The organism is Vibrio sp. D173a, from assembly GCF_030248475.1.
Window position 1 is genome coordinate 1 of the sequence record NZ_JAHGAH010000029.1, and the last position, 57671, is coordinate 57671.

Below are 57671 nucleotides of genomic sequence, written 5' to 3' on the forward strand. Positions count from 1 at the left end.
CAGAGCCAGAGCCAGAGCCAAAATTACAGCTGCAATACGCAGAACCGGAGTCGTATCAATACAGTGATTCGTACTCGCCAGAATTAGAAGCGCCTAATCTGGAAGACGTTCAGCGATTGCTTAGCCAACTTGAGTCAACCAATGTGGTGGCAGAGTTGGATATCGATGACATTCTGGAACAAAACACCATTGATATTGCGACTGAAGCAAAAGCAATGGAGCCAGAAATTGAAGTCGAAACAGCGGTGGAAACCGTTGAAGAAATTCAAGAGTGGGTGATCGATGAAGAGCCGACACCGACTGTTGAGGTTGAACAACCTGAGCCAGTTTGGGAGCAACCAGAAATTGAAATGGTTGAACCCACAGTTGATGTTGAAGTGGAGATTGAACAGCACACTGAGACAGCAACAGAACTGGAAACCGAAGCGGGGGCAAAGTTACCCAATACTTGGGAAAGCACGCAGCGGAGTGCTGACTTTCAAGTGCTTTACTTCGATGTAAATGGTGTGACTTTTGCGGTGCCGCTTGATGAGTTAGGGGGTATTCACCGCATCACAGAGCTGAACCACTTGATTGGTCGCCCTGCATGGTACTTGGGTTTGCAAACCAGTCGTGAGCAACAATTTGATGTTGTCGACACTGCAAGGTGGGTGATGGCGGATAAGCTTCGCGACGACAACTACAAAGATAACTACCAATACGTCGTCATGCTTGGTGAAAGCATGTGGGGGCTGGCCAGTAACCAATTGATGGGGACTGAAACGCTCAATATCGACAAAGTCCGGTGGCGTGAACAAGCGGGCAAACGCCCTTGGCTAGCGGGCATGGTGAAAGAAAAAATGTGTGCTTTAATTCATGTCCAAGCACTTATAGACATGCTAAACGCGGGTTTAGATGTAAAATCACTGAATTAGATTTTTGGTCGGGAACGACATTAACGAGGATTAACTATGTCTCAAGCTTTTGAAGTAGAAGTGAAGAAAGATACATCGAACGACGAAGTTCTTCAGTGGGTGACGTTCCAACTAGAAGAAGAAACGTACGGCATTAACGTAATGCAAGTTCGTGAAGTTCTTCGCTACACAGAAATCGCTCCAGTTCCAGGTGCGCCAGATTACGTGCTAGGTATTATCAACCTACGTGGCAACGTTGTAACGGTTATCGATACACGTTCACGTTTTGGCCTAATGGAAGGCGAAGTAACAGACAACACGCGTATCATCGTGATTGAGTCTGAGCGTCAAGTAATTGGTATCCTAGTAGACAGCGTTGCTGAAGTGGTTTACCTACGCTCTTCTGAGATCGATACAACACCTTCTGTAGGTAATGACGAAAGCGCGAAGTTCATCCAAGGTGTAAGCAACCGTGACGGTAAGCTGCTTATCCTTGTTGATTTGAACAAGCTGCTAACCGATGACGAATGGGATGAGATGGCTCACCTGTAATTGGCTGATTAATCATGGCTGAAGAAACCTTCCTATCATTACCGTTTATTGTAGGCGGTCTAGCGTTTGTCTTCTTGGTGCTGCTTTTGCTTCAGCTGCGCGTGCGTGCGGGTTTGCAAAAGCAGATGGATCAGCAACGTGCTCAAGCGCGTCATGCGGAAAAAGAAGTGCAAAAGCTGAATAAACAACTGTTGGAAGTACGTTCAGTGGTGGTTGGCCTAGGTCAGAAAGTCACTGAACAACAAGATGTTATTCAACATCTTAATGAGCGCATTCGTGAACTTGAACACGCTGATACAGACGGACGTTTGTACAGCCGCGCTTCAAAAATGGTTCAACTTGGTGCTGACATCAATGAGTTGATTGAAGAGTGTGAATTGCCGAAAGCAGAGGCTGAATTGATGTTGTCTCTGCAGAAAAAATTGGCAGGGAAAGAGAAAATCCCACCGCTAAGCAGTCAACCCTCCGATGACCCGACATATTCCTCTCGCGGAAGACGTCGATAAAGATTGAAAAAAGAAGCTCCGGCTTCTTTTTTTATTTTTAAAATAAAAACTTATAATCACTTATGGTTATTTTTATTAAAATGTGACTATAAGTTAACAAAAACTCACGAACTTACATACATCAACGCTTTCTTATCCTGTTTTGTCATATCTAAGCTGTGCTAATATAGCGACTCGTTCATTTTTTAGTTGAAGCCCTATGTTAGAAGTCTCTAACCTAACTGCAATCCGTGATGACCGGGTCCTGTTTGAAAACCTGCAATTCGAAATCAAGCCTGGTGAGTTGGTCCAGATTGAGGGACGTAACGGTACAGGTAAAACCACATTATTGCGTATCGTGACAGGGTTAGGAGACAGAGAAGAAGGCATCATCAAATGGAAGGGTGAAGAGGTTGAGAAATCTCGCGACGTATTCCATCAAGACTTGCTGTTCTTAGGGCATCAAACTGGCGTTAAACGCGAACTGACCGCATTAGAAAACCTGCGCTTTTACCAATCTATCCACAATAATCGTTCCTCTGAAGAAGAAATCTTTGCCGCACTTGCCCAAGTGGGGCTTGCAGGCCGAGAAGATGTGCCTGTAGCACAACTTTCTGCAGGCCAGCAACGTCGCGTGGCTTTGGCAAGGCTTTGGTTAAGCAATCAAATCTTGTGGATTCTGGACGAACCTCTTACTGCCATCGACAAACAAGGTGTCAAAGTTCTGGAGTCGTTGTTTGCCAGTCATGCAGATAATGGCGGCATTGTTGTACTTACTACACACCAAGATATGTTTGCAGACAGCCCGAAACTTAGAAAAATAAAACTGGGTGATTGATATGATTTCGGCCATGACAACCATTATCCGCCGTGAGCTTCTGATCGCATTTCGCCGTCAAGCGGACATCTTGAACCCGTTGTGGTTCTTCATCATCGTGATCACACTTTTTCCTCTCAGCATCGGTCCCGAGCCTAATTTGTTAGCACGTATTGCAGCTGGCATTGTTTGGGTTGCTGCGCTGCTGTCTGCCTTATTATCATTAGAGCGTTTATTCCGTGATGATTATCAAGACGGCGCACTTGAACAAATGATGCTAATGCCAATTCCATTGCAACTTGTTGTGATTTCAAAGGTTATCGCTCACTGGTTGCTGACGGGATTGCCTCTGATTTTGATCAGTCCATTGTTGGCGATTCTGCTTTCTCTTGATTTCAATACTTGGTTGTCCGTAGTGCTGACACTTGCTATCGGTACCCCGACGCTGAGTTTTATCGGTGCCATTGGCGTGGCACTGACGGTTGGGTTGCAAAAAGGCGGCGTTCTTTTGAGTTTGCTCATTCTTCCGCTCTACATCCCGATTCTGATTTTCGCTACGTCCGCGATTGATGCTGCGGCATTAGGTATGTCGTATAACGGACAACTGGCAATTTTAGGCGCAATGCTGATGGGGGCGATGACCCTCACGCCATTCGCCATAAGCGCAGCATTGCGAGTTAGTGTTAACTAACTTAATAAATGCGACTTAAGCGACGTTTGATCAAAGAATTATTATTAAAGCACTGCTACGGTCTCGGCCCAATGGACAGTGTCCCTGAAGTAAGAGTGAGAACTTAACATGTGGAAATGGCTACATCCTTATGCCAAGCCTGAAACAGCTTATCACCTGAGTGGTAAGTTCCTACCTTGGTTTTCTGTATTGGCTCTCGTATGCCTAACGGTTGGTACTGTCTGGGGCCTTGCATTTGCGCCTTCTGACTATCAACAAGGCGACAGTTTCCGAATCATCTACATCCATGTACCTTCGGCTATTTGGTCGATGGGCGTTTACATGTCGATGGCCATTGCCGCATTTATCGGCCTAGTTTGGCAAGTACGCCTGTCAGATATGGCAGCATTGGCGATGGCGCCAATCGGTGCAGTATTCACCTTTATTGCTTTATTAACCGGTGCCGTTTGGGGCAAACCGATGTGGGGCACTTGGTGGGTATGGGATGCACGTCTGACTTCAGAATTAATTCTTCTATTCTTGTACCTTGGTGTTATCGCGTTGTACCACGCATTTGACGACCAAAAAACAGCGGCGAAAGCGGCAGGTATTTTAGCTATCGTTGGTGTTGTTAACCTTCCGATAATCCACTTTTCAGTAGAATGGTGGAACACGCTTCACCAAGGCGCGACTATCACTAAATTTGAAAAACCATCCATCTCATCCGATATGCTTTGGCCTCTACTGCTAAACATCTTTGGTTTTGCGTTCTTCTTTGGCGCAGTCATGATGGTGCGTTTCCGTAACGAAATTATCAGCAAAGAGAGTCACCGCCCTTGGGTGCGCAAACTCGCAACTGAAAAAACTCAGTGAGGTAATTGATTATGCATTTTGATTCTCTGAGCGAACTATTTGCCATGGGTGGCTACGCAGGATACGTATGGAGCGCGTTTGGTATCACCTTCTTATCTATGCTTATTCTTCTGATTTCGAGCATCCGTCGTGGGGATGCATTGTTGAAAGAGGTGAAAGCGAAAATTGATCGTCAAGCGCGTATCGACGCGGCGAAGAATATGGAGAACACGTTATGAACCCGAGACGTAAAAAGAGGCTAGGCATTGTTTTAGCAATCTTTATCGGTATTAGTGCAACCATCGGTTTAATGCTATATGCACTGAACCAAAACATGGATCTATTCTACACGCCGACGGAATTGGTAAACGGTAAGCCAGACGGTACTAAACCTGAAGTAGGCCAACGCCTGCGTATCGGTGGTATGGTGGTTGAAGGTTCGGTTCGCCGTGACCCTGAATCATTAAAAGTAAGCTTTGATCTGCACGATTTGGGCCCTAAAGTAACCATCGTTTATGAAGGTATCCTTCCTGACTTGTTCCGTGAAGGTCAAGGTATCGTTGCTCAAGGTGTTCTTGAAGACGCAACAACCGTAAAAGCTTTTGAAGTGTTGGCAAAACACGACGAAGAATACATGCCACCTGAGATTGCAGAAGCAATGAAGAAGACTCATGAGCCTCTGCAGTACACAACTGAACAGAAACAAGGAAGCGGCCAATGATTGCTGAAATCGGTCACTTTGCCCTCATACTCTCGCTAGCAATGGCATTATTGCTCAGCGTATTGCCGCTATGGGGCGCATCAAATAACAACACCATGCTGATGAATACAGCACGACCGCTTTCGTGGTCGATGTTCATCATGCTGTTTTTCTCTTTCGTTATTCTATGTTGGGGTTTTTATACCAACGACTTTACTCTGCAATATGTAGCAAGTAACTCAAACAGCCAACTGCCTTGGTACTACCGTCTGACTGCTGTTTGGGGCGCGCACGAAGGTTCATTGTTGCTGTGGGTACTTATCCAAGCTGCGTGGACAGTGGCAGTTGCTACTTTCAGCCGTGGCATGCCACAAGAATCGGTTGCTCGTGTACTTGCAGTAATGGGTATGATCTCGGTGGGCTTCTTGCTGTTTATCATCCTGACGTCTAACCCATTCCTACGTACGTTGCCATTCTTCCCGGTCGATGGCCGTGACTTGAACCCACTTCTTCAAGACCCGGGTTTGATCGTTCACCCACCGATGCTTTACATGGGCTACGTAGGTTTCTCGGTAGCGTTCTCGTTTGCAATTGCGTCTTTGATGACAGGTCGTCTTGATACGGCTTGGGCTCGTTGGTCTCGTCCTTGGACAACGGCAGCTTGGGTATTCCTGACACTAGGTATCGCACTAGGTTCTTGGTGGGCTTACTACGAACTTGGCTGGGGTGGCTGGTGGTTCTGGGACCCAGTAGAAAACGCATCATTTATGCCTTGGCTAGCGGGTACAGCGTTGATGCACTCTCTAGCGGTAACCGAAAAGCGTGGTACATTCAAAGCTTGGACAGTACTACTTGCGATCTCAGCATTCTCATTAAGTTTGCTAGGCACCTTCTTGGTTCGTTCCGGTATCTTGGTATCGGTGCACGCGTTCGCTTCTGATCCATCTCGCGGTATGTTTATCCTCGGTTTCCTAGTCTTCGTTATCGGCGGCTCACTCCTACTATTCGCAGTAAAAGGGGCCGCGGTTCGCGTACGTGGTAATTTCGATTTGGTGTCGCGTGAGAATGCGCTACTTTCCAACAACGTGCTTCTGATTGCTGCGCTAGTCGTCGTATTGGTTGGTACCTTGTTGCCATTGATTCACAAACAAATTGGTCTTGGTTCCGTATCTATCGGTGCACCATTCTTCGACATGTTGTTCGCATGGCTAATGATGCCGTTTGCCTTCCTATTGGGTATTGGTCCTATGATTCGCTGGAAGCGCGACAATCTATCTAAGCTTGTTAAGCCAATGATTTTTTCTGGTGTGCTTGCTTTCGCATTGGCTGCAGTATGCGTGTTCCTATTCGCTGACTTCTTCTCAGTGATGGCCTACATCGGTTGGGTAATGGCAATCTGGATCATTGCAATGCATGGCTTTGAGTTGTACGAGCGTGCTACGCACCGTCACAGTTTCGGCGAAGGTGTTCGTAAACTTCAACGTAGCCACTGGGCAATGATGCTTGGTCACATCGGTCTTGCCGTTACTGTGATTGGTATTGCGATGGTGCAAAACTACAGCATCGAACGTGATGTACGCTTAGCACCAGGTGAGCACTTCAAGATTTACGGTTACGATTTCTACTTCTCAGGTCTACGTGACAAAGACGGTCCAAACTACGATGGTTACATCGCGGACTTCGAAATCACCAATGATGGTAAATACGTGAACACGCTGCACGCTGAAAAACGTTTCTACCGCACGGCTAAGTCAATGATGACAGAAGCGGCCATCGACCGCGGCATCACTCGTGACCTCTATATCGCAATGGGTGAGCGTCTAGACGACAACCGTTCTTGGGCAGTACGTATTTACTACAAACCATTCGTTCGTTGGATCTGGGCTGGTTCATTGATCATGTCTTTGGGTGGTGCACTGGCTATCTCTGATAGACGCTACCGCTTCCGCAAAACGGCTAAGAAAGACGAAAAGTCAAAGCTAGCGGAGAAGGAGGCATAATAAATGAATAAGAAGGTCTTATTTATCCCGTTGGTGGCTTTCATGGTATTGGCGGGTATCTTCGCAACTCAGTTGGTTCGTAACCAAGAGGGTGATGATCCAACAAAATTGGAATCGGTACTGGTAGGTAAGCCAGTGCCTGAGTTTCACTTAGAAGACTTGGCGGAGCCGGGTAAGCAATACGATCAATCGATCTTTAAAGGCGAACCTTTACTGCTTAACGTATGGGCAACTTGGTGTCCAACGTGTTACGCAGAGCATAAATACCTAAACGAGCTTGCTGGTAAAGGTGTGAAGATCATCGGTATGAACTACAAAGATGATCGCAACAAAGCGGTGGGTTGGCTAAACGACCTAGGCAACCCATACCTAATCAGCCTGTTTGATGGCAGCGGCATGCTAGGTCTAGACCTTGGCGTTTATGGTGCGCCAGAGACATTTATCATCGATGCAAATGGCGTGATTCGCTACCGACATGTTGGTGATGTAAACCCTCGCAACTGGGCGGAAAAATTAGAGCCGCTTTACACCAAGTTGGTTGAGGAGGCGAAGCAATGAGAAAGTTTATCTTAGTGGCATTGGCTGCAATGACATTCTCTCTAGCTGCCCACGCAGCGATTGAAGTGTATGAGTTTGACAACCTAGAGCAAGAACAGCAGTTTAAAGAGCTAGGCCACACTCTGCGTTGTCCAAAATGTCAGAACAACACTATCTCAGATTCGAATGCGGTACTGGCTCAGGATCTACGCCATAAGGTGTATGAAATGACCAAAGATGGTAAGTCGAAAGATGAGATCGTCGACTACATGATTGCTCGTTACGGTAATTTCGTTACTTACAATCCTCCGTTTACTTTTGCGACTGCAATTCTTTGGCTAGGTCCGCTTGCAGTGGTATTAGGCGGTTTCGGTTTGATCGTGCTACGTAGCCGAAAATCTAAAGCAAAAGCAGTTCAGGCAAGCAATGAGCAATGGGACGAAGAGAAAGAAGCGCGTCTCAAATCATTACTTGATGAAGAGAACAACGGAGATAAAAAATAATGACACTATTTTGGGTTTCAACCGTTGTTCTTACGCTAGTAGCGTGTGCACTGATTGCATTGCCATTGCTAAAGCAAAAAGCCAACAACGATGAAGTGTTACGTGATGAGCTCAACAAGGCGTTCTATAAAGACCGTCTATCTGAGCTTGCTGAAGAAACAGATGAAGGTCTGGTGGAAAGCGAAGACGATCTGATTTCAGATCTAAAGCAGTCTCTACTTGACGATATCCCGGGTGGTAAAGCGCAAAAAGAAACCAAAGTTTCTCCTATTGCTGTATTAATCCCATCGGTCATTCTGACAGTAGTCTTGAGTTACGGCTTGTACTACAAGTTTGGTGCATCTCAAGATGTGATCAAGTGGCAAGAAGTTAACGCTAACCTTCCTGAGCTTTCTAAAAAGCTAATGTCTGCTGCGTCTGAGCCATTAAGTGAAGACGAAATGGCCGATCTGTCTTTAGCGCTGCGTACTCGTCTGCACTACCAGCCTGAAGATTCAACGGGTTGGTTGCTACTAGGTCGTATTGCTTTGGCTAACCGTGACGTGACGACTTCTATTGATGCGATGGAAAAAGCGTACAAGCTGGAGCCAAAAGACCCTGATGTTCAACTTGGTTATGCGCAAGCACTGATGCTTTCTCAAGACGAGATGGATCAAGCGACGGCTCGTTCTCTACTTGGAAAACTGATGCAGCAGGATTACGTTGACCTACGTGTATTCTCGCTTCTAGCGTTTGATGCATTCGAGCGTCAAGACTTCCCTGCGGCAATTAAATACTGGGGCATCATGCAGCAAATGATCGGTCCTGAAGACAGCCGCTATGAAATGCTTGGCCGTAGTATCGAGAGCGCGCGCAAACAAATGGGCGAAGCGGTTTCTCCAGATAAGAGTGTAGCTGTGACCATTAATGTTGCTCCAGAAGCTCAGTTGGATCCAAACGCAGTTTTGATCGTTTCAGTTCATCGTGCAGATGGTTCTCCAATGCCAGTTGCGGCGGCTCGTTACCCATTAGGTACATTCCCTCGCACAGTCGTACTGGATGATGGGAATGCGATGATGGATGGCCAGAAGCTTTCTTCATTGGATAAGCTGATAGTCCGTGTCCGCGTAGACTCTGATGGCAACGTGGCGACTCGTGACCAAGATTGGCACGGTGAGAGCGCTGTGGTAGATTTCGGTCAGCCAGTTGAAGTAATGATTGATAAACAGTATCAATAGACATCATTGTCTCTGATAGTTGACACTCAGTGAGCGCCACATCGGTTTGTGGTATGACTTGCAACTATCGAGTAGAATATACAAAGGCCAGCAATCGCTGGCCTTTATTTATATACCCAAGTGACTTTTGTTTCGGCGCTAAAGAGCGACAACACAGGTTACTTAGGTATATCAATAGTTGTTATGGAACGAAGAATGTATAACAAGGGTAAATCCATCTTCTTGTTGCTGTTTGCAGTTGGACTGGTTGGCTGTTCAAGTGCTCCAGAGGAGGCAGTAACTGAAGAAAACGAAACGAATCAAGCCACTTCTGATGTTTATGACCCATTAGAAGGCTTCAACCGCGCTATGTGGGACATCAACTACGACTACCTAGATCCGTATTTGGTTCGTCCAATCTCTCTTGCGTATGTTGATTACACACCAGTACCGATTCGTTCTGGTATTGCTAACTTCTTAGCGAACTTAGATGAACCAGCAAGTGTGGTAAACAACCTTGTTATGGGTAATGGCACTAAAGCCGTTGATCACTTTAACCGTTTTTGGATTAACTCCACGTTCGGTATTTTTGGCTTGTTTGATATTGCGACGGCTGCAGGTATCACGAAATACGATAACAAAGAGTTTAGCAGCGTAGTGGGGCACTATGGCGTTGGTAATGGGCCTTACTTTATGATCCCTGGTTATGGTCCATATACACTACGTGAAGTGACAGATACCGTTGATGGTATGTATGTTCCGCTATCTTACCTCAACTTCTGGGCTAGCCTTGGTAAGTGGGCACTAGAGGGTATGGAGAAACGTGCGCTATTGGTGCCACAAGAAGCACAGCTCGATGCATCGCCAGATCCTTACGTGTTGACGCGTGATGTTTACCTACAGCGCCAAGACTTTAAAGCGGAAATCAACAATGTTGATGAAGTGGATGAAGACGAAGAAGCATACTTGGACGAGTACTTAGATGAAGACTTCTAATCGCTTCAGTAAATAGCAAAATAAAAAGGCTTGGTTTTCACCAAGCCTTTCTTTTTATCGTTAACTTTCTTTTATCGATAATTCGCGTTCAGATTAGAACGTGTAGTTTGCTTGAACACCGATTAGCCATACGTTACCAGTCACTTCACCTTCGAATGCGCCACCGAAACCAGCTGCTTCGTTATCAGAAGCATCGCGAGGTTCGCTAATAGGCGCGTCTTTTGCGAAAATGTAAGTGAAGCCCGCGTCTAGCGTTAGGTTCTTAGACCATTCATAGCCTGCACCAACGCTTAGCCACAGACGATCAGTTTCTGGAATGGTCGTTGTGCGGTACTTGTCATCAACTGCTGACATGTCGTACGCCACACCTGAGCGCAGTGTCCATTTTTGGTCAAGCTTGTAAGTAGTACCTACAGCAAAGCGGTAGTTATCTTCCCAGTTTTCAGATTTGATTAGATCTGATTTGTCTGGGAAATCTGCCACTAGCTCTTTAAAGCTGCTCCAATCAGTCCAGTTAATGCTAGCGTGTACTGCTAGTTGATCATTTAGTTGGTGGAAGCTTGCCAGTTCCGCTGTTGCTGGCAGTGTTAGGTCCATTGAGCCCGCTTTTTTAGCGTTAGGGTTCATTGGGTTGAAAGCAAGACCATTCGCGTGACCTTCAAGAGTAAGATCTACTGCTGACTTGTATGCAAAACCAAGGCGGTTGTTTTCATTGATTTGCCAAGCTGCACCAACTTGCCAACCCCAAGCGGTATCGTCACCTTCCATGTATTTAAGAGTTTGACCCGGTAGGGTAGGCTTTACTAGCCCCATTTGAGGAGGCATTACCGCACCAATGCTGCCGTCTGCGATGATGTAACGAATACCACCACCAATGCTTAGCGCTTCGTTCAGTTTGTAAGCTGCATTCAGGTTTGCTTCCATTGAAATTACGCTTGCTTCGTTACCAAAGTTAGCTGCCGCGAAATCTTTACCTAGATCCGTTTCCATACCGTAGTTAGTACCAAACGCTAGACCAATAGCAAACTTGTCGTTGTACTGATGAGATAGGTAGAAGTTAGGGATAACAGCATCATGTGCAAAGTCGTGTGAACTTGCTTTATTAGAGCCATTTACGAATGTCGATGTACCATCAACATCAACGTTAGGATTTACATAGATAGCGCCAACAGACACTTGTGTGCCTTCTAGGTAAGTTAGCATCGCTGGGTTACGCCATTGTGCGCTTGCGTTATCAGCCATTGCTGCTTCACCAGCGTATGCACGACCTAGGCCCGTTGCAGAGTATTCCGCAAGTTGGAAACCTGCTGCGTTTGCAACGCTTGAAGTGCTTAGTAGGCCAAATGCCACTGCTGCCGAAAGGAGAGTCTTGTTGGTTTTCATTGTAATGTTCGCTGAGTTATTTATAACGTGGGACGAAATTTTACGACTAGAGTTATTACTTTAAAAATGAAAAGCCAATAAAACAGTGTTTTTAGTTTGATGTTCTGCTAATTTGTAGGTATGTAGATGATCTATCTAACTGTAATGGCTGTGTGAAAATTTTTCAGCGAACACCTGTGAGTCATAATTATGGCTTTTGATTACACGTGTACGCCCAATCTTGGTGAATGGAAAGCAATAGATAAGAAAAAAGGCTGGAATTCCAGCCTTTTATATAGAGAGTGCTTATATTAGCTTGTCGCGAAATACTTAGAAGCTGCGGCTGTACTGTAAGCCGAATAGAATCGCGTCTGCACGTGTTGTACCAGATACTTGCGATAGAGTTACATCACCAATGCCAGGGACTGTTGAACCAGTAACTTCGTTTACATCTACGTCTTTACCGACTAGGTAAGTGAAGCCAACATCAATGTTAGATTCTTTGTCGATGTGGTAAGTGGTACCCACAGAGAACCATTGACGATCTGAATCCGGTACAGAGATAGAAGTTGTCTTATCTTGTGCACTTGTATCGTACATGTAGCCAGCGCGTAGCGTCCAATCAGAGTTCATGTAGTACGTACCACCAATAGAGTAGTGCCAGCCGTCTTGCCAGTTGTACTCGCTCAGAGTTTGACTCGTACCATTGATTGTTGCATCCAGTTTATCAAATGCCTTCCAACCGATGTATTGAACGCTATAGTGTACCGCAAACTTAGTATCTGTAATTTTGTGGTAACCAGAGAACTCAGCAATGTCTGGCAAAGGCATGTGTAGCTTTCCGTTGCTGTCTGAATTTGTTAGATATTGAACGTCGCCTTCAGCTTCGATCTCTGGGCTGTAACGGTAAGAAAGACCGAAACGGTTGTTCTCGTCTAGTTCAAAGACAGTACCCACGTTAAAGCCAACGCCAAAACCTGTTGCATCAGCATTTAGCAAAGACGTACCTTGTGGAATTTCACCAGCCGCACAACCCATAGGGGTAGGGAAAGCACACAGACCTGTACCTGCACTACGTTTCAGTTTACCCGCGCCGTAAATTAGGTCTAGACCAGCACCAAAGCTCCACTGTTCGTTTAGACGGTAAGAACCTGCCACACCGACGTTTACACTCTTAACATCAGTAAGGCCGCCGTATTCAGACCAAGATAGGCTGTTCGAGAATTCAGTTTTAGTACCGAAGTTAGAGTATGCGTTTACACCCCAAGCAAATTTTTCATTAACAGGGACAATGAGGTGGATGTTAGGAGCTACCGATGTACCGCCTGCATCATCGTAAGATTCAGCAGCTGAGCCGTTGTAGCTCATATTTTTTGCAGTGATATCAGTAGTGATCGTTTCAAAACCTAGCGACAGTTCCATTTTGTCAAATAGAGCCATTGCTGCTGGGTTACGAGCCATTACAGATGCGTTATCTGCAATTACCGCATCACCTGCGAATGCACGACCGATACCAGTCGCTGATTGTGCGTTTAGCTGGAAACCAGCTGCCATTGCTTGACCTGATGCCATTGCAACCGTCACTGCTAGGAGAGTCTTTTTAAACAGACGCGTATTCTGAGTCATTTTTTATTCCTTATGGGTTTCGTCTCTTTGGACGATAAGTTGAGCTTTTGCTCAGTGGCGCAGATAGTAGTATTAAGAGTGGACCATACAAATCCGACCATTGGATAAATTTGAATAAAAATTGCAAAAATGATGTCTAAATGTCGGGAAATTGCACCTAAAGTGCATAATTTAGAGTTTTGACTCTAAAGTAAATAATTGGTGTGAATGGTTTTTGTTTTATACATAAACAAAAAGCCGCTAAATTTCGAAATTTAGCGGCTTTTTACTGTGCAGTTGCGTGCTTTCGATGAAGTTACTACATTGGCTCCATCATTGGCGCTAATTTCGCTGCGATAGCATCGATATCTTCGCCGCTGCTACCAACAAGAATCATGCTGGCTTTGCCCACCGGTTTCACAACACCACTCATACCATCTTTATCAAAGTCGACTTTCTGGTCGCTCTTCACATCAGTCACAAACATGGTGACTTTGCCTTCTTTACCTTGGAAGACGATATGAAGCGCATTATTCGACTCACCAAAACCACAATGGTTTAGGTAGTAGACGTGGTATGGGAAATCACCGTTTAGCTGATAATGGAAAGGCATCATTTTCGCATTGACTTGCTTGTTTGAAACATCTTCATCGATGTTGCGAACGAACGGCTCTTCCGCCACGACGTGTTTCATTGCGGTGTCTGCGAGGCTTGCTTGCGCTGGAGAAACAATAACGTTACCCCAGTTAATTTGACCTACGAGTAGACCCACAGTAAATGCAACTGATGCTGCCAACGCCATCGCTTTGCGAGCAAAATTCGGTCTTACGACTTTCTCGTCATCTAGCGCACTCGATGTCTGGTTAAACAGAATTTTATCAGCAAGATCTTCAGGCACATCCACATTCATGGCTTGCTTAATCTTAAGGTCGAGATCCAAAACATCATCAGCAAACTTACTGTTAGCGTCGCTCTCAGCTAAAGCTTGCAGAATCTCTTCATCCTTCTGTTTTGGATCCGACAAAATACGACGACGAAATTCTAAATCATCCATTTTTTTGTCCTCTCTGAGTATCTTGAGAATCCAACATCTCTTTTAATTGATTACGTGCACGGAATAGGCGTGTCATTACCGTGTTCTTGTTTAGATCAAGAATGCTGCCGATTTCTTCTCCACTGAAACCGCCTACAACTTGAAGAAACAAAGGTTCACGGTATTCAACATCAAGCTTCATGATTTGAGCTTGAAGCCATTCCTGTTGATGATGTGGGTCATCGCTGACTTTAGCATCATTGCCATAGTCATCGATATCAACCAAATCAAATTGTTTACGTTCAAAGCGGCGTGCGTTTTCTCGTCTTAATATAGTAATAAGCCAAGATTTCGCGGCCTTTTCATCTTGAAGACTATCCAGTGACTTCCATGCGCGCAGACAGGTCTCTTGAACCAAATCTTCTGCAATTGCCTTGTCTTTGCATAACCAGTAAGCGTAGCGATACAAATCTCTGTGATAGCCCCGTACAAGAGCTTCGTATTTTCTTTGTCTGTCCGTATCAGAGTTGACCGGACTGTTGGAATTTTTCTTTCCAAACATTTTAAATATTGCCACAGGAGCCTCCGTCTTGCTCTGTGAGGTCATGGTTACCGCTTGTATTTATGGTTGTTCTGAGTACACACCATGTAGTTTAGCAGCACAATATACATCTTCTACGATCAAACACTTATTTGAAGTGATGATAATTTGTTCTATATCTTTTTATTCAGGTGTTTTCCTACACTTATTGTTAGGCGATTTGAAGTTATTCGAACTTTGATACGGTTGGAATTCGTAAAATCGCCATAAAATTGATCTATTTCAAAATCTCGTGCAGTGAAGGGGCTATAGTACATCTTGTCATCTAGTTAGTCATTGACGACTAACATGTTGAGCAAGATGACACTTCCTTTTGAAGGCTGACTTTACTTTCTCCTAATCAGGAAACTGATTAATTTTACAATTGGCGTAGGTTGATTGTTTTATAAATATTCCGACCACACAGTTTTGTGTGGTTTTTTTTTACTTCAATTTTACCTTCCGCACACTTCTCCTCATTTTTACTCACTATAGTTAATCATTCTTAATCGCCGAATAATCAATGAACTAGAGCAATAGATCTACTCGCTTCACGTTTATTTAAACGCACGTTTGATAAATTTAACAAACTGATTACAATGCATCAGGTCAGACCTCTTGTATTTAAGGAGAAACAATGGGCAAGCAGGAAGAGAAAACACGCCACGGTGAACGTGTTGCTATTGTCGCAGGGCTACGAACCCCCTTTGCTCGTCAAAGCACTGAGTTCAGCCAGGTGCCAGCGGTCGATTTAGGCAAAATGGTAGTGAGCGAAATGCTTGCTCGTACAGACATCGACCCGAAACTCATCGAACAAGTGGTATTTGGACAAGTAGTTCAAATGCCAGAAGCGCCAAACATTGCGCGTGAAATCGTACTTGGCACAGGAATGCACATCCATACTGATGCCTACAGCGTAACTCGAGCGTGTGCGACCAGTTTCCAAGCTGCAGTCAACGTGGCAGAGAGCATTATGGCGGGCAGCATTGATGTTGGTATCGCGGGTGGTGCGGATTCTTCATCTGTTCTGCCAATTGGTGTTTCTAAGAAACTTGCCGCGAACTTGCTTGCGCTAAGCAAAACCAAAACGCTGGGTCAAAAGCTCAACATTCTTAAGAAACTCAGCTTCAAAGATTTAATGCCAGTGCCGCCGGCAGTGGCTGAATACTCGACGGGTCTTTCAATGGGTCAAACTGCTGAGCAAATGGCGAAGTCACACGGCATTACTCGTGCAGAGCAAGATGCTTTGGCGCACCGCTCTCATTCTTTAGCTTCACAAGCTTGGAAAGACGGCAAGATCCAAGACGAAGTGATGACCGCTTTCCCTGAACCTTACAAAAAGTGGATCTCTGAAGATAACAACATTCGTCATGACTCGACATTAGAGGGCTACGCGAAACTGCGTCCGGCCTTTGATCGTCAATATGGCAGTGTGACAGCAGCGAACAGTACGCCACTAACCGATGGCGGTGCGGCAGTGATGTTAATGCGTGAAGGCAAAGCGAAAGAGCTGGGTATGGAAATACTTGGCTACATCCGCGGTTATGCATTCTCAGCCATTGGTGTGGAAATGGACATGCTAATGGGACCAACATACGCGACGGCAAAAGTGTTAGAGAACACAGGTCTAGAGCTTTCAGACCTAACGCTTATCGATATGCACGAAGCCTTTGCTGCTCAAGCATTGGCGAACGTGAAGATATTTGCTTCTGATAAATTTGCCCAAGAAAACCTAGGTCGTTCGAAAGCGATAGGTGAAATCGACATGGATAAGTTCAACGTCCTTGGTGGTTCCATTGCCTACGGTCACCCATTTGCCGCAACTGGCGCTCGTATGATGACGCAAACACTGCGTGAGCTTAAACGTCGTGGTGGTGGTCTCGCGTTGAATACAGCGTGTGCCGCAGGTGGCCTTGGTGCAGCAATGATTTTGGAGGTTGAGTAATGAGCGAGCAAAAAGCATTTAGTCTAAAGATTGATGAGCAGAACATTGCTTGGCTAGCCATCGATGTGCCAAACGAGAAAATGAACACGCTGCAAGCGGCGTTTGCAGATGAGATGAAAGAAATTTTCGCTCAACTGAAAGACACCAGCGGCGTGAAAGGGATGATTATTCACTCCCTAAAACCAGATAACTTTGTTGCGGGCGCTGACGTTCGTATGCTTGAAGCGTGCACAACGGCGAGTGAAGCGGAAGCATTGGCTAAGCAAGGCCAAGACTTGTTCCAACAGCTATCTGATCTGCCTTATCCGGTTGTCGCTGCGATTCACGGTCCATGTCTAGGTGGCGGTTTAGAGCTTGCTCTAGCGTGTGACTACCGTGTATGTACTGATTCCGATAAAACGCGTCTTGGTTTGCCAGAAGTGCAACTTGGTTTGCTGCCTGGTTCTGGTGGTACTCAACGTCTTCCGCGTTTGATTGGTCTATTACCTTCGTTGGATTTAATCCTTACAGGTAAACAACTGCGTGCAAAGAAAGCGAAAAAGTTGGGCGTGGTTGACGCATGTGTGCCAGAGACTGTCCTACTCGATGTCGCGAAGATGCATGTCGAAAAAGGCAAGAAGAAAGGTAAACAAAAGCAATCGACAAAAGAGAAGTTGATGTCGGGTAGTGGTTTAGGTCGTAAGTTTGTGTTTGAGCAAGCCGCGAAGAAAACCAATGAAAAGACCCGTGGTAACTACCCTGCAACGGTCGCGATTCTAGAAGTGATCCAGCATGGTCTTGAAAAGGGCTTTGCCCAAGGTCAAGAACTTGAAGCGAAGCGCTTTGGCGAACTGGTAATGAGTTCAGAATCTAAAGCACTGCGTTCTATTTTCTTTGCTACGACAGAAATGAAGAAAGAAAACGGCGCAGAAGCTGAGCCAACTGCAGTCAACAAAGTTGGCGTGTTGGGTGGTGGTCTAATGGGGGCTGGCATTAGCCATGTTTCTGTTGCGAAAGCGAAAGTGCCAGTACGTATTAAAGATGTCAGCAATGATGGCGTGCTTAACGCGTTGAACTACAACTACAAGTTGTTCGAAAAGCAGCGTAAGCGCCGCATTATCTCGAAAGCGGGTCTGCAATCTAAAATGCTGCAACTTTCGGGTGGTATTGATTTTACAAGCTTCAATCATATTGATGTGGTTATCGAAGCTGTATTTGAAGATCTTGACCTTAAACAGGCGATGGTTGCAGATATTGAAGCGAACGCGAAACCAGAGACTATCTTTGCGACTAACACGTCTTCGTTACCAATTCACAAAATTGCAGAAAAAGCAGAGCGTCCAGAAAACATCGTCGGTCTGCATTACTTCAGCCCAGTAGAGAAAATGCCACTGGTGGAAGTGATTCCTCATGAAACTACGTCAGAAGAGAGCATTTCTACCGTTGTTGCACTAGCGAAGAAGCAGGGCAAGACACCAATCGTAGTGAAAGATAAAGCGGGCTTCTATGTAAACCGCATTCTTGCGCCTTACATGAACGAAGCTGCGCACATCTTGCTGGCAAGTGAGCCAATCGAACAACTTGATGGAGCGCTGCTTGACTTCGGTTTCCCTGTAGGTCCTATCACCTTGTTGGACGAAGTCGGTGTGGATATCGGTGCTAAAATCATGCCGATCTTGGTTAACGAATTGGGCGAACGATTTAAAGGTCCAGACGTATTCGACACACTGCTGAACGATGGCCGCAAAGGTCGTAAGACTGGTAAAGGCTTCTATACCTACAAAGGTAAAAAGAAAGAAGTCGATAAGTCAGTTTACAAGCTATTGAACCTGACGCCAGAATCCAAGCTAAGCGACAATGACATTGCACTACGTTGTGTGCTGCCAATGCTAAACGAGGCGGTTCGCTGTTTAGATGACGGTATTATCCGTTCTCCACGCGATGGTGATATCGGTGCGATCTTTGGTATAGGCTTCCCACCATTCTTAGGTGGTCCATTCCGTTACATGGATCAATTCGGTTTGAAAGAACTGGTTGAGAAAATGAACGAGTTTGCATCGAAATACGGTGATCGTTACGCGCCATGTGATGGCTTACTCACTCGTGCGGGTGAAGGTCGTAACTTCTACGATTAACGGCTAGCGTTAAAAATAGAAAGGCTTGCGTGATGCAAGCCTTTTTTGTGTCAGTGCTAATCACAATGATTTACCCGAGACCGAAATCTTTCGGGCGTAACTGAAACTCTTCAATTGACCCAATTTCTAAACCAAGGTTAATACGCGGCGCGTCTTCATGAGCGATACCTTGCGAATGCATCACCAAACGATTGGCAGTGCGAGGTTTTAGTTCATTGACCACAAAACGGATCATGTCGGCACGAGTCAACTCTTTAAGCTCTTCCAACACTTTTTCGCGCTGATTAAAGTCGGTGTCTTTGTTGCCAATTGCTACCCATAGGCGCTGCGCTCGGCCACGCAATGTGGTGTCAGGTGTTGCAATTTGGTTCCATAATCCGCGCTTACTGCTGTGCCATTGGTATTCGTTAAGCTCCAACAACACCATATAAAACGCATTCAAAAACTCATCAATTGAGGTAACCAATTCAGCTGGCGCCGCATTTGGTGACTGCACATAAAGCACGATCCCCGGATGGCGGTTAAGTGGCATGTTCCCTGTACCAACCATATAGCCTAACTGTTGTTTAGTTCGGATCTCATGGAAGAAGGTTGCCGACATTAAGTGATTCGCCAAGGAATAAAGCGCAATGTTACGCGGCGAGATGTCTTCACATTGGTGATAAATCACCACCGCCGAGTCTTGTTGGTTACAGTTCACTTCGCGTTGGAAGCTGCCATTTTCACCCAGCATGACGAGTGGGCGAAGTGCCTCTTCGTAACGCTGCTCTTTCACACGCAATGCGTCTTTTAATGTGGTTGCCATGTCATGAGCTTGATGGCGTTGCCAGTCGCCATAGACAAACATCTCAACATGCAACTCGGCAAGAATCGATTCAACAAACACAGACAACTCATCCACCTCAATCTCTTCCAATGCTTCAACCAGCGTTGCAAAAGGTGGATTGTTAGGTTGGAGCAAACCTGTCAGTGCATTAAAAAGCTGTGAAATTGGGCGATCTTGAGATGAATTGCGCCAATTCCGAAGAAGCTGCTGTTTAATGGTTTCAAATCGATCTGGGTTGAACTCACGAGCTGCAAAGCGATGCAGAATCATTTCTAAAAGTTGAGGTAACTTCTGGCTAAAGCCCGATAATGTAAGCGTGACACCGCCTTGGTGAGCATACATGTTGTAACCCATCCCCGCGATTTCTGCTTGATAAGTCTCTTTTGCTAGAGAGTCGAGGAACATCTCAACACATAGCCGCGTTTTCACGATATTTTTTGGCGATGCAACGGCGTGTGAACTGTCTATAGCGACGTAAACGACACCTTTCGGCACTCTGAACTCATCATCTTGAAGATGCCAGAGTCGAAAACCTTCGAGATCTTCAACCAATTCTGGCAACGAGCCGCCGTTTTCAAATGGTCTTGGGTCGAGGTCATAACAAATGTACGGGTTCTTTTCTGGCAGAACGAATTGCCAACTTGGATCAATTTGATGATAGAAGCGACGTTGGTTTTCACTAAACGGGATGACTGAGTAAGGCGTGAAGTACCACTCTGCGGTTAGGTTGTATTCTAAACCTTGCGCAATCAATGTGACGCGAACATTTTCAACCGAAAGGTACTGCAACAATGAACGTTGAAGCGCTTCATCGTAGCCTGCCATTTTGTAGTCACCATAAACCGTGTCTTCTGGTTGATAGTGCTGCATGTTGATCACCAGATGACTGACCAAATCCATTGGGCGTGATGGCTCTTGGAAGCGGAAAGCCGATTCTAATACCGCTTGTTTTTCCAAGTATCGCCATTCATCCATGCCACCTTGTTTGATCATGGTGAGGTATTGGAATACCGCTTGAACGATGTCATCGACATGGTCCAAACCGTTTGGTGTCAAGGTGCAACTTACTGTGAAGTCGCGGTAGTTGCTGCCGCTCGCCCCGCCACCTGCAGAGAGGGAAGTAATCCAGCCTTTCTCTTTGAGTTGAAGCATTAAACTGCCTTCACCTTCGTAGCCCAACAGGTGAGCAAAGTAGGAGAGAGGCTTCACGCTGTAGTGTGCGTCCATTCCCGGCATTGGGAACGTGAGGATCAGTTTACGGAACTCTTTGATTGGTTCGACTTGGACCAAAATACCAGTGCTATCTTTGGTGCCAATAGGGACATCAATCGATTTGCTGCGCAATTGGTGGTTTGGAATGTCGGCAAACATGTCCTCTACCCAAGCTTGCTGCTCATCAAGAGATTGCGGACCAAACAAAGTCAGCGTCATCAAATCAGCGGAATATTGTGAGCGGTGAAACTCAACAATTTCGTCGCGAATCGATTTGCCTTCGCGGTCACCAAGCGTATCCAAGTTGCCGACAGAGAATTTAGAAAACGGATGTTCTGGATTGATGACTTCTTTATTTACTTGATACAGACGGCGAGAATCGTCGTTCAGTTTGAGTTTGTATTCGGAGTCAACCGCTTGGCGTTCTTTGTCTAACGCTTCTTCGTTAAACAGTGGTGCGGTAAAGAATTGACTGAAACGATCAAGTGCGCTTTCAAAAGCGGTAGGTGTCACATCGAAGAAGAAACAAGTGTGCTCGGTACCCGTCCAAGCGTTGTTGGTGCCACCATGTTGACTAATATAACTTTGAAACTCGCCCTCTTTAGGGTATTTTTCCGTACCCAAAAAAAGCATGTGTTCTAGATAGTGTGCCAGACCTTGACGATCCATCGGATCATCGAAGTGTCCAACGTTTACTGCTAGGGCTGCTGCCGACTGTTGAGCCGTGTCGGAATGAATCAGCAACACGCGCAGGGCATTACTCAATGTAATGTAGCGGTATTGATTTGAATCGTTTGGACTTAGGTGCACGATGCGTCTCCAGATTTCGCATTACAGTAATTATGATCCCCGAGCGGGGAGGCGCAAAGTTTGCGCTTCGACAAATACTGCTTGCCGCATTTTTGTTATTCGTAAGAGTTCTGCATAAGCCCATCAGCAAATTGCTATGGGGTTCGAGCTATTTGAAGGAATGCACTGAGTTCATAACTTCATCGTAGAATGTGATGAACTGAGTATATTCTTTTTAATAGATTGTTAAGAAAGTCGCTATCTTTAGCAAGCGAATTGGTATAATGAACCGATAATTATATCAGTATTTTTGTTTCGACATTATTAAAGTTAGCCCGCTATCCGTATAAAGATAGCAGTCAACCTTTTGGTAGCGTTAGCTATCCCTAGGAAATAACATGAAAATATTTATCTTGCGTCACGGTGAAGCAGAGCATTTTGCGAACACCGACGCAGAAAGACAACTGACCCCAAGAGGCAGAACTGAATCGGAAGCAGTTGCCCGAGCATGTAAAGAGCAAGGTTTTGCTCAATTCGACAAAGTACTGGTGAGTCCGTACATTCGAGCGCAGCAAACTTGGCAAGAAATCAGCGCACACTTTTCGGCGAAAAGCATCGAAACGTGTGAAGACATCACGCCTTACGGTCAATCTGACCAAGTGTTTGATTTCGCTAATGCGCTAATTGAAGTTGAGAAGCTGGAATCACTGCTGTTTGTGTCGCACTTGCCGCTTGTGGGCTACCTTACCTCGGAATTTGTGAAAGACATGACGCCACCAATGTTCCCGACATCTGGCTTGGTGTGCATTGAGTTTGACCCGCAAACACAACGTGGTGAAGTGCTTTGGCATATCACGCCATAGAACAATAGTTCTCGGGATGATGTCTTGAGAAAAATAAAAAGGCAGGGTTAACCTGCCTTTGTCGTTCTTGCTCGTCAGCGAAATACTTTTCGGAGTCGGTGGGTTATTTCTCAGGAATAGAAAGCAGCACAAGTAGGGCACCATCGCCGCCAAACTCTAGAGGCGCTTGGTGGAATGCCATTACGTCTGGATGTTGAGCTAACCAAAGCGGCGCTTTCTGCTTCAAGATGTGTTTACCGATGCCATGTTGTACACACGCACAGTGGATTTCATTTTTCACGCAGTACGCGATCATCGCACCGAGTTCTCGCTTGGCTTCTTGTTGTGTCATGCCGTGCATGTCTAAGAAAACGTCAGGTACGTACACGCCACGACGAAGACGTTTCACTTCATAAGTCGAGACATCATCACGCGCGTAGCGAGTTGGTCCATCCGCATTTAAGAGCGGGACAAACTCATCGGAAAAGTAAAATTCAGAATCACTCGCTTCACGGTTTGAGCGTGTGATTTCTTTTTGCTTAGTATTTTTTTTTGGTTGCTGGATTATGGTATCCTGTCGCAACTTTTTTACGCCCTGTACTGCATCCTTAAACAAGGCGAAATCGTCATCGTGTTCGGTGTCTTTTTTGCTCATTAGGTAAACAATTTCATTTTTACAATTTATGGCAGTATTGTAGCGCTTTTCGGAGGCAATTTTGGATAAGATTTTTGTAGAAGAGGCGGTATCGGAGCTCCATACCCTTCAAGATATGATTCGTTGGACGGTAAGCCGCTTTAACGCCGCTAACCTGTTTTACGGTCATGGCACTGATAATGCGTGGGATGAAGCGGTTCAGCTTATCCTGCCAACATTATACTTGCCGATTGATGTGCCTCCGCACGTATTGAACTCTCGCCTAACGACAAGCGAGCGTCTGCGTATTGTTGAGCGTGTAGTAAAACGCATCAACGAGCGTACACCAACTGCATACCTAACCAACAAAGCATGGTTCTGCGGTCTTGAGTTCTTCGTTGATGAGCGTGTACTTGTGCCACGTTCTCCAATCGGCGAATTGATTCAGGCGGAATTCCAACCTTGGTTGGTGGAAGAGCCTACGCGCATTATGGACCTATGTACGGGTTCTGGCTGTATCGCAATTGCTTGTGCACACGCATTCCCTGAAGCAGAAGTTGACGCGATCGACATCTCTACAGACGCTCTACAAGTGGCTGAGCAAAACGTACAAGATCACGGCATGGAGCAGCAAGTATTCCCAATTCGCTCTGACTTGTTCCGCGACCTTCCAAAAGAGAAGTACAACCTGATCGTGTCTAACCCACCTTACGTGGACGAAGAAGACATGAACAGCCTACCAGACGAGTTCACGCACGAGCCTGAACTAGGTCTTGCTGCAGGTACTGACGGTCTAAAACTGGTTCGTCGTATTCTTGCTAACGCACCAGACTACCTAACAGACGATGGTATTCTTGTATGTGAAGTCGGTAACTCAATGGTTCACATGATGGAACAGTACCCACAAATTCCATTCACTTGGATTGAGTTCGAGAACGGTGGTCACGGCGTATTCATGCTAACGCGTGACCAGCTGGTTGAGTGTGCAGAAGAGTTTAAACTGTACAAAGGCTAAGTCTGTCGAAACAAACGAGTTGATCAAATAATGAAAACACCGAGCCCAGTGCTCGGTGTTTTTTTATCCGCTTCGCACTGAGCTGGCAAAATTTCGGCTGTTTTGTTTTTTCCACCAAATCGGGCTTTACATCAAAACGTAATACCGCCACTATGATTCCACGAAGAATTGAAAAGCAGTTGCGTTCATGGAGAGCGTGGCGACAAGAACTTGAGGAAGTAATGGCAGGAAACAGTATCGGACAACATTTCCGAGTAACGACATTCGGAGAAAGTCACGGTATCGCACTAGGATGTATCGTAGACGGATGCCCTCCAGGTTTGGAAATCACTGAGGCAGATCTGCAAACGGATCTCGACCGTCGCCGTCCTGGCACATCACGTTACACTACCCAACGTCGTGAACCGGACGAAGTAAAAATTCTTTCTGGCGTATTTGAAGGTCAAACTACAGGCACTTCAATTGGTCTGATGATTGAGAACACAGACCAGCGTTCTAAAGACTACTCAGACATCAAAGACAAGTTCCGTCCTGGACACGCTGATTACACTTACCACCAAAAATACGGTGTGCGCGATTATCGAGGTGGCGGCCGTTCGTCTGCTCGTGAAACGGCAATGCGTGTGGCGGCTGGTGCAATCGCTAAGAAATACCTGAAAGACGAGTTTGGTGTCGAAATCCGCGCTTACTTGTCACAAATGGGTGACGTTTCAATCGATAAAGTGGATTGGAATGAAATCGAAAACAACGCGTTCTTCTGCCCAGATGCAGACAAAGTGGAAGCGTTTGATCAGCTTATCCGTGACCTGAAAAAAGAAGGCGACTCTATTGGCGCTAAAATTCAGGTTGTGGCAACGAATGTACCTGTTGGTCTTGGTGAGCCTGTATTTGATCGTTTGGATGCAGACATTGCGCATGCGCTAATGAGCATCAATGCGGTGAAAGGCGTGGAAATCGGCGACGGTTTTGATGTGGTAAACCAAAAAGGCAGCGAGCACCGTGATACGCTTTCTCCAGAAGGCTTCGGTAGCAACCACGCAGGCGGCATTCTTGGCGGTATCTCTACCGGTCAAGAGATTGTTGCAAACATTGCGCTTAAGCCAACGTCAAGCATTACGGTTCCGGGTGAAACCATCACTAAAGAAGGTGAGCCAACTCAGTTGATCACTAAAGGTCGTCACGACCCATGTGTAGGTATCCGCGCTGTGCCTATTGCAGAAGCGATGCTGGCTATTGTCGTGATGGATCATTTGTTACGCCACCGTGGTCAAAACCATGGCGTACAAACCGAGACTCCAAAGATCTAAGTTTGAAACTTAAATCGATAGATACACAAAAGGCTGCTCAGTGAGCAGCCTTTTTTCATGTCTTTTCAATAGCTTTTGAGTCGAATCAGTGAATCGAGCCTTCTGTTTCCAAGTTGAATGAAGGTAAGCGCCATTTAAAGCGTACTGCCGCCATACGCAGCATGTAACCAGTAATCAGAGTGACAATCGTCGCGGTTACATCTGGTACGTTGAACTCAAGTAGCGCTAGGTACAAACCTGATGCGATAAGTGCCACCGATGCGTAAAGCTCTTCATGCAACACAAGCGGTGTTTGACGACAAATCAAATCGCGTAGCAGACCACCAAATACACCAGTGACTAGCGCTGACACCATACAAATGCCAGGGTGTAAGCCCATACCAATTGCTACCTTGGTGCCGATGATGCTAAATACGATCAAGCCAAGTGCATCCAAACGAATAAATAGACCTTTCAGCTTAATTACCCATTTCGCCAAGCCAGTTGTCAGTACACCCGCAACGCATGTGATTGCTAGGAATTCAGGGTTCTTCACCCAGCCTAGAGGGTAGTGACCTAAAAGAATATCGCGCACCGTACCACCGCCAATTGCCGTTGCACTGGCTACCAACATAACACCAAACCAATCCATTTTTCTTCGACCAGCACTCAACGCACCAGTCATGGCTTCAGCCGTGATACCAATGATATACAACACACTTAGCAGCATAAGGGGACACTCAAATAAAAGGGCCCTGTCGCAGTCCTTGAGATTAAGGAAAACAGCAGCAAAACTTACCAACAAAATCTAAGCCTTGAGGAAGGGGCTTAAACCCTAAAAGAATCTCGCTTTAAGTGGCGTTGATGTCGCCATCATTAAGCTTAAAAATAAGGCGTGAGTGTAGTGGGAAATGTGATCTGTGACGAATGAGAAATAGTATGGAGAAAGCGACTTTCAGATAAATCCAGCTAATAACCAAACTTGTTGTGTGGCTTTACCTGTTGAAGAAAAACAGCGACAATGCTCACCGCATATCAATTTGAAGTACAGAATCGATGATGAACCACGAATATCAAGACCTTATCGCCATCTTCAACGACAAGTTTCTTGAAACTTTTAATACCAAGTTGGAGCTTGGTGGTGATGAGCCAATTTATTTACCAGCAGACCAAGAGCATCCGCATCATCGGATTATTTTTGCTCGTGGTTTTTACGCGTCAGCGCTGCACGAGATTGCCCATTGGTGTGTAGCGGGACCAGAACGTCGTTTGCTGGAAGATTTTGGTTACTGGTATGAACCTGACGGCCGTACAGCCGAGGTTCAAGCTGAGTTTGAAAAAGTGGAAATTCGTCCTCAAGCGTATGAGTGGATTCTAGCGAAAAGTGCTGACTTCCCTTTTAACGTCAGTTGTGACAATCTACACGGCGATTTTGAACCAGATCGTCTTGGTTTCATGCACAAAGTGCACAATGAAGTAATGGGTATTCTAGAAAACGGTCTTCCGCCTCGCGTGAAAATGCTATCGGATGCGTTGTGTGCCTTTTACCAAACCAAGCCGCTGGAAACGTCTGACTTTATCGTTAAATAACCTCAGAGAAGCTCCATGATTATTGAATTTGAAGAAAAACTACTAGAACTGATTGATGCTCGCATTGAAACGGCATCGGATGATGAATTGTTTGCTGGTGGTTATTTGCGTGGTCACATTTCTCTGTCTGCTGCAGCGTGTGAAGAAGAAGGCATTAATGATGTAACTGAGCTGAAGTCTCGCATTGAAAACAGCCTTGAAGAAGCGCGTTCAGAATTGACGCCTGCCGATCGCGTGATCGTGAGCGATCTATGGCAAGAGCTTCAAGCGCAAGCTTAAGTCTCATACAGTTATATATGCTTCGATTGGCAGCTCTAAGTTTCTGGTTGGAGCAATAAAGAGTTGAAATAAACTCCTTCGAAATTTTCGAATCTCTCCTTAAAATTTTTGTGGTTGTGGCACTTGGGCTCACCTTTTACTCTAGTGAGTACAAAACGTGAACAAGGATTACAACCATGAAAATTATCGCATTTGGTGCTTCTACTAGCTCTACCTCTATCAATAAAACCCTCGCGACTTACGCTGCTAACCTTGTTGAAGGTGCAGACGTGCAAGTATTAGATCTCAACCGCTATGATGTCCCTTTGTTCAGTGAAGACAAAGAGAAAGAAATTGGTCAGGCGGAAGGCGCAAAATCTTTTCTTGCTGACATCGCAACAGCGGATGCTTTGGTGATTTCTTTTGCCGAGCATAACGGCTCTTACCCAGCGGCTTACAAAAATCTGTTCGATTGGGCGACACGCATCGATCGCAACGTATTCCAAAATAAACCAGCGGTATACCTAGCGACGTCCCCTGGTCCTGGTGGCGCACAAACGGTTCTCGCTGCGGCGACAGGCTCTGCGCCTTACTTTGGTGCTGAAGTGAAAGCATCGCAATCTATTCCGAGCTTCTACGATAACTTTGATTTGGAAACAGGTCAGTTCCGTAATGCGGAAGTTGCCGAGCAAGTGAAAGCAGCTGTGGCAGCATTGAACTAAAAACTGGTAACCCCCTCTAACTCCCCCTTAGAAAGGGGAAGGACGAATGCGGAGCTCATAACTTGCTCCTCACTTTTTTCAAATGAAGCGAGGAGTAGTTGTTTGTCCTCGGAGTAACCCCCTCTAACTCCCCCTTGGAAAGGGGGAGGACTATGCGGAGTTCATAACTTGCTTTTCCACTTTTTAAGATGAGTCAAGGAGTGGTTGTTTATTTTCGGAGCTACCCCCTCTAACTCCCCCTTAGAAAGGGGGAGGACTATGCGGAGTTCATAACTTGCTTTTCCACTTTTTAAGATGAGTCAAGGAGTGGTCGTTTATTTTCGGAGCTACCCCCCTCTAACTCCCCCTTGGAAAGAGGGAGGACGAATGCGGAGCTAAGAACTTGTTCCTCACTTTTTCAAAATGAGGCGAGGAGTGGTTGTTTGTTTTCGGAACTACCCCCTCTAACTCCCTCATGGAAAGGGGGAGGACTAATGCGGGGTTCATAACTTGCTCCTCACTTTTTTAAAACGAGGCGAGGAGTGGTTGTTTATTTTCGGAGCTACCCCCCTCTAATTCCCTCTTGGAAAGAGGGAGGACGAATGTGGGGCTAAGAACTTGTTCCTCCCCTTTTTAAGGGGAGGCTAGGAGGGGTTCTTTGCGTATTCGAAACACGTTACAGTTCAGTAATCGCCTTACCTTTACGTAGCTTTCTTACCCACATACGGCTTGGGTGCAGCTCAGTCAGCACATCAACAGGCAGTGGTAACGGGTCGCCACAGATTTGTGATGCCAACGCCTCGGCCATTAGAGGCGCAGAACTCAAACCACGAGAACCTAAACCTAAGAAACAGAATAGGTTAGGGAGCTGGTGAATCGCTTCAACGTCTTGTTCTTGTTGATTCTGCAGATCCGCATATTGCGTTTTGATGGTTTCAAAGTCGCCTACGTTACCGACAAACGGCAGGTGGTCACGGCTAACACAGCGAATACCTTGGCGCGACAAGTTACCAGAGGTATCCACCTCTTTCGTCCAAGTTTGGTTCGGCAGGCACTTCACCAATTTCTCAGCGTTGTCTTTTTGCGCATCCTTGTCAAACTCGTAATCGAGGTGGCTGCGGTCGTAGCTTGCACCGATACATAGGTGCTGATTATTCGGGTTAACAGGTGTCATGTAACCGTCGTAACACAATACTGTTTTCAGCTTAGACAGCGTTTCAGTTGCAGGAGCATGGCTAACTTGACCTTTTACCTGACCCATTGGTAAATCAGCGGTTTGGCTTAGTGTTTGGAACTCACTGCCATTAGCAACCACGACAGTTGAATGTTCAAAGTTTTGACCGTTCGCCTTCAATGTCCAAAGCTTACGCGCTTCATCCCAATCTAGTGACTTGACCTGATGCTCGAACTTCGCTTCAAAAAGTTCTGTGTTTTCTAGTTTTGCAATCAAACCACGAGTGAGTTCAGCGGGGCATAACCAGCCACCAAGAGGGTAGTGAACCGATGCCATATCAATCGGCAAGCCTATTTTTTCCGCCGTCTCTTCAGAAGATAGTTTGTGAATTAACTCCGGTGTGAAATTACCAGCAAGCATTTTCTCTAATTTATCTGCGGATTTGTCATCCCACATTAACTGAGTGATGCCGCACCAATCGTGATCAAATTGGATATCTTGCGCTGCTTGGTCAACAAACTGACGGGCAAACAAAAAGCCCGGAGCGAACACGCGTGAAACGCCTTTGTGTGGACCATTTAACAATGGGTATACAGCACCTTGTCGATTGCCCGACGCGCCTTCTGCGGGTTGAGCGTCTTTGCAGTAAAGCGTGACATTCTGACCGCGGCGAACCAGCGTTTTAGCCAAAGCCGCGCTAGCGATGCCGCCACCAATAATCGCTATGGAATCATGATTGGTAGACGCTGTGCGGTTGAACCAAGGTAGGTGGTTTGAATGCGCTTCACGTTGCTCCATCGAACCCGCAATCATTTCACGCTTGGTGCCGAAGCCTTTGACTTTCTTCATTGCAAAGCCCGCTTCGTTTAAGCCGCGACGCACAAAGCCCGCGGCTGTGAAGGTTGCGACTGTACAATCCTGCTTCGCCAATTTTGCCATGCCATTAAACAGGTTTTGGTTCCACATCTCTGGGTTTTTGCTTGGAGCAAACCCGTCTAAGAACCAAGCATCAATCAAGCCTTGCTCAGCATAAGGAACAAGCGGCATGCAGTCTTTGATATCGCCAAACCATAGATCGAGCGTGATAGCGCCGTCTTCTAAAACAATGCGATGACACTCAGGCACAGCGGCTGGGTAGTGCTGTTGCAGCTTTTCGGCAAACTCTGCCAATTCTGGCCAAGATTGATGTGCTTTTTCTAAATCAGCTTTGCTAAGTGGGTACTTCTCAAAACTAACGAAATGCAATTCTTTTAGTGTTGCCTCTGGATATTCGCGACGAAATTCGGTAAACCATTGCCACACGGCTAAGAAGTTCAACCCTGTGCCAAATCCGGTTTCACCAATAACAAAACGTCTTTGGTCAAATTCCTGCCATCTTTCTGGTAGATGATTTTGTTTGAGGAACACGTAACGCGTCTCTTCGAGACCGTTTACGTTGGAGAAATAAACATCATCAAATTGGTCAGAAACCGGTGTACCAGCTTCGTTCCAACCAAGTTCTGCGTTTTTAATCGAAGTCATAATGGTGCAAATATGTGATTTGGCGCGGTTAGAATTCGGCGATTGTACGAATTTCTGGGAAAGCTGACCACTTTTGTTGACTATCTTGGTTATTATCTAGCGGATTTTTGAATTATAGGAATGTCATAATGAAACGAGTCGTAATCACCGGTATGGGTATTGTTTCAAGTATCGGTAACAACGTCGAAGAAGTTCTAGCGTCTCTTAAAGCGGGTAAATCTGGCATCACTGCGTCTGAGCAGTTTAAAGAAAACGGTCTGCGTTCGCAGGTATGGGGTGATCTGAAAATCAACCCTGCAGAATTTATTGACCGTAAGCAGATGCGCTTTATGGGTGATGCGGCTGCTTATGCATACCTATCAATGCAGCAGGCAATTGAAGACGCTGGTCTATCTGAAGAACAAGTTTCAAACGATCGTACAGGTATCGTTGCTGGTTCTGGTGGTGCTTCTGCATTAAACCAAACAGTAGCAACTGACACGATGCGTGCGAAAGGCGTAAAACGCGTAGGTCCTTACATGGTTCCACGTACTATGTCTTCAACAGTATCAGCGTGTCTTGCAACACCATTTAAGATTCGTGGTGTGAACTACTCAATGAGCTCAGCTTGTGCAACGTCTGCACACTGTATCGGTCACGCGATGGAGCTTATCCAACTTGGCAAACAAGACATCGTATTCGCAGGTGGTGGTGAAGAGCTAGATTGGTCTCAAACTATGATGTTTGATGCAATGGGCGCACTATCTACTAAGTACAACGAAACGCCAGAAAAAGCATCTCGTACTTACGATGCAGATCGTGACGGTTTCGTTATCTCTGGTGGCGGCGGCATGCTGGTTATCGAAGAACTAGAGCACGCACTAGCACGTGGCGCGAAAATCTACGGTGAAATCGTAGGTTACGGCGCGACTTCTGATGGCTACGACATGGTAGCACCATCAGGTGAAGGCGCAGTTCGTTGTATGAAGATGGCAATGCAAGATGTTGACGCTATCGACTACATCAACACACACGGCACTTCTACTCCAGTAGGTGACGTGAAAGAGCTAGGCGCTATCCAAGAACTATTCGGTGATAACAGCCCTGCGATTTCTGCTACAAAAGCGATGACAGGTCACGCACTAGGTGCAGCTGGCGTTCACGAAGCGATTTACTCAACGCTAATGCTAGACAACAACTTCATTGCGCCAAGTGTGAACATCTCTAATTTGGATGAAGCAGCACAAGGCCTAGACATCGTAACGGAAGCTCGTGACGCTGAGCTAACGACAGTTATGTCAAACAGCTTTGGTTTTGGTGGTACAAACGCGACATTGGTAATCAAAAAGTACCAAGCGTAAGCGACCCAAAGCTAACTGAATTTGTTGGTCGGAATATCACTGTGATTTCCCAAGCGGCGTAAACGGACCAACAAACCAGTTTCCAGAGCTTGATCAGTCAAACTGATCGAACAGACGCAGACTCTATCCCAAGGAGAGCGGGATAGGATCCTTTTGTTCTGGAACTTTGCCCGGCTAATTTAGCCGGGTTTTTTCTTTTCTGAAACCTGTTTTTGCTCGCTCTAGTTGTTGAGATTTTTCAAGAAAAGGGCACAATCGCTTTAGCTTCGCATCTTGCGAATAAACGAACTCATACAAATGGATGTTAAACGCTGGCGCTATGAAAATTATTGTTGATGAAAATATGCCGTACGCTGAAGAGCTATTCAGCCAACTCGGTGAAGTGATTCTAAAACCCGGTCGCACACTCACCGCCGATGATTTAGTGGATGTAGATGCGCTAATGATTCGCTCAGTTACCAAAGTAAACGCAGAACTGATCAGCAAAGCAAACAAGCTGAAGTTCGTGGGTACGGCGACGGCGGGCATGGATCATGTCGACCAAACGTTGATGCAAGAGAAAGGTATTTTCTTCACCGCTGCGCCAGGTTGTAACAAAGTTGGCGTTGCCGAGTATGCGTTCAGCGTCATGATGGTGCTAGCGCAACAACAAGGCTTCTCAGTTTTCGATAAAACCGTTGGTATCATCGGTGCGGGCCAAGTGGGTAGTTACCTTGAAAAATGTCTGAAAGGCATGGGCATCAACGTGCTCATCAATGACCCATTCAAACAAGAAGAGGGCGATTCTCGCAGTTTCACTCTGCTAGAAGAGTTGATCGAACGTTCTGACATCATCACGCTGCATACACCTATCACTAAAGATGGCCCAAACCCAACGCATCATTTGATTGATGAGAAGGTGTTAAATGGTCTTCGTAGCGATCAAATTCTTATCAATGCGGCACGCGGTCCAGTTGTGGACAACCAAGCGCTGAAGCAACGTTTACTGAAAAACGACGGCTTTACAGCGGCACTCGACGTGTTTGAATTTGAACCAGAGGTTGATATGGAGCTTCTGCCTCTGCTAGCATTCGCAACCCCTCACGTTGCAGGCTATGGTCTGGAAGGGAAAGCTCGCGGTACAACAATGATTTTCAACAGCTACTGTGAGTTCTTAAATAACGAATTACGTGCGCATGCCAGCGATTTACTGCCAACCGCGCCTGTTCCTACTATGGTATTGGACAGAGCATGGGATGAAGCAACGCTGCACAACATCACGCAGTTAATCTATGATGTGCGTAAAGATGACGCTCTTTTCCGCCGCGAAATCAGTAAGCCAGGCTCTTTTGACCTGATGCGTAAAAACTACTGGGATCGCCGCGAGTACAGCGCTGTCACGCTAGTGGGTAACGAAACATGCAATCTTGCACCATTAGCAGAACTAGGTTTTCAGGTTGAGGTAAGTCAATGAGCCAGCAATACAATGTTGCCGTATTAGGTGCGACCGGTGCGGTCGGTGAAACAATTTTGGAAGTGCTTCAAGAGCGCAAATTCCCAGTAGGCGAAATCTTCCTGTTGGCAAGTGAACGCAGTGAAGGTAAGACTTACCGCTTCAATGGTAAAACAATTCGCGTACAAAACGTGGAAGAGTTTGATTGGTCACAAGCACACATCGCTCTGTTCTCTGCTGGTGGTGAACTGTCAGCAAAATGGGCACCAATCGCAGCAGACGAAGGCGTTATCGTTATCGACAATACGTCACACTTCCGTTACGAGTACGACATTCCTCTTGTTGTGCCAGAAGTAAACCCAGAAGCGATTGCAGAGTTCCGTAACCGTAACATCATTGCGAACCCGAACTGTTCAACCATCCAAATGCTGGTGGCACTAAAGCCTATTCACGATGCAGTGGGTATTGAGCGTATTAACGTGTCAACGTACCAATCGGTTTCTGGCGCGGGTAAGGCGGGTATTGATGAGCTAGCAGGTCAAACAGCGAAGCTGCTAAACGGCCTACCAGCTGACAAGAAGCAATTCTCTCAGCAGATCGCCTTTAACTGTATTCCACAAATCGACCAGATGATGGAAAACGGCTACACCAAAGAAGAAATGAAAATGGTGTGGGAGACGCAAAAAATCTTCAACGATTCATCGATCACAGTAAACCCAACGTGCGTTCGTGTACCAGTGTTCTACGGTCATGCAGAAGCGCTTCACATTGAAACGCGTTCACCGATCGATGCACAAGAAGTGGTTAACCTACTTGAGCAAACTGACGGTATCGAAGTATTCCACGGTGAAGACTTCCCAACACAAGTTCGCGATGCGGGCGGTAAAGACCATGTAATGGTAGGTCGTATTCGCAACGATATCAGCCATTACAGCGGCGTAAACCTATGGGTTGTTGCAGATAACGTACGCAAAGGCGCAGCAACTAACGCGGTTCAAATCGCAGAAGTTCTGATCCGCGACTACTACTAAGTCGACCTCGCTAAGTACCTTTAAGCCTCGCACTATGCGAGGCTTTTTTGTTCGAACGGCGTAAAATTGTGTGAGATTAGTACGAATATGGTGAGAGCCACACATTTTTTACCCTCAACGCTATAGTTTTGCGTGCTTTATCCGATATATTTAACCGATCACCATTTCAAATTGTTACTAGCACCTAACTGAGCCTTCTATGCGTCAAAATTATAAGCGTTTGTTAGCAGCCCTTGTGCTGATGAGCGCGACTCAGACATCGTCAGCGGTTCAAGCCGAAGGTATTCGTCTTGTAGGACCCTCTGGTGAAGTGCAAGCGTCTCCAAGCTATGCTGAGGAGATTGAACGAGCGTTACCCGCTCCACCTAAAAATGACCAACCGTCGCGTTTCTTCGGTCCGACTGGTCAAAACGAGACTCTCTGGTCGATTGCTTCTGAATTGCGACCATCTCGAAATGTTTCTTTACAACAAACGCTACTCGCCATTTACCGTATCAACCCTCAAGCGTTTGATAACCAAAATATCCATGAATTGATCCCTGGTAGTCGTCTTCGCGTGCCTTCTCTTGACCAGGTTCAAAGTGCGACGACAGAGCAAGCCGTCGCGATCATGAAAGCGCACGAAGCTCGCTTAACTCAACCGAAGCCAAAACCAGCGCAACCAGTAAAACCAAAAGTTGAGCAACCAAAGCCTGTTACTGAAGTTGCAAAACCTGAACCAAAACCAGAAACGGTTAAGCCGGAATTACCAAAACCGCAACCGATTAAAGTGGTTGAGCCAACAACACCGGTTCCAGCGGTGACCACATCACCTGAGGGTGAGCAGCAGATCAGCGCGCTAAAAGACAAGCTGCAAGGTTCGCACAGTGAGTTAGAGTCACTGGAAGAGAAGAACCACCGCCTGCGCTTGATGCTTTCTGAAGTACAAAGCGAGGTTGAAACGCTAAAAACGTCGTTGAATGACGAAGAACGCATTCGCTCAGAAGTAGAAAAACTGCTGGCTGAGGAGCGTCAGCGTGTTGCTGAGCAACAACGTATGCAGCCAAGTACGATGGATAAAATCCTATCGAATGGCTGGCTTGTCGGTCTTGCTGCATTAATCCCAGGTGCGCTAATCGCTTTACTCGTTGTCATGCTACTTGGTCGTCGTTCTAAGGCAAAAGAGGAAGAAGCGGCTACGCAAGAACAGCAAAACGTTGACCCTCTTGCTGCTCCCATTGGTCTAGCCGCTGCGGATGAGCTAGATGAAGAGCTAAGCCTTGATGACGATCTGTTTGGCGATGACGACGAAACAGAAAACCTACTTGGGCAAGAAGAACAGCAACCTGAAGAAGAAGACGTTTTCGGTAACCTAGATGACGATGACCTCGACTTCAACCTAGAGGGTGATGATGGCGAAGATCCATTTGCTGGTATCGGCGATGATGGTGAACTAGACGTTGGTTTCGATGAATTCGATTCTTCTAGCAACGGCATCAAGGTCAACGGTGAAGAAAAAGCCCTTGGTCTTGAAGAGATGGAACGTGCGCTTGATGAAGTCACGCCAGAGCTGGAAGTGTTGGATGACGATGATGATGCAGGCTTCGATCTTTCTGACGAAGACGGTTCGGATGCATTGTCTGATGATGCTTTCGCAGAATTGCTTGCCGCAGATGAGCCAGCAGAAGCGCTACAAAATGATGCCGTCGACCAAGCTATGCTGGATGACCTATTCGCCGATCTTGATGGTGATGATCTCAACTTAGACGTTGAAGATGACAAGTCAGCGGTGTCTGAGAGTGCGTTCTCAGCAGGTGAAGCGACAGACGATGACATCGATAAACTGCTAGCACAATACGAGCAGCCAACATCAGGCGAATCAGATGAGGATGTGTTTGATGAACTTGAAGCACTTTCTGGACTAACAGAAAACGACTCAAATGAAGAGGACGCATCGGCGTTACTTGATGAATTGATCGGTGAAGACGATGGCGAGTCACTTAACGAACTCGATCCCCTTCAAGAGCTGGAAGATATCGCGGGTTTAAGTGAAGAACCAACCATTGATGAAGACAGCACGGACTTACTTGATGAGTTAATTGGCTTCGAAGATGAAGACTCCACCGATGATGACTTTGACCCGCTTGATGAGCTAGAAAAGTTATCGGGCTTCGATGGTGACGATACTCTAGAAGACATTGATGAAAACAGTGTTGACCTGTTGGACGAGCTGCTCAGCGACGAGAGCGTTGAAGAAGAGCAGAACGAAACAAGCAGTGAAATCGACCCATTTGATGAATTGATTTGTGAAGATGACGAGACAGAGCAAACAGCGGCTACACAGAGCGATGACGATCTTCTCGCTTCGCTAGGTTTTGATGATTTAGAGCCAGCAGTAGAGGAAGTACTGCCTCAATCTCAACCAGTCATGGATGCTGAGCCTGTTGTTGATCTAGAAGATGAAAAGGCTGCGCTGGGTTTAGACTCTGGTTTGGATATCGATGCGTTATTGAGTGAAAATCAGCCAGAGGCTGAAACACAATCGTTAGAACAAGCATCAAACGACGAACTTGACTCAGAAGCAGCCGAATCTATTGCCGACTTTGATAGCAACGATTTCCTTGGTGATCTAGAAGACGCATCCCCTGAGCATGATCCGTTAATGACGGAACTGGATGAGCTATTCGAAAGTAACAATGAAGCTCTGTTACCAAGTGAACAAGAGCGTTCAGACTTCGCAGCAGAACTGGATGCTTTGATCGGTGAAGAAGTATCAGAAACGGACACTGAAGAGCAGCAATTTGAAGCGCCAACTCAAGACAGCGAAGTTGCCGAGAATACGCTTGAAGAGCATTTACCTGAGCTGCCTGAAGCATTAGCGCCACAAGAAGAAACGATCGTAGAACCGGACGCAGAACCAGAACCAGCTCCAGCGTTCACGCCAACACCAAATACGGTTGAAAACGAATTTGGAATTCCTCAAGAAGAGGATTGGCTGGTTGATGAGATCGAATCTGAGAGCAAAGTTGAACAAGAGCCGGTGGCGGCAAGCTCAACTGATGCTGATGTTGACGAAGAAGAGTTCAACTTCGATGAGCCTGCGCTAGTTGAATCTGAAATCGCTGAGCCTGAAGCATCAGTTGCGGAAGTAGAAGAAGAGCTCAACTTCGACGAGTTAGAGCTTCCGGAGTTCAGCGAAGAAGACGCATTAGCTTCAATGGCCGATGAGCCAGCGCTAGCGGAATCTGAAATCGCTGAGCCTGAAGCACCAGTTGCGCAAGCAGAAGAAGAGTTCAACTTTGATGAGTTAGAGCTTCCGGAGTTCAACGAAAAAGACGCATTAGCTTCGATGGCTGAAGAGCCTGCGCTTGCGGAATCTGAAATCGCTGAGCCAGAAGCACCAGTTGCGCAAGCTGAAGAAGAGTTCAATTTCGACGAATTAGAGCTTCCAGAATTCAACGAAGAAGACGCATTAGCTTCAATGGCCGATGAGCCAGCGCTTGCGGAATCTGAAACTGTTGAGCCTCAAGCGCCAGTCGCGCAAGCAGAAGAAGAGTTCAACTTCGATGACTTTGAACTACCAGAGTTCAATGAAGAAGATGCTTTGGCATCAGTGACAGAAGAGGTAGCAAGTTCTGACTCTGACACTGTTGAACCTGAGGTTGTTAAAGAGCACTCAGAAGTCTCTCAAGCTGTACAACAAGCAGAGAATGACCATGACGCTCTGTTTGAAGTTTTCGCGCAACCAGAAGCTTTCAGTGCCGATTTAGAGCCTGAGCCGAGCAATGACTTGGAATCGGAATTAAATGACTTTGAAGAGTCTGCGATGGCGAACTTGTTATCTGAAAATGCTGAATCTGAAGTATTTGATGGCAAGTTAGACAGCGACACCATTGAAAGTGCAGGTATGGACTTTGAAACCATGCTGGATGTTGGTGACGATTGGGATGGCTTTAAGCTGTCGCCAGAAAACACCTCGTCAACGGCAGAGGTTCCAGAAGACCAGCGTGAAGTATGGAGTTCATCAGAAGCACTGGCACAGCCAGAGATCGCGCAAGAAAACTGGGGTGAGCAAGACGACCTAACCGATTTTGATCCGAAGAAAAATCAATTCATGACCATTGATGAGTTGATGGCTCAGGTAGACAAAGACGGTGGTGAGTTTGAAGAGCAAGAGCTTAAACTTGACGTGGGTTTGAATGAGTTCCCGGATGTGATTGGCGATATTGGTGATGTCGACGTAGATACCAATGCAGAAGCCGCAGGTAAGCTGGATCTCGCAAAAATCTACCTTGAAATGAACGATCCTCAAGGTGCGATTAAACTGTTAGAGGAAGCTATCGTCTACGGGGAAGATGATATTCGCCGAGAGGCTAAGAGTCTCATCGATACGATTAACGGTCGATAAGTAAAAAGGGGTAGCAAACGCTGCCCTTTTTTGTATCTGGAAAGACTTACGTATATACTTCCCGCCCCATTTTAGAGTTCGAAGGTTAAAATGAGAATCGCATTAGGTATCGAATACAACGGTACAAACTACTTTGGTTGGCAACGCCAAAGAGAAGTGAAAAGTGTCCAAGAAGAGCTAGAAAAAGCATTGTCCGTGGTCGCGAACCATCCTGTCGAAGTACAGTGTGCGGGTCGTACCGATGCTGGCGTACATGGCACTGGTCAGGTTGTTCACTTTGACACCAACGTGAGTCGTAAAATGGTGGCTTGGACCATGGGCGCAAACGCGAACATGCCAAGTGATATTGCTGTCCGTTGGGCTGTGGAAGTGAACGATGATTTCCATGCTCGATTCTCTGCAACCGCACGTCGTTATCGCTACATTATTTTCAACCACGCACTGCGCCCAGGTATTTTGAACTCTGGTGTTAGCCACTACCATGGTGAACTCAATGAGAAGGCGATGCATGAAGCAGGACAGTATCTACTGGGTGAGAATGACTTTAGTTCATTCCGTGCGGCACATTGCCAATCATTAAGCCCATGCAGAAACATGATGCACTTGAACGTGACTCGTCATGGTGATTACATCGTGATTGATATTAAAGCGAACGCTTTTGTACACCATATGGTGCGCAACATTACCGGTAGTCTCATTAAAGTGGGTCGAGGCGAAGAAAAGCCAGAGTGGATCAAGTCACTTTTAGAAGCGAAAGATCGCAAATTAGCAGGTGCAACGGCCAAAGCTGAGGGCCTATATTTGGTGGATGTGGACTACCCAGAAGAGTTCGGACTACCACGAGTGCCGATCGGTCCGTTATTTTTGCCCGATAATTTGAACTAAATTTGCGATTTTGTTTCAAAATATCGGTACTTTAGACTGGATACGTACAGAAACTGTGCGTTATTAATGATATCAAAAATAGGTACAACCAGTTTTTTATCTACAGTCGCGGCAAGATATGTTTTAATCCATCCGCAATATTCCGAATTTATATCTTTCGCAATGAAGCGGAAGAGTTGAGAGAAAAGGTCTTCCATGAGTTGGCTTGAAAAGATTTTAGAGAAAAGCAACCTAGTAAGTTCACGTAAAGCTTCTATCCCTGAAGGCGTGTGGACGAAATGTACTTCTTGTGAGCAGGTTTTATACCATGCTGAGCTCGAGCGTAACCTAGAAGTTTGTCCTAAGTGTAATCACCACATGCGCATGAAAGCGCGTCGTCGTCTAGAAACATTCCTAGATGAAGGTGAACGCGTAGAGCTTGGCACTGAACTTGAGCCACAAGATAAACTGAAGTTTAAAGATTCTAAACGCTACAAAGAGCGTATCTCTGCTGCACAAAAGAGCAGCGGCGAGAAAGATGCACTGATCGTAATGCAAGGTGAATTGCTGGGCATGCCACTAGTGGCGTGTGCGTTTGAATTCTCTTTCATGGGCGGTTCAATGGGTTCTGTTGTTGGTGCACGCTTTGTTAAAGCGGTAGAAGCAGCAATTGAAAACAACTGTGCGCTTGTTTGTTTCTCAGCAAGTGGCGGAGCACGTATGCAAGAGGCTCTGATGTCTCTAATGCAAATGGCGAAAACCAGTGCAGCACTTGAGCGTCTTTCTGACAAAGGCCTACCATTCATCTCTGTACTGACTGACCCAACAATGGGTGGTGTATCAGCGAGTTTGGCAATGCTAGGTGACATCAACATTGGCGAACCTAAAGCACTTATCGGCTTTGCAGGTCGTCGTGTAATCGAACAGACAGTACGTGAAGATCTTCCTGAAGGCTTCCAACGTAGTGAGTTCCTTCTTGAGCACGGCGCGATTGACATGATCGTTGACCGTCGTGAAATGCGTCAGCGTGTGGGTGGTCTAGTGGCTAAGCTAACTAACCACAAGTCTCCTATGGTGGTTTCGGTTAACGAATCTCCAAATGAAGAACCATATTCTGTACCAGAAGCGGACGAAAAAGGTTAAAGTATTAGCTAACATAAAAACCAAAGAAATTAATGGTTAAAGTTAGATGACCCAAAACTCTATTCCTCAAGCCACATCCCCTTTAACGATGTGGCTTGATTATTTAACAAATCTCCACACTTCAGCGATTGACCTTGGCTTAGACCGCGTTCAAGCGGTAGCGCAAAAAGCCAACCTTACCAAACCAGCTCCTACTGTGATTACTGTTGCCGGCACCAATGGCAAGGGTTCGACGTGTGCGTTAATGGAAGCGATTCTATTAGATGCAGGTTATTCAGTGGGCGTTTACAGCTCACCACACCTAATTCGTTACAATGAGCGTGTTCGTATTAACGGAGTCGATGCAGAAGACAGCAAGCACTGTGCGGCGTTCGACTACGTTGAGCAACAACGCGGCGACATCAGCCTAAGCTTGTTTGAATTCGGTACGCTAGCCGCACTTCGTATTTTCCAAGTTGAGAAAGTCGATGTGGTTCTGTTAGAAGTTGGCCTCGGCGGCCGCTTAGATGCGACTAACGTTGTTGATCACGATGTATCAGTGATTACCAGCTTGGCTATCGACCATGTTGATTGGCTGGGCGATGACATCAACGTGATTGGTTTTGAGAAAGCGGGCATCTACCGCTCGGGTAAGCCGGCGATTTGTGGCCAACCAACGCCGCCAGCAACTGTTGCAGCACACGCAGATGACATTCAAGCTGAATTCTTCCAAGTCGGCATCCAGTTTGATTACCAGTTGACTGAGAAAGGTTGGAAGTGGACCAGTGGCGCATTTGCACTAGAAGACCTGCCGGTCCCATCGCTACCGTTACCAAATGCGGCGACAGCATTAATGGCTCTTGGCGCTTCAGAATTGCAAATCACTGACATTAATATCGTTAATGGCTTGAATAATGCTCGCCTAGCTGGCCGAATGCAGGTTTTGCAAACGGGTCCAGAAATCGTTCTTGATGTCGCACACAATCCTCACTCAGCAGAATACTTAGTTGAGAAGGTCAAACGCCAATACGCGGATAAAAACATCCACGTTGTGGTGGCTATGCTGCATGATAAAGACATCAAGGCAACAATCGAAGCATTAACTCCAATTGCAACACAATGGTACCCAGCATCGCTGACTGGCCCACGTGCGGCAACAGCAGATGAATTGTGCCAATACTTACCTCAAGGTCAAGTTCAGTTCCAAACTCCAGTAGAGGCGTTTGAGAGTGCGAAAACTCACGCGGCTCAAGATGATGTCATTCTGGTGGTTGGATCCTTCCATACTGTGGGCGAAGTGTTGGAGCATTGGCAATCAAATAATGAGTAATCAAAGGTAATTTGATGGCAAGTAAATTCCAAAGTCGTTTAGTCGGCACCATCATTCTAGTAGCAGTGGGGGTCATCGTACTTCCTGATGTCCTAGATGGTAAGAAACTGCACTACAAAGAAGAGTTTGCCAGTATTCCTATCAAACCTGAGCTTGATAGCGATGTGGAGAACTTCGAAATACTCGATCCTGTAGAAGATGATATCTCTTTGCCTGAATCTCCGGTAACGGCAACGGTGAATGAATCTGAAGAGCCTCATGTCGCAGTTTCACCGCCAGAATCGGAGCCTGCGATTCAACCGGAAGAAGTCAAACAGCCTGAACAAGTTGAAGTTGCTGTTCGTCCGGTTGAAGAAAAAAATCAATATGAAGATTCCGCCTGGATCATTCAGTTGATGGCACTGAAAAATCATGAGAATGCAGTTGCACTGGTAGAGGATTTACAGAAGCGTGGTTACCAAGCTCATGTAAAAAAAGAGACAGCCTTTACTCGAGTGATTGTTGGTCCTGATGTATCAAAAAGTAAACTTGAACGACAGGTCAAGGAATTACAAAAAATTACAGGTTCAAAAGGTCAATTGCTTAAATTTAAGCCATTAAATCCATAAGAAAACGTTTGCGTCAGCATTTTTTCTGTTAAAATGCGCGCCAACTTAAGATGAAGAAAACATGAATTGGTTAGATTTTGTCATTTTAGGTGTGATCGGATTTTCAGCTCTGATCAGTTTAGTTCGCGGTTTTGCTAAAGAAGCTTTGTCTTTGGTGATTTGGTTCGGAGCATTTTTTATCTCCAGTAACTACTACGCCAAATTGGCGGTGTATTTCACCAACATCGACGACGAAATGTTTCGAAACGGAGCCGCAATTGCGGCGTTATTCGTCGCAACCCTAGTGGTTGGTGCAGTGGTGAATTACGTCATTGGTCAACTGGTACAAAAAACAGGACTGTCAGGTACCGATCGAATTCTCGGTGTGGTGTTTGGTGGTTTACGCGGAGTACTGATTGTTTCTGCGGTGCTGTTTTTTATGGATGCGTTTACTGCATTCCCAAGCTCAGATTGGTGGAAAGAGTCACAGTTGGTCCCTGAGTTCAGCCGTATCATCGCCCCATTCTTCGAGCATTTAAAAGCAACATCAAGTTTTCTGTCTGGCACTATCTAGTAGTGCCAGCTACTGTCGCAAATCGAGGATTAGGACATGTGTGGTATTGTTGGAATCGTGGGCACAACGCCTGTAAACCAGTCTATTTATGACGCGTTAACGGTGTTACAGCATCGTGGCCAAGATGCCGCTGGTATTTGTACCATAGAAAGCAATCGTTTTCGTCTGCGTAAGGCGAACGGTTTAGTGAAGGATGTGTTCGAAGCAAGACACATGCAACGCTTACAAGGTGAGGTAGGTATTGGCCATGTTCGTTACCCTACCGCTGGCAGCTCAAGTGCCTCAGAAGCTCAACCTTTCTACGTAAACTCTCCTTTCGGTATTACACTTGCCCACAACGGTAATCTGACTAACGCACACGAAGTTCGTCAGAAACTGTTTGAAAAAGATCGCCGCCACGTTAACACTACTTCAGATTCAGAAGTGCTGCTCAATGTATTGGCTCATGAAATTGACACAGTCAAAGGCAACGTCACTTCAGAAGATGTGTTCCGCGCTGTCACTAACGTACATCGCACCATCCGGGGTGCATACGCGGTAACGGCAATGATCATCGGTCACGGTATGATTGCATTTCGCGACCCACACGGTATTCGTCCGCTTTGTCTTGGCAAGCGCGAAGTAAATGGCACAACAGAATACATGGTTGCTTCTGAATCTGTTGCACTTGATGCAGTTGGTTTTGACTTCATGCGTGATGTGGCACCTGGTGAAGCGATTTATGCGACATTTGACGGTGAGCTTTACACCAAGCAATGTGCAGACAACCCAAAACTGAACCCATGTATTTTTGAGTTCGTTTACTTTGCTCGTCCGGATTCATTCATCGATAAGATTTCGGTTTACAGTGCGCGCGTTGAAATGGGTAAGAAGCTTGGTGAGCGCATCAGTGAAGACTACGCCGATCTGGACATCGATGTGGTTATCCCAATTCCGGAAACCTCTTGCGATATTGCCCTGCAAATTGCTCAAGCGATCGATAAGCCATACCGCCAAGGTTTCGTGAAAAACCGCTACGTAGGCCGTACCTTCATCATGCCTGGTCAACAGCAGCGCAAGAAATCGGTACGTCGTAAGCTGAACGCGATTCGCTCAGAGTTCAAAGGTAAGAATGTTCTGCTTGTTGATGATTCTATCGTTCGTGGCACCACATCTGAGCAGATCATCGAGATGGCTCGTGACTCAGGGGCGAACAAAGTGTTTATGGTTTCTGCTGCGCCAGAAGTTCGTTTCCCGAACGTCTACGGCATCGATATGCCGAGTGCAGCAGAGCTGATTGCACATGGTCGTGATAACGATACTATCTGTAAACAAATTGGTGCGGATGCGCTTATCTACCAGCGTCTCGATGACTTAGTTGAGGCAGTAGGTCTTGGCAACCAAGACATCACTCAATTCGATACATCGGTATTTAACGGTGAGTACGTAACGGGTGATATTGACCAACAATACCTTGATTTCCTAGACGGTCTTCGCAATGACGATGCGAAAGTACAGCGTGAGATCCAGCAAGACCTAGCGAACCTAGAGCTGCACAATGAAGGCGCTTAAATAGCACTTCTCAAGATATAAAAAACCAGAGCCAAGGCTCTGGTTTTTTGTTTCTATTCGCTTTTGTCTCTATTCGCTTATGTTTCTCAGCTTAGTGAAGGTTGTAAGCAATCACAAAGTCGATGAACAAGCGCACTTTCTCTGGTAAGTGATCTTTGTGGTTGTACAGCATGTAGATGTCGCGCGGGTTTGCGCTCCAATCAGGCAGTATACGCACTAGGTCACCACTTTCGATGTACTCTTTGATCATCACGTCAGGCATCAAAGTAATACCTAAACCTTCTGAACAAGAGCTGCGTACTACGTTCAGTGCGTTAGCTTGGAAACGACCGCGTTCTACGTTCACCACAGACTCGCCCTTGCTGTTGATCAGAGTCCACTTGATAAGTGGTGAGCCTTTTAGCAAAGAGTGGTTAGAAAGCTCTTCAGCATGATTTGGCGCTGGGTTTGCGTTCAAGTAATCAGGACTAGCAACCAGGATGTCTTTCACTTCACCGATTTTACGTGCAATCAAGCTTGAATCACGTTGTGGACCAACACGGAAGATCACATCCCACTCAGTAGGATCAAGTTGATCGGCGTTGCTTTCCGTTGTCAGTTCGATGTTGATATCTGGGTACTGTTTCATGAACGCATTGAACATTGGCATCATCATGCGCTTTGTCAGGTTGTACGGGGCAGAGATTTTTATCTTGCCCGATGCCCCACGACAGTCATCCGTAATCTCTTCAGCGGTTGAGGTTAGGCGTTGCAACAGTGGTGAGCATTCATGGTAAAAGCGTTCCCCGGCTTCAGTCAGAGAAAGCTTACGCGCATGACGGTTCAGCAATCGAAGATTGACAGAGTCTTCTAGCGCTTGAATGCGTCGGGTGATGGTTGCCACCGGAATCATGGTTTTTCGCGAAGTTGCGGTATAGCTCCCATTTTCGACAACCAATCGAAATAGGTTTAGATCATCTAATTTCATATTTCCAGACACATTAAACTACCGTTTATGGCTAATTTATAATTAACTTTGTGATCAAAGTTTGCTTTAAGTCAACATGTTGCACCATTTGAACACAGCATAGCACTTTTAGTAAACACTGATAAACCATGGAATATTTGTATAAACGTCAATTTCAGGCTACGGTTTATAACAAGGTGAAAGGGCCTGACGTCTTGCTGCATAACGTTTTGTAAGATGTAAATACAACAAAAATAATAACGTAGAAATTTGTTTTTTGACTGAGCTTTGTGAGGTGCAAAGGTATGTTTAAGACTCACAGTCAAACGGCAATGGTCTCGGCGCAAGAAATGGTCAATCAAAAACTCATCATGTTGGTGGACGATGACCCGATATTTCGTAAAGTGACTAGTGCTTATTTGGAAAGTCAGGGTTTTAAGGTAGTCGAAGCTGAGAATGGCCTTGAGGCGCTTCAACAACTAAGGGAATGCCACCCAGACCTTGTCTTGTGTGACTTATCTATGCCCGTTTTAGACGGGATCGAATTTGTCGAGGAAGTTAGTCTAGAGTATCCGTCGATGCCATTAATCGTCGTTTCTGGGACTGATGAGATGTCAGACGTTGCGAAAGCATTGCGTTTCGGCATCAAAGACTTTTTACCAAAACCAATCGGAAACTATGAACATTTGTCTCAAGCGATAGAAAATACGCTTGAAGATTCAGACTGTCATTTTGCGGAGCAACGCGACTTTGCAAGTCAGTGGTTTCGTGTTGATGACGGTGGGGAAATGCCAGATGAACAAGAACTTCATTGGCATTTGGAGTATCTACAACAAAATCCAAACGCAGCGCGGGACTTGCTTCATGCTCTGCTCCCTGAGAAAGACACTTCGCAGGGTGATTGGAAGTGCTCGTATCGTTTACTTCAATCTACCGATGTCATGCCTTTAGTGTTTGATTATCGATGGTTGATGAACGGTCAATTCGCTTTCTACCTGGTGGATTCAGCTTCGTTAGACAAAGATGGTGTGGCGACTACGCTATTAGTCCGTGCGTTGTTCGATGATTACTTACGTAACTTAAAAAGCTTTAGCGCCGATCTGAAAGACATGGTTGAAATCATCGAAAAGGGCATTCAGTGCTCTGAGTGTGCAGGCGCAGTAGATGCCGTTTTTGGTATTGCGGATCTAGCCTCGGCTTCGGTTTCGATTCTGCCTGCGGGGCTTGATAGTCAGTGGTCTGATGGCCATGAAAATCAACACATAGCAGCTGCAAATAGACTTGGTGATGGAAGTTTGAAAAATTTCATGACAAGAGATTTACCTCTGAAAGCCAACGGGCAACTCTCTATCGGTTGTCTTGGTTCATCGAGCTTTAGTCTTAACATCAGCCGATTAAACCGCCTGATGTAACTAGCAATCGCAGCAGCTAATAATCACTATAAACAAGCAGCTTTTTGAAGCTGCTTTTTTATTGCCTGCCGCAACCACTTAGCGAGCGCATTTTGCTCAACAACCCTACTTTTTACTGGTGTTTAGTGTTTGTTGTTTAAGGTATAGTCAGCGCTTAAAACAATAATGACCCATTTATGCAACGATAATTTAACGCTGCGTGGGTGGGAGAAGTAAAGTCAACAAGTGAGAAGAAGCAACATGGCAGACAAAGATTTTAAAAAACCTTATAATATTTTTTACTTTCTAGGTTTCATTGCAGTCCTTTTGATCCCAACTTTACCTGCAACGCTAACTTGGATTCGCGTAATGAACGGTTACGCAGGTTTTTAATCGAACGATTGTCTACTGGAGTCCACTATTCGTATTAAGCGTTACTTTTTCAATATTGCTGGTGGACTCTGCATGATGCTCGGCATTGCCGGTATCGTCCTTCCTCTATTACCCACAACACCGTTTATTCTTCTCGCTAGCGCTTGCTTTATGCGTGGTAGCCCTGCGTTTCATCGTTGGTTGCATGATCACAATACATTTGGCCCTATGCTGGAGAATTGGCACAAAAACCGCGCTGTCACGCGCAAGGTAAAACAACGTGGTGCGTTCTTCATCGTGCTGAGTTTCACCGTTTCTATCATTGTTGTGCCCATTACTTGGGTGAAAATTGCGCTTTTAGTGATGCTAATCGTTTTACTGAGTTGGTTTATGCGCCTGCCTGTGACTGAGTTGGTTGCTGACAGGGAAGAAAATCACTAAGATTGTAGAGAATAGTGTGCCCGCTCTTCGAGTGGGCGTTTGTATTTTCAGCGTCTGTGACTGCGATTCAATTGAGCTCATAGCGCTGAAAACCTATTGTTTGTTGCCCTCATATATACTGCGATAAGAATAGAGGGTGATGAGCCAATCTAAGTAAATCGGTATTATGACTACAGAAACAATTTCACTGATCAGATCTAGCATCAAAAGCATTCAAGATTACCCAAAACCAGGCATTCTTTTCCGCGACGTAACTAGCCTTCTTGAAGACGCAAAAGCGTACCAAGCAACGATTAACCTATTGGTTGAGCGTTACAAAGACATGGGCTTTACAAAAGTGGTTGGTACAGAAGCACGTGGTTTCCTATTTGGTGCACCTTTAGCACTTGAACTCGGTGTTGGCTTTGTTCCTGTGCGTAAGCCAGGCAAATTGCCTCGCCCTACAATCGCTCAATCTTACGAGCTTGAGTACGGTGTTGATACGCTAGAAATTCATACTGATGCAATCGTAGAAGGCGATAAAGTATTGGTTGTTGACGATCTGCTAGCAACTGGCGGCACAATTGAAGCAACAACAAAACTGATCCGCCAATTAGGTGGTGAGGTAGAGCACGCTGCATTCGTTATCAACCTACCAGAAATTGGTGGTGATAAGCGCCTAGAAGGTCTAGGTCTGAACGTATACAGCATTTGCGAGTTTGAAGGACACTAATACATTCAATGAGTTATTTAGCTTTAGCGCGAAAATGGCGTCCTAACAAGTTTGATCAAGTCGTCGGGCAGAACCATGTCCTGACGGCTCTAGAGAACGCGTTAGCGCAAAATCGCTTACACCATGCGTACCTATTTAGCGGCACGCGAGGCGTTGGTAAAACGTCGATTGGCCGACTGTTTGCTAAGGGCCTGAACTGTGAAACGGGGATTACTGCTAACCCTTGTGGTGAGTGTGATACCTGTCGTGAGATCGATGAAGGTCGCTTTGTTGACCTATTAGAGATCGATGCAGCTTCTCGTACTAAAGTTGAAGACACTCGTGAACTGTTAGACAACGTTCAATACAAACCTGCTCGTGGACGTTTTAAAGTGTACCTCATCGATGAGGTACACATGCTTTCGCGTCACTCTTTCAATGCGCTGTTAAAAACGCTTGAAGAGCCGCCGGAGTATGTGAAGTTCTTGTTGGCTACGACGGATCCACAAAAATTGCCAGTGACGATTTTATCGCGCTGTTTGCAGTTCCACCTCAAGCCAATCAGTGTTGATGATATTCATCAGCAACTTGACCATATTCTGGAAAAAGAACAAGTCTCTGCAGAAGCAAGAGCTCTTGGCATGATCTCGCACGCTGCAGATGGCAGTATGCGTGATGCACTTAGCCTTACTGACCAAGCTATCGCCCTAGGCAACGGTACGATTCAAACCGATGTCGTAAGCCATATGCTTGGGACGATCGATACAGACCAAGCTATTCACTTGCTGGAATCGATCAGCAGTAAGCAACCTCAACAGGCGATGGACAAAATCCAGCAACTTGCATCAAACGGTGTGGAGTGGGATGGATTGTTACAACAATTGGCATCGCAGCTTCATCGTGTCGCGATGTATCAAGCTCTGCCATCGACCTTGGATCAGGCTCAACCTGATGCTGAAAAAATCGAATTATTAAGTAAAGCTCTAACGCCGCAAGATGTTCAGCTTTACTACCAAATTGCTTTGAAAGGGCGTGAAGATCTGACGTTGTCACCTAATGGTCGCGTCGGCATGGAAATGATCGTATTGCGCATGATGGCATTTCGTCCATCAGCCAGTAACGGTGCGAACGTAATTTCGACATCATCACAGCCACAAGTCGCGCCAGCTGCGAGTACGAGTCAGCCAAAAGCGGCTCCACAGCAGCCATCTCAACAGACATCATCGCAACAGCAACCGGTGTCTCAAGCGCCTGCACAGCAAATGCAAAGTCGCCCGATGACATCGGCACCGCAACAACAAGCCGTATCTCAGCCAACGAGCCAGCCAGCGGCCCATAATCCAGTTACGATGAATGAGACGCCACAGTACCAGCCTGAATATCAGGGCGGATACGACATGGCTCCACAATATGATATGGCACCACCAATGAGTGAGAACCCTGCGCCAACGCAGCAAGCTCCTCAACAGGCTCAGCCGCAAGAAAGTGCGCCGGCACCAGCTCGCAGTAACTTGAGCGGCCTGCGCCACCAATTACGCTCACAGCGCCAGGGGCAGCAACAGCAACAACAAGCACCTGGACAAAGTGGTGGTCCAAAAAAGTCTAACGCGACATCTGCACAAAAAGAATCGGTTATTGACCGTCTAGCGCAATTGCATGGCAATTCCGCGCAGGTGTCGCCTAAGTCTGCTCCTCAAGCTGAAAAACAAGCTCCAGAGGATGAAGCGTACCGTTGGCGACCAACCAAGCCGGTTGAAAAGAAAGCCAATACGCAATTGACACCTACGCAGCTCAAGCAAGCGCTAGAGCACGAAAAGACGCCAGAAATGGCGCAAAAATTGGTTGATGAATCACTAGAGAAAAGCGAGTGGGCGAACCTGATTAGCAAGATGGATACGCCTAAGTTGGTTGAACAACTTGCATTAAACTCGCATTTCAACAAAGAAGGCTCGACAGTTTCGCTACAATTAAGAGGCAGTCAGGCACACTTGAACACCGACAGAGCTCAAAGCGAGCTGCACAGTGCACTGAACCATGTGTTGGGTGAAGAGTGTCATTTGAGTATTGATGTTAGCGAAAGTGGTGAGACGCCACTAGAGTTGAGAGATAGACTCTACCAAGAGAAATTACAGCAAGCGCTGAACAGTTTAGAAAACGATCCACACGTTCAGTTCATCGAACGTCGATTCGCTGCAGAGCTTGATAAAGATAGTGTACGCCCTATCTAAAAATTGAACGGAATGGGGTTGAAAACCCAAAGTGACAACCCCATTAACAGATGCAACACCTAATTAAACCAGAGAGATAAACATGTTTGGTAAAGGCGGTATGGGCAACCTAATGAAGCAAGCCCAGCAAATGCAAGATCGCATGCAAAAGCTTCAAGAAGAAATCGCGAATATGGAAGTAACTGGCGAGTCTGGTGCTGGTCTAGTTAAAGTTACAATCACTGGTAGTCACAGTGTGCGTCGTGTAGAAATCGATGAAAGTCTGATGGAAGACGACAAAGAGATGCTAGAAGATCTTATCGCTGCAGCATTCAACGATGCAGCACGTCGCGTTGAAGAAACTCAAAAAGAGAAAATGGCTTCAGTAACTGGCGGTATGCAACTACCACCAGGCATGAAAATGCCATTCTAATCTGCTGAATTCTAACTAAGCGGATTTTCAATGCGTACCAGTCATATGCTGGAACAATTGATGGAGGCCTTACGTTGTCTACCTGGGGTTGGCCCCAAGTCGGCGCAGCGTATGGCCTTTCATTTGTTACAGCGTGATAGAAAAGGCGGTCTGCAACTGGCAGATGCGCTGAGCCAAGCAATGACAGAAATTGGCCATTGCACCGAGTGTCGTACCTTCACTGAAGAAGAAGTTTGTCATATTTGTACTAACCCAAAGCGTCAAGAAAATGGTCAGATTTGTGTGGTAGAAAGTCCGGCAGACATCGCAGCAGTAGAAGCAACGGGTCAATACTCGGGTCGATACTTTGTACTGATGGGACATTTATCACCGTTGGACGGAATTGGTCCAAGTGATATTGGTCTAGATGTATTGGATTACCGTCTGCGCCGCGGAGATATCTCTGAGGTGATTCTCGCTACCAACCCAACGGTAGAAGGGGAAGCGACGGCTCATTACATCGCAGAACTTTGTAAAGAACACCAAGTGGAAGCAAGTCGCATTGCACACGGTGTACCAGTAGGTGGCGAGCTTGAGCTCGTGGACGGGACAACCTTGTCACACTCCCTTTTGGGTCGACACAAGATTTAATAAAAAGCCGCTGAATTCAGCGGCTTTTTTGATCTTGAGGTTCGAGAATCGATTAATCGTTTGATTCTGTACCTAAAAGGTTCTTGTAGATAAGTGCGCCTAGAATACCACCAACGATTGGTGCTACCCAGAATAGCCAAAGCTGAGAAACCGCCCAGTCGCCAACAAATACCGCAACACCAGTACTACGCGCTGGGTTAACCGATGTGTTTGTCACAGGGATGCTGATTAGGTGAATCAGTGTCAAACATAGACCGATAGCGATAGGTGCGAAGCCTTGTGGTGCACGTTTGTCTGTTGCACCCATGATTACGATTAGGAACATCATCGTCATCACAACTTCAGTCACTAAAGCCGCAACCATTGAATATTGGCCTGGAGAATGCGTGCCGTAACCGTTCGCGGCGAAGCCAGAACCAACCACATCAAAGCCCGCTTGACCTGTTGCGATCACGTAAAGTATGCCGCCTGCAATCACACCACCAATCACTTGCGCGATGATGTAAGGCACAACGTCTTTAGTATCAAAGCGACCGCCGACCCACAAACCGATGGTTACTGCTGGGTTTAGGTGACAACCTGAGATATGGCCAATTGCAAATGCCATAGTAAGAACGGTTAGACCGAACGCAAGAGAAACGCCCAGTAGACCAATGCCGACATCAGGGAAGCCAGCAGCTAATACTGCACTACCACAACCACCAAGTACCAACCAAAAAGTACCAAAAACCTCTGCCATATATCTATTCATGTCGTTTCCTATGTCGGATTTAGATTACCCGCTGAACATAGTAGAAAATTGTCGAAAAAGTGTGCGTTTAAGCACGGAAATTAACCTAAATATAAGTCGGGAGTGATTTTGTCTCAGATATGAAACGAAATTGGTAGGTAAATGAGTTAAAAGGAAAACCTCGGTCATCATCATACAGATGAATAACCGAGGTGAGAGGAATCGTTCGACTAGTGATGCTAATCGTTAGCTAAATGCGATGAATGGTGAAATACAAAGCAGGATGCCTGTTGCGATGATCAGGTAAAGTGAAGCGCCTTTGTATTTATGTAAAGAAGGCACTTGGTATACCAAGTAAGCCGGGATTAAGCAGCCAATCAAACTAAAGATAGGGCTACATACTGAAGTCGTTCTTCACAGTCTTGATGCGGAAGCACCGGAAATCATCAAAATTGCCAATGGCCATGTCACTGAACGTGGAGAAGGCGCGCCAATTACCAACTTAGCAAGAATGAAGCTACTTGAGGGCAAGGACGTTTCAGACTCGTATCTGACTAAAACGGCGAGCGGAAAGACCTTGCACTCGATCACCACTATCGTCCGCAACCCAAAAAATAAGCCGATTGGCCTGCTTTGTATTAACGTGGATATGGATGTGCCAATGCAAGACTTCTTGCGTTCCATCATGCCACCGCAGCAGAACCCGTGTTGTACTGGGGCACAATCCCCAGAAACGTTTGCTCGTAATATTGACGAGACCATCATTAGTACGATTGAAACGGTTCAATCAGAAGTGTGGTCGAACGAAGCAATTAGCCCATCTAAACGCAATCGAGAGCTAGTGACACGCTTACAAGGTTTGGGGATTTTCAAATACAAAGATGCGGTATTAATGGTGGCCAGCCACCTAGGTATCTCGCGTGATACGATCTACCTCTACCTGAGAGAATTGGGTAACGATTAAGTGAGCAGTTCTAGCTCAGTAATGTTGCTCAAAGCTTCCTGATTGGTTTTGCCACACACGATCGGACACGGTTTGAATTCGTGGCAAACTTTTGGTCGCTCAGCTTTTCCGAATAGCTTGCATAGGTTGTCGTCATTCAATTGAACGCAACGTTCGCCCGCTGGTTTGCCATTTGGCATGCCAGGAATAGGGGAAGAGATACTCGGTGCAATGCAGCATGCTCCACAACCCAATCGACAATCCATCTAAAAGCCCTCGTAAAAATGAAGGGGGCATTATGGACATTTCTCGCCAGATTGGAAGAGATGCGCGTAAATTCCTATCCATAAGTAAATACGAACAAATCTTACTCAATGCTCCTATCACTCCAGTAAGGCCTTAAAACTTGAATTTTGCTGTTCAGAGGGGTATAAACGCACCCAATTCAATCCCATTCAGTAATAAGTAGTAAGCGTATGAGCACTCCATTTTGGCAAAGTAAATCGTTAGAGAACATGACAGAAGAAGAATGGGAATCGCTCTGTGATGGGTGCGGCAAGTGTTGTCTGCACAAGCTAATGGATGAAGATACGGATGAAATCTATTACACCAACGTGGCGTGTAGTTGGCTGAACAGCAAAACATGTTCGTGTAAAGACTACCCGAACCGTTTCACTTCAGGCGAAGAGTGCACCAAGCTGACGCGTGAAGATATTGATGACTTTACATGGCTGCCACACACTTGTGCATACCGCTTGTTGGCAGAAAACCAACCGTTGCCAGAGTGGCACCCATTAATCACTGGCTCTAAGTCTGCAATGCACGCAGCAGGAGAAAGTGTACGAAACAAAGTGGTGTATGAAATCGATGTGGTGGACTGGGAAGACCATATTTTGAATCACCCAAATCGCTCATAGCCGAATGTAAACAAGCCTTTCATTATGAAAGGCTTGTTTGTTTTTAAGGGACTGGAATTCGCTCAACCTTTAATAAAGCGGTTGTAGACAAACAATACAACGAAAGCACCTAACGTTGCGGTGATGATGCTGCCTATATTCACGCCGTCTGCAGCGCCAAGGCCAACAAAGCTTCCTAAAAAGCCACCAACGAAAGCGCCCACGATACCCAGTACCATAGTGGCAATCCAACCGCCGCCATCATCACCTGGCATCAACCATTTAGCTAATGCACCTGCAATCAAACCTAGAATAATCCAAGATAGAAAGCCCATGATTTCTCCTTAATCTTTAATCAATTAGCGTTCAGTTCGCTTAAATGATAGTTCATTGTGGGTAATGTGCAGATTCTTCATCAACTAATGACCATTGCAACGTAGCCCAAAATCAACACTAAGACAGAAGTCACGGCGTAAGGGACAGGGTAGCCGATGGCTGGCATATCACTTTGACTTGCATCTTGAGCCCCTTTCATTGCAGGCGTGCTGTTTCGGCCTCCTGCACAGGCGCCTGCCAAAATTGCCGGGTTCATTTTACGGAAGTACAAACCATACAACCAAGCCAACAACGGAGGTACCAAAGCGGCTGTCACACCAAGTAACGCTATTTTTATGACGATAATGCCTTGGAACGAGGCGAGGATTTTTGGACCTACTGTAGCGGCAAGCACAGCAACAAACAGGTTAAGACCAATATCTTGTAGGAAGCTTCTTGCGCCTTCGCTCATTGGTCCGCCAAAGGCAGGATTTCGTGTTCGTAGGAAGGAGAACACAATACCTGTCAACATGCAGCCTGCAGAGGTACCGAGTGCAAATGGAATCCCCGCTAACGTGACGCTAAAGTGACCGAAAATATAGCCAACAAGCAATGATAGGGCGAGATAAAAAGTCTCTGTCACTGTGCTCTCAACAATGGCAACACTGTTGAGTTGTGACGCGGTTTTTTCGACACACCATTTGGAACCAGCGATACGAATGACATCCCCAACTTCGACTTTGGTTTGAGGCAATAAAGGCTGCTGGTGGCCTTGTCGGAATATCGCTTTGAAATAAACACCAAAACCCACTTCAGCATGCAATTGTGCAATGGTTTTACCAGCATGCTCTGACTTACCGACGTGGATGTCTGCGACTTCAATATCGACATTTCTCGCACGCGGCTCATCAACCTCGTTCCCAATATCGGCCTCACCTTCCGCAATTAACACGCGGTATTCACCACGAATACCAATCACGTCATTGAGAGCTAGAGTTGGATTCTGTGAAGCGTCGATCACTTCATCGCCTCGTACGACTTTTAGGACCGCTGCGTCAGGGAAGGACTGGTATAGCTCTTGGACTGAACGCCCGACGAGTTCCTGATGTGTCACTTTATAGGCTCGAACATCAATTGGAAGGACGCCAACATCTGAAAACCCAAACGTACTTGGTAGCTTTTCATCGTCGTCACCCGTCGAGAATTCCGCCTCGGCGTCTTTACCTGCTTTCACAGGATCGATACCAAACAGGGAAGGAAGGTACTTGATAAATAGGATAATGAGTACGGTCGATAAGACGTAGCTAATCGCGTAGCCTGCTGCAATGTTCGCGCTAACATGGTCGAGACTCATGCCTTCTGGTGGTGTAAATGCCCCGGAGCTGATGGCTGATTGTGCGACCCCCATCACTGCCGTCACTGTGTAACTACCGGAGATGATTCCGGCGGCATATCCGGGCTCTAACCCCATCAGTTTGGCGCCGATGACCACAATTGCGAAATTGCTGAACACGACAATTAAGCCAATTACGACAAAGTCGATGCCACCGCGAGCTAACCCAGAGAAGAATTGAGGGCCAACTTTCATCCCGATGGCATACATAAACATCATTAAGAAGATGTCTGAGACCAGCCCGGGTTCTTCAATTTTTAATCCATAGACAGAGAACGAAGTCAGCGCTAGAGCAACGCCCACCACCAATGTGCCTGCAGTGGTGCCTAAGCTCACCCCTTTAAAGGTTAATCGGCCAAGCGGGTAACCGATAGCGAGTGATAAAAACAGAAATACGAATGGGTTTTCGGACAAGTAACTAAAAAGAAAAGACATACTGTCACCTGTGATTTTAAACGTTAAAAAGCAAGGAGCGCTAAAGGCTCCCTGCTCTATGTGAAAGGGGACAATTAGCCGTGATTGAAGTTACTAGACTCGTCTGCATCGCTGCCGTTTACGACTGGATGCTTGTCGAAGAAGTCCACGCAGTGCTGCAAATCCGTGATCAGTAGGTCAGCCAAATCACGGCTGAAACCGTGACGGACTAAAATTCGCATGATGACCAAGTCTTCACGTTCTGCTGGCATCGCATACGCTGCGATTTGCCAACCACGAGATCGGATACGATCAGAAAGATCGTAAAGATTAAACCCTGGATTTGCCCCTTCTTTTATTGACCAACTCAGTGCAGGAATACCGCCGTGTCCATCATAGATAATGTGGAACATACCCATTTTCTCGATCTCTTGAGCAAGGTAGCGAGCAGTGTCATAACAGGCGTCATGGATTTTGCGGTAACCCTCTCGGCCAAGGCGAAGGAAGTTATAGTACTGAGCTACGATTTGCCCACCAGGACGAGAGAAGTTGAGGGCGAAGGTTGGCATGTTGCCACCAAGGTAGTTGACGTTGAAGATCAGGTCTTCGTGCAAAGCGTCCGCATCGCGCCATACAACCCATCCAACGCCAAGCGGTGAGAGCCCAAACTTATGCCCAGATGCGTTGATCGATTTCACGCGAGGTAATCGGAAGTCCCAAACTAAATCAGGGTCGCAGAATGGAGCGAGAAACGCGCCGCTTGCACCATCCACGTGAATGGGAATATCTAAGCCTGTTTCTTCTTGGAGCCTATCCAGTGCATCATGCACCTCTTTTACAGGCTCGTATTGGCACGTAAAAGTCACACCAAGTGTTGGCACCACACCGATCGTGTTTTCATCACAGCGCTTGATCACTTCCTCTGGTGTCATGATTAAGCGATCGCCTTGCATTGGTATTTCG

54 protein-coding genes (1 of these 54 running past the window's edge) are annotated in these 57671 nt (G+C 46.2%); 40 read left to right on the top strand and 14 right to left on the bottom strand.

The features are described from left to right. The 13 genes from KIV40_RS04000 to KIV40_RS04060 form a co-directional block, all read left to right on the top strand. On the top strand, positions 1-914 hold a 914-nt coding region (locus KIV40_RS04000), incomplete at its 5' end, for a chemotaxis protein CheW (protein WP_285347999.1). 36 nt (positions 915-950) lie between these two features. Next, positions 951-1445, top strand: coding sequence for a chemotaxis protein CheW (locus tag KIV40_RS04005; protein WP_285348000.1), 495 nt, complete (start codon positions 951-953; stop codon positions 1443-1445). A 14-nt stretch (positions 1446-1459) separates the two neighbouring features. After that, positions 1460-1951, top strand: a complete 492-nt coding sequence (locus tag KIV40_RS04010; RefSeq protein WP_005433118.1) for a DUF2802 domain-containing protein — start codon at positions 1460-1462, stop codon at positions 1949-1951. Between the two features lie 199 nt (positions 1952-2150). Continuing rightward, entirely contained in the window at positions 2151-2768 is a 618-nt protein-coding gene (gene ccmA / locus KIV40_RS04015; protein WP_005433131.1) for a cytochrome c biogenesis heme-transporting ATPase CcmA, read from the top strand. 1 nt (position 2769) lies between these two features. Beyond that, positions 2770-3438 (top strand): heme exporter protein CcmB, encoded by a 669-nt coding sequence (gene ccmB / locus KIV40_RS04020; protein ID WP_005433124.1) that lies wholly within the window; start codon positions 2770-2772, stop codon positions 3436-3438. A 108-nt stretch (positions 3439-3546) separates the two neighbouring features. After that, positions 3547-4290, top strand: a complete 744-nt coding sequence (locus KIV40_RS04025) for a heme ABC transporter permease (RefSeq protein ID WP_285348001.1) — start codon at positions 3547-3549, stop codon at positions 4288-4290. An 11-nt stretch (positions 4291-4301) separates the two neighbouring features. Next, on the top strand, positions 4302-4508 hold the full coding sequence (gene ccmD, locus KIV40_RS04030; protein ID WP_005433154.1) for a heme exporter protein CcmD: 207 nt from the start codon (positions 4302-4304) through the stop codon (positions 4506-4508). After that, positions 4505-4990, top strand: a complete 486-nt coding sequence (ccmE, locus tag KIV40_RS04035; RefSeq protein ID WP_285348003.1) for a cytochrome c maturation protein CcmE — start codon at positions 4505-4507, stop codon at positions 4988-4990. The genes ccmD and ccmE overlap by 4 nt, the downstream gene beginning before the upstream one ends. Beyond that, on the top strand, positions 4987-6969 hold the full coding sequence (locus tag KIV40_RS04040; protein ID WP_134976528.1) for a heme lyase CcmF/NrfE family subunit: 1983 nt from the start codon (positions 4987-4989) through the stop codon (positions 6967-6969). Before ccmE ends, KIV40_RS04040 begins: the two co-directional genes overlap by 4 nt. A gap of 3 nt (positions 6970-6972) precedes the next feature. After that, positions 6973-7527 (top strand): DsbE family thiol:disulfide interchange protein, encoded by a 555-nt coding sequence (locus tag KIV40_RS04045; RefSeq protein ID WP_005433114.1) that lies wholly within the window; start codon positions 6973-6975, stop codon positions 7525-7527. Then, positions 7524-8009, top strand: a complete 486-nt coding sequence (locus tag KIV40_RS04050) for a cytochrome c-type biogenesis protein (RefSeq protein WP_134976530.1) — start codon at positions 7524-7526, stop codon at positions 8007-8009. The genes KIV40_RS04045 and KIV40_RS04050 overlap by 4 nt, the downstream gene beginning before the upstream one ends. Then, the gene (gene ccmI, locus KIV40_RS04055) at positions 8009-9226 is read left to right on the top strand and encodes a c-type cytochrome biogenesis protein CcmI (protein WP_005531137.1); all 1218 of its coding nucleotides are present in this window, start codon (positions 8009-8011) and stop codon (positions 9224-9226) included. The genes KIV40_RS04050 and ccmI overlap by 1 nt, the downstream gene beginning before the upstream one ends. Before the next feature lie 195 nt (positions 9227-9421). Then, positions 9422-10201, top strand: coding sequence for a VacJ family lipoprotein (locus KIV40_RS04060; protein ID WP_285348004.1), 780 nt, complete (start codon positions 9422-9424; stop codon positions 10199-10201). A gap of 93 nt (positions 10202-10294) precedes the next feature. Here the strand turns inward: KIV40_RS04060 and KIV40_RS04065 are convergent, their stop codons facing one another. The 4 genes from KIV40_RS04065 to KIV40_RS04080 form a co-directional block, all read right to left on the bottom strand. Then, positions 10295-11584: an outer membrane protein transport protein gene (locus KIV40_RS04065; protein ID WP_285348005.1), complete on the bottom strand. Its 1290-nt coding sequence runs from the start codon at positions 11582-11584 to the stop codon at positions 10295-10297. A 309-nt stretch (positions 11585-11893) separates the two neighbouring features. Then, the gene (locus tag KIV40_RS04070; protein ID WP_285348007.1) at positions 11894-13189 is read right to left on the bottom strand and encodes an outer membrane protein transport protein; all 1296 of its coding nucleotides are present in this window, start codon (positions 13187-13189) and stop codon (positions 11894-11896) included. 298 nt (positions 13190-13487) lie between these two features. Beyond that, positions 13488-14222 carry a DUF3379 domain-containing protein gene (locus KIV40_RS04075; RefSeq protein ID WP_228174735.1) on the bottom strand — a complete coding sequence of 245 codons (735 nt, stop codon included), beginning with the start codon at positions 14220-14222 and terminating at the stop codon, positions 13488-13490. Further along, positions 14215-14763 (bottom strand): sigma-70 family RNA polymerase sigma factor, encoded by a 549-nt coding sequence (locus tag KIV40_RS04080; protein WP_285348059.1) that lies wholly within the window; start codon positions 14761-14763, stop codon positions 14215-14217. The genes KIV40_RS04075 and KIV40_RS04080 overlap by 8 nt, the downstream gene beginning before the upstream one ends. Positions 14764-15418: 655 nt before the next feature. On the opposite strand from KIV40_RS04080, the gene fadI reads away from it, so the two are divergent. Then, positions 15419-16726, top strand: a complete 1308-nt coding sequence (gene fadI / locus KIV40_RS04085; protein ID WP_285348009.1) for an acetyl-CoA C-acyltransferase FadI — start codon at positions 15419-15421, stop codon at positions 16724-16726. Continuing rightward, on the top strand, positions 16726-18840 hold the full coding sequence (gene fadJ, locus KIV40_RS04090; protein WP_285348010.1) for a fatty acid oxidation complex subunit alpha FadJ: 2115 nt from the start codon (positions 16726-16728) through the stop codon (positions 18838-18840). The genes fadI and fadJ overlap by 1 nt, the downstream gene beginning before the upstream one ends. 70 nt (positions 18841-18910) lie before the next feature. Here fadJ and KIV40_RS04095 read toward each other — a convergent pair whose 3' ends face one another. Then, positions 18911-21688, bottom strand: a complete 2778-nt coding sequence (locus tag KIV40_RS04095; protein WP_285348011.1) for an insulinase family protein — start codon at positions 21686-21688, stop codon at positions 18911-18913. A 377-nt stretch (positions 21689-22065) separates the two neighbouring features. On the opposite strand from KIV40_RS04095, the gene sixA reads away from it, so the two are divergent. Continuing rightward, positions 22066-22530: a phosphohistidine phosphatase SixA gene (gene sixA, locus KIV40_RS04100; protein WP_005438776.1), complete on the top strand. Its 465-nt coding sequence runs from the start codon at positions 22066-22068 to the stop codon at positions 22528-22530. 103 nt (positions 22531-22633) lie between these two features. Here sixA and smrB read toward each other — a convergent pair whose 3' ends face one another. Then, positions 22634-23164 (bottom strand): endonuclease SmrB, encoded by a 531-nt coding sequence (gene smrB / locus KIV40_RS04105; protein WP_005433105.1) that lies wholly within the window; start codon positions 23162-23164, stop codon positions 22634-22636. A gap of 61 nt (positions 23165-23225) precedes the next feature. On the opposite strand from smrB, the gene prmB reads away from it, so the two are divergent. Together prmB and aroC are read left to right on the top strand one after the other, a co-directional pair. Beyond that, positions 23226-24158, top strand: a complete 933-nt coding sequence (gene prmB / locus KIV40_RS04110) for a 50S ribosomal protein L3 N(5)-glutamine methyltransferase (protein WP_285348012.1) — start codon at positions 23226-23228, stop codon at positions 24156-24158. Positions 24159-24379: 221 nt separating this feature from the next. Beyond that, positions 24380-25465: a chorismate synthase gene (aroC, locus tag KIV40_RS04115; RefSeq protein ID WP_005433120.1), complete on the top strand. Its 1086-nt coding sequence runs from the start codon at positions 24380-24382 to the stop codon at positions 25463-25465. Positions 25466-25550: 85 nt separating this feature from the next. Here the strand turns inward: aroC and KIV40_RS04120 are convergent, their stop codons facing one another. Then, entirely contained in the window at positions 25551-26174 is a 624-nt protein-coding gene (locus tag KIV40_RS04120) for a trimeric intracellular cation channel family protein (protein ID WP_105066693.1), read from the bottom strand. Positions 26175-26503: 329 nt separating this feature from the next. On the opposite strand from KIV40_RS04120, the gene KIV40_RS04125 reads away from it, so the two are divergent. The 3 genes from KIV40_RS04125 (at position 26504) to KIV40_RS04135 (ending at position 28014) form a co-directional block, all read left to right on the top strand. Then, complete coding sequence (locus KIV40_RS04125; protein WP_285348060.1) at positions 26504-27034, top strand: elongation factor P hydroxylase; 531 nt, start codon at positions 26504-26506, stop codon at positions 27032-27034. Positions 27035-27049: 15 nt separating this feature from the next. Then, positions 27050-27313 (top strand): YfcL family protein, encoded by a 264-nt coding sequence (locus KIV40_RS04130; RefSeq protein WP_005433127.1) that lies wholly within the window; start codon positions 27050-27052, stop codon positions 27311-27313. A gap of 176 nt (positions 27314-27489) precedes the next feature. Continuing rightward, positions 27490-28014: an NADPH-dependent FMN reductase gene (locus tag KIV40_RS04135; protein ID WP_012128608.1), complete on the top strand. Its 525-nt coding sequence runs from the start codon at positions 27490-27492 to the stop codon at positions 28012-28014. 655 nt (positions 28015-28669) lie between these two features. Here KIV40_RS04135 and mnmC read toward each other — a convergent pair. Beyond that, on the bottom strand, positions 28670-30688 hold the full coding sequence (gene mnmC, locus KIV40_RS04140) for a bifunctional tRNA (5-methylaminomethyl-2-thiouridine)(34)-methyltransferase MnmD/FAD-dependent 5-carboxymethylaminomethyl-2-thiouridine(34) oxidoreductase MnmC (RefSeq protein WP_285348013.1): 2019 nt from the start codon (positions 30686-30688) through the stop codon (positions 28670-28672). Between the two features lie 128 nt (positions 30689-30816). Here mnmC and fabB point away from each other — a divergent pair, with 128 nt between their 5' ends. The 10 genes from fabB (at position 30817) to purF (ending at position 44906) form a co-directional block, all read left to right on the top strand. Further along, positions 30817-32028, top strand: a complete 1212-nt coding sequence (gene fabB / locus KIV40_RS04145) for a beta-ketoacyl-ACP synthase I (protein WP_005433116.1) — start codon at positions 30817-30819, stop codon at positions 32026-32028. Positions 32029-32347: 319 nt separating this feature from the next. Continuing rightward, positions 32348-33481 carry a 4-phosphoerythronate dehydrogenase gene (locus tag KIV40_RS04150; protein ID WP_285348014.1) on the top strand — a complete coding sequence of 378 codons (1134 nt, stop codon included), beginning with the start codon at positions 32348-32350 and terminating at the stop codon, positions 33479-33481. Beyond that, positions 33478-34491 (top strand): aspartate-semialdehyde dehydrogenase, encoded by a 1014-nt coding sequence (locus KIV40_RS04155; protein WP_285348015.1) that lies wholly within the window; start codon positions 33478-33480, stop codon positions 34489-34491. The genes KIV40_RS04150 and KIV40_RS04155 overlap by 4 nt, the downstream gene beginning before the upstream one ends. Before the next feature lie 199 nt (positions 34492-34690). Further along, positions 34691-38878: a FimV/HubP family polar landmark protein gene (locus KIV40_RS04160; protein WP_285348016.1), complete on the top strand. Its 4188-nt coding sequence runs from the start codon at positions 34691-34693 to the stop codon at positions 38876-38878. 90 nt (positions 38879-38968) lie between these two features. Further along, on the top strand, positions 38969-39763 hold the full coding sequence (gene truA, locus KIV40_RS04165) for a tRNA pseudouridine(38-40) synthase TruA (RefSeq protein ID WP_285348017.1): 795 nt from the start codon (positions 38969-38971) through the stop codon (positions 39761-39763). A 195-nt stretch (positions 39764-39958) separates the two neighbouring features. Beyond that, positions 39959-40885 carry an acetyl-CoA carboxylase, carboxyltransferase subunit beta gene (accD, locus tag KIV40_RS04170; protein ID WP_005439795.1) on the top strand — a complete coding sequence of 309 codons (927 nt, stop codon included), beginning with the start codon at positions 39959-39961 and terminating at the stop codon, positions 40883-40885. Positions 40886-40931: 46 nt separating this feature from the next. After that, complete coding sequence (gene folC / locus KIV40_RS04175; RefSeq protein ID WP_038891438.1) at positions 40932-42194, top strand: bifunctional tetrahydrofolate synthase/dihydrofolate synthase; 1263 nt, start codon at positions 40932-40934, stop codon at positions 42192-42194. Between the two features lie 14 nt (positions 42195-42208). Next, positions 42209-42802 carry an SPOR domain-containing protein gene (locus tag KIV40_RS04180; RefSeq protein ID WP_285348018.1) on the top strand — a complete coding sequence of 198 codons (594 nt, stop codon included), beginning with the start codon at positions 42209-42211 and terminating at the stop codon, positions 42800-42802. A gap of 61 nt (positions 42803-42863) precedes the next feature. Further along, entirely contained in the window at positions 42864-43355 is a 492-nt protein-coding gene (locus tag KIV40_RS04185) for a CvpA family protein (protein ID WP_285348019.1), read from the top strand. A gap of 36 nt (positions 43356-43391) precedes the next feature. After that, a complete protein-coding gene (gene purF, locus KIV40_RS04190) occupies positions 43392-44906 on the top strand; it encodes an amidophosphoribosyltransferase (RefSeq protein ID WP_005536896.1) in 1515 nt (504 codons plus the stop codon). Positions 44907-44997: 91 nt separating this feature from the next. Here purF and KIV40_RS04195 read toward each other — a convergent pair whose 3' ends face one another. Beyond that, positions 44998-45873: a LysR family transcriptional regulator gene (locus KIV40_RS04195; protein ID WP_285348020.1), complete on the bottom strand. Its 876-nt coding sequence runs from the start codon at positions 45871-45873 to the stop codon at positions 44998-45000. A gap of 284 nt (positions 45874-46157) precedes the next feature. Here KIV40_RS04195 and KIV40_RS04200 point away from each other — a divergent pair, with 284 nt between their 5' ends. From KIV40_RS04200 to recR, 7 genes are all read left to right on the top strand, one after another. Further along, positions 46158-47264 (top strand): response regulator, encoded by a 1107-nt coding sequence (locus KIV40_RS04200; protein WP_285348021.1) that lies wholly within the window; start codon positions 46158-46160, stop codon positions 47262-47264. A gap of 240 nt (positions 47265-47504) precedes the next feature. Continuing rightward, positions 47505-47636 (top strand): hypothetical protein, encoded by a 132-nt coding sequence (locus tag KIV40_RS04205; RefSeq protein ID WP_285348022.1) that lies wholly within the window; start codon positions 47505-47507, stop codon positions 47634-47636. A gap of 15 nt (positions 47637-47651) precedes the next feature. Next, complete coding sequence (locus KIV40_RS04210; protein WP_285348061.1) at positions 47652-48056, top strand: YbaN family protein; 405 nt, start codon at positions 47652-47654, stop codon at positions 48054-48056. Positions 48057-48222: 166 nt separating this feature from the next. Next, the gene (gene apt / locus KIV40_RS04215) at positions 48223-48768 is read left to right on the top strand and encodes an adenine phosphoribosyltransferase (protein WP_005432901.1); all 546 of its coding nucleotides are present in this window, start codon (positions 48223-48225) and stop codon (positions 48766-48768) included. An 8-nt stretch (positions 48769-48776) separates the two neighbouring features. Further along, positions 48777-50975, top strand: a complete 2199-nt coding sequence (dnaX, locus tag KIV40_RS04220; RefSeq protein WP_285348024.1) for a DNA polymerase III subunit gamma/tau — start codon at positions 48777-48779, stop codon at positions 50973-50975. Positions 50976-51057: 82 nt separating this feature from the next. Then, the gene (locus tag KIV40_RS04225) at positions 51058-51387 is read left to right on the top strand and encodes a YbaB/EbfC family nucleoid-associated protein (RefSeq protein ID WP_005432961.1); all 330 of its coding nucleotides are present in this window, start codon (positions 51058-51060) and stop codon (positions 51385-51387) included. A 30-nt stretch (positions 51388-51417) separates the two neighbouring features. Beyond that, positions 51418-52017: a recombination mediator RecR gene (gene recR / locus KIV40_RS04230; protein ID WP_005432989.1), complete on the top strand. Its 600-nt coding sequence runs from the start codon at positions 51418-51420 to the stop codon at positions 52015-52017. A gap of 52 nt (positions 52018-52069) precedes the next feature. On the opposite strand, the gene aqpZ is transcribed toward recR, so the two are convergent. Next, the gene (aqpZ, locus tag KIV40_RS04235) at positions 52070-52768 is read right to left on the bottom strand and encodes an aquaporin Z (RefSeq protein ID WP_285348025.1); all 699 of its coding nucleotides are present in this window, start codon (positions 52766-52768) and stop codon (positions 52070-52072) included. A gap of 343 nt (positions 52769-53111) precedes the next feature. Between aqpZ and KIV40_RS04240 the strand changes: the two genes are divergently transcribed. Beyond that, entirely contained in the window at positions 53112-53711 is a 600-nt protein-coding gene (locus KIV40_RS04240; protein ID WP_285348062.1) for a transcriptional regulator, read from the top strand. On the opposite strand, the gene KIV40_RS04245 is transcribed toward KIV40_RS04240, so the two are convergent. Further along, positions 53708-53956, bottom strand: a complete 249-nt coding sequence (locus tag KIV40_RS04245; protein ID WP_005432895.1) for a YkgJ family cysteine cluster protein — start codon at positions 53954-53956, stop codon at positions 53708-53710. The genes KIV40_RS04240 and KIV40_RS04245 overlap by 4 nt on opposite strands. Before the next feature lie 210 nt (positions 53957-54166). On the opposite strand from KIV40_RS04245, the gene KIV40_RS04250 reads away from it, so the two are divergent. After that, the gene (locus KIV40_RS04250; protein ID WP_039842447.1) at positions 54167-54607 is read left to right on the top strand and encodes a YcgN family cysteine cluster protein; all 441 of its coding nucleotides are present in this window, start codon (positions 54167-54169) and stop codon (positions 54605-54607) included. Positions 54608-54669: 62 nt separating this feature from the next. Here the strand turns inward: KIV40_RS04250 and KIV40_RS04255 are convergent, their stop codons facing one another. From KIV40_RS04255 to KIV40_RS04265, 3 genes are all read right to left on the bottom strand, one after another. Continuing rightward, positions 54670-54921: a GlsB/YeaQ/YmgE family stress response membrane protein gene (locus KIV40_RS04255; RefSeq protein WP_285348026.1), complete on the bottom strand. Its 252-nt coding sequence runs from the start codon at positions 54919-54921 to the stop codon at positions 54670-54672. Positions 54922-55001: 80 nt separating this feature from the next. Continuing rightward, positions 55002-56729: a transporter gene (locus tag KIV40_RS04260; protein ID WP_285348027.1), complete on the bottom strand. Its 1728-nt coding sequence runs from the start codon at positions 56727-56729 to the stop codon at positions 55002-55004. Between the two features lie 74 nt (positions 56730-56803). Beyond that, positions 56804-57671, bottom strand: partial view of a glutamate decarboxylase gene (locus tag KIV40_RS04265; RefSeq protein WP_285348028.1) — the 3' portion only. It continues 527 nt past the right edge of the window; 868 of the gene's 1395 nt are visible here — the last part of the coding sequence; its start codon lies off the right edge, out of view — the gene reads right to left on this strand; it ends in the stop codon at positions 56804-56806.

Excerpts from the sequence above, each read along its gene's own strand:
- KIV40_RS04120 (WP_105066693.1), bottom strand. The coding sequence starts at position 26,174 with ATGCTGCTAAGTGTGTTGTATATCATTGGTATCACGGCTGAAGCCATG.
- KIV40_RS04010 (WP_005433118.1), top strand. The coding sequence starts at position 1,460 with ATGGCTGAAGAAACCTTCCTATCATTACCGTTTATTGTAGGCGGTCTA.
- KIV40_RS04065 (WP_285348005.1), bottom strand. The coding sequence starts at position 11,584 with ATGAAAACCAACAAGACTCTCCTTTCGGCAGCAGTGGCATTTGGCCTA.
- apt (WP_005432901.1), top strand. The coding sequence starts at position 48,223 with ATGACTACAGAAACAATTTCACTGATCAGATCTAGCATCAAAAGCATT.
- KIV40_RS04245 (WP_005432895.1), bottom strand. The coding sequence starts at position 53,956 with ATGGATTGTCGATTGGGTTGTGGAGCATGCTGCATTGCACCGAGTATC.
- aroC (WP_005433120.1), top strand. The coding sequence starts at position 24,380 with ATGGCAGGAAACAGTATCGGACAACATTTCCGAGTAACGACATTCGGA.
- ccmD (WP_005433154.1), top strand. The coding sequence starts at position 4,302 with ATGCATTTTGATTCTCTGAGCGAACTATTTGCCATGGGTGGCTACGCA.
- KIV40_RS04125 (WP_285348060.1), top strand. The coding sequence starts at position 26,504 with ATGAACCACGAATATCAAGACCTTATCGCCATCTTCAACGACAAGTTT.
- KIV40_RS04050 (WP_134976530.1), top strand. The coding sequence starts at position 7,524 with ATGAGAAAGTTTATCTTAGTGGCATTGGCTGCAATGACATTCTCTCTA.
- ccmE (WP_285348003.1), top strand. The coding sequence starts at position 4,505 with ATGAACCCGAGACGTAAAAAGAGGCTAGGCATTGTTTTAGCAATCTTT.
- KIV40_RS04070 (WP_285348007.1), bottom strand. The coding sequence starts at position 13,189 with ATGACTCAGAATACGCGTCTGTTTAAAAAGACTCTCCTAGCAGTGACG.
- dnaX (WP_285348024.1), top strand. The coding sequence starts at position 48,777 with ATGAGTTATTTAGCTTTAGCGCGAAAATGGCGTCCTAACAAGTTTGAT.
- KIV40_RS04205 (WP_285348022.1), top strand. The coding sequence starts at position 47,505 with ATGGCAGACAAAGATTTTAAAAAACCTTATAATATTTTTTACTTTCTA.
- KIV40_RS04255 (WP_285348026.1), bottom strand. The coding sequence starts at position 54,921 with ATGGGCTTTCTATCTTGGATTATTCTAGGTTTGATTGCAGGTGCATTA.
- purF (WP_005536896.1), top strand. The coding sequence starts at position 43,392 with ATGTGTGGTATTGTTGGAATCGTGGGCACAACGCCTGTAAACCAGTCT.
- KIV40_RS04225 (WP_005432961.1), top strand. The coding sequence starts at position 51,058 with ATGTTTGGTAAAGGCGGTATGGGCAACCTAATGAAGCAAGCCCAGCAA.
- KIV40_RS04180 (WP_285348018.1), top strand. The coding sequence starts at position 42,209 with ATGGCAAGTAAATTCCAAAGTCGTTTAGTCGGCACCATCATTCTAGTA.
- KIV40_RS04045 (WP_005433114.1), top strand. The coding sequence starts at position 6,973 with ATGAATAAGAAGGTCTTATTTATCCCGTTGGTGGCTTTCATGGTATTG.
- ccmI (WP_005531137.1), top strand. The coding sequence starts at position 8,009 with ATGACACTATTTTGGGTTTCAACCGTTGTTCTTACGCTAGTAGCGTGT.
- fabB (WP_005433116.1), top strand. The coding sequence starts at position 30,817 with ATGAAACGAGTCGTAATCACCGGTATGGGTATTGTTTCAAGTATCGGT.
- aqpZ (WP_285348025.1), bottom strand. The coding sequence starts at position 52,768 with ATGAATAGATATATGGCAGAGGTTTTTGGTACTTTTTGGTTGGTACTT.
- KIV40_RS04250 (WP_039842447.1), top strand. The coding sequence starts at position 54,167 with ATGAGCACTCCATTTTGGCAAAGTAAATCGTTAGAGAACATGACAGAA.
- KIV40_RS04160 (WP_285348016.1), top strand. The coding sequence starts at position 34,691 with ATGCGTCAAAATTATAAGCGTTTGTTAGCAGCCCTTGTGCTGATGAGC.
- KIV40_RS04200 (WP_285348021.1), top strand. The coding sequence starts at position 46,158 with ATGTTTAAGACTCACAGTCAAACGGCAATGGTCTCGGCGCAAGAAATG.
- KIV40_RS04260 (WP_285348027.1), bottom strand. The coding sequence starts at position 56,729 with ATGTCTTTTCTTTTTAGTTACTTGTCCGAAAACCCATTCGTATTTCTG.
- KIV40_RS04135 (WP_012128608.1), top strand. The coding sequence starts at position 27,490 with ATGAAAATTATCGCATTTGGTGCTTCTACTAGCTCTACCTCTATCAAT.
- truA (WP_285348017.1), top strand. The coding sequence starts at position 38,969 with ATGAGAATCGCATTAGGTATCGAATACAACGGTACAAACTACTTTGGT.
- sixA (WP_005438776.1), top strand. The coding sequence starts at position 22,066 with ATGAAAATATTTATCTTGCGTCACGGTGAAGCAGAGCATTTTGCGAAC.
- KIV40_RS04130 (WP_005433127.1), top strand. The coding sequence starts at position 27,050 with ATGATTATTGAATTTGAAGAAAAACTACTAGAACTGATTGATGCTCGC.
- KIV40_RS04075 (WP_228174735.1), bottom strand. The coding sequence starts at position 14,222 with ATGGATGATTTAGAATTTCGTCGTCGTATTTTGTCGGATCCAAAACAG.
- KIV40_RS04005 (WP_285348000.1), top strand. The coding sequence starts at position 951 with ATGTCTCAAGCTTTTGAAGTAGAAGTGAAGAAAGATACATCGAACGAC.
- smrB (WP_005433105.1), bottom strand. The coding sequence starts at position 23,164 with ATGAGCAAAAAAGACACCGAACACGATGACGATTTCGCCTTGTTTAAG.
- folC (WP_038891438.1), top strand. The coding sequence starts at position 40,932 with ATGACCCAAAACTCTATTCCTCAAGCCACATCCCCTTTAACGATGTGG.
- mnmC (WP_285348013.1), bottom strand. The coding sequence starts at position 30,688 with ATGACTTCGATTAAAAACGCAGAACTTGGTTGGAACGAAGCTGGTACA.
- KIV40_RS04080 (WP_285348059.1), bottom strand. The coding sequence starts at position 14,763 with ATGTTTGGAAAGAAAAATTCCAACAGTCCGGTCAACTCTGATACGGAC.
- fadJ (WP_285348010.1), top strand. The coding sequence starts at position 16,726 with ATGAGCGAGCAAAAAGCATTTAGTCTAAAGATTGATGAGCAGAACATT.
- recR (WP_005432989.1), top strand. The coding sequence starts at position 51,418 with ATGCGTACCAGTCATATGCTGGAACAATTGATGGAGGCCTTACGTTGT.
- KIV40_RS04150 (WP_285348014.1), top strand. The coding sequence starts at position 32,348 with ATGAAAATTATTGTTGATGAAAATATGCCGTACGCTGAAGAGCTATTC.
- ccmB (WP_005433124.1), top strand. The coding sequence starts at position 2,770 with ATGATTTCGGCCATGACAACCATTATCCGCCGTGAGCTTCTGATCGCA.
- accD (WP_005439795.1), top strand. The coding sequence starts at position 39,959 with ATGAGTTGGCTTGAAAAGATTTTAGAGAAAAGCAACCTAGTAAGTTCA.
- KIV40_RS04060 (WP_285348004.1), top strand. The coding sequence starts at position 9,422 with ATGTATAACAAGGGTAAATCCATCTTCTTGTTGCTGTTTGCAGTTGGA.
- KIV40_RS04195 (WP_285348020.1), bottom strand. The coding sequence starts at position 45,873 with ATGAAATTAGATGATCTAAACCTATTTCGATTGGTTGTCGAAAATGGG.
- fadI (WP_285348009.1), top strand. The coding sequence starts at position 15,419 with ATGGGCAAGCAGGAAGAGAAAACACGCCACGGTGAACGTGTTGCTATT.
- KIV40_RS04155 (WP_285348015.1), top strand. The coding sequence starts at position 33,478 with ATGAGCCAGCAATACAATGTTGCCGTATTAGGTGCGACCGGTGCGGTC.
- KIV40_RS04025 (WP_285348001.1), top strand. The coding sequence starts at position 3,547 with ATGTGGAAATGGCTACATCCTTATGCCAAGCCTGAAACAGCTTATCAC.
- KIV40_RS04185 (WP_285348019.1), top strand. The coding sequence starts at position 42,864 with ATGAATTGGTTAGATTTTGTCATTTTAGGTGTGATCGGATTTTCAGCT.
- ccmA (WP_005433131.1), top strand. The coding sequence starts at position 2,151 with ATGTTAGAAGTCTCTAACCTAACTGCAATCCGTGATGACCGGGTCCTG.
- KIV40_RS04040 (WP_134976528.1), top strand. The coding sequence starts at position 4,987 with ATGATTGCTGAAATCGGTCACTTTGCCCTCATACTCTCGCTAGCAATG.